We start from the raw sequence: 57,671 nt of genomic DNA, 5'->3' as shown, positions 1-57,671 counted from the left end.
TGTTCTTAATGAAGCCGTATTCTGTATTGGTAAAGACGACATTAATAACTGGCATGTCGTAACGAACGTTCGTGACCACATCAGGGTATGTCATAGAAAAGGCACCATCACCAACGATGTTCCAAACTTGACGGTCCGGGTATGTGTTCTTTGCCCCAATTCCACCAGGCAAAGCGATTCCCATCGTCGCGAACAATGGTGATGTTCGCCACATGTTCTTAGGGTTCATGTGCAAGTGACGCGTTGACAATTGTGTCACGTCACCGACATCAGTTGAGAAGATGGCATCTTCATCAGCCAACTTATTAATCGCATTGTAGACTTGGTAAGCCTGCAATGGACCTTCTGTCTTATGCTCCAACTTGTTCATGTAATCGCGCCAGTTTTGCACGTTCTTAACGTTTGCACGCCACCAAGCGTTTTCTTCAACAGGATCCACCTTTGCCAACAACGCTTCAAGTGTCTTACCTGCGTCCGCCAAAATGGCCACGTCCGTTTCATGACGCTTACCAAGCATTGCCGGGTTCGCATCGACTTGCACAAACTTCTTAACGTTACGGAACGTCCCTTCAACTTCTGAGAATGGGAAGTTTGTTCCCATAAACAATACTGTATCAGCCTCCAATACCGTTTCGTTAGCTGGCTTCCAACCAACACGGAAGGTTGAACCCGTCAACGCCTCAAAATCCCAATCGAAGTTATCAAAATTCTTACCTGTCGTAATGACTGGTGCCTTAATTTTGCGTGACAACTCTTGGACTAAATCACCGTGGCCTTGTGTACCAAATCCAGCATAAATCACTGGGCGCTCAGATTCAGCCAAAATGTCGACAACCGCATCGATATCAGCTGCTCGTGGCTCAACTGGTCGGTAGTTTTGGAACTTAGGACCTGACGAATATAATGGTGATGAGTAAATTGAAGCAGCGTCAAGCTCTGCAAACCCAAAGTCAGTAGGGACTTCAAGTACCGCAACACCATGTTGTGAGATAGCCGTACGAATGGCATCATCCACCAAGTGAGGCAATTGTTCAGCCGTTGCGACACGCCGATTATATACCGCAATATTTTCATACATTGGATTTTGGTTTAGTTCTTGGAATGAATCCATATTCAATTCGCGAACTGGCTTTGAACCTAGGATAGCCAGCACTGGGATGTGATCCATTGCGGCATCATACAACCCGTTAATCAAGTGGGTCGCACCTGGTCCCCCTGAACCAACTGTTACCGCAATCTTACCGCCGAACTTGTATTGCATAACAGCAGCCATGGCACCAATTTCTTCGTGCTTAACTTGAATAAACTTGATGTTGTTTTCTGGATTTCCCATGGCATTCATTAAGCCGCTAAGCGTACCTGATGGAATACCGTACATGGTGTCAATCCCCCAACCTTCCATGACTTTCAATGCTGCTAATCCTGCAGAAATCTTCGTATCTGACATTTCAATGCCCCCCATATATCTAAAGCAAACGCTGTAAGCGCTTTCTTGTTTACATTGTATTTTAAGTAAGCATCAATTGTCAAGTTTCCGGGACTATTCACAAACCGAAAATGAAACACCCCTCTGTTTCATGCGGACTAAATGCTTCGCGATTTTACTCGACGGTTAGCAGGCTATCGTAGAAGTGATTAACAAGAACTACATTCGTGTGTACCTTAGTTGTATCTTCGTTGCTTAACTAAATAACCATGTTTTTACCATCTTTAATCATTTTTACTGAAGACTCAAAGCCTAAAATAATCCCGTGCATCCGATAAGCATTGCCATCATCGTACATCCCATTCGCATGGGTTTCATTAGGCGCCAAGCGCATCATTGCGTTAAATTATCGTTTTGAAATAATCTTATTGCTTAACTCATCCCGCAGTAATTTATAGAGATTACCCGTCGTCATCTCAATACTACCGGTCCCAATTTCCCGGTTAAAGATATTCGGATTATCGAAATAAGCCGTCCCATCCGCCCCATAGTTTGCTGTTCTATATGAACTGTTAATGAAATCGTTGTAGTCCGTATAATCGATATGATGCTGACCCTTGAGCATTTCCTGCAATAAATCGGCATAAGAACGACCAGTAACCTGGCGTAAGATGCCGACTAACGCGACGTAATTACCAGCTGAATAGTACCAAGCCTCACGTTGTTCCATCACCAACTGTGATAACGCATACTTTTCATAGCCTGTTTCATCAAGCGTGGTTTCCGTTTTACCAATTTGATTATAACCAACAGTCATATTCAACAACTGCTGTACAGTAACTGTGTTGGCCGCCGGTAATTGTGGTAAATATTGGCTCATCCTATCAGTTCACTTAATCTTCCCTGCTACCACTTGTTGCATCACGAGTAATGCCGTTAGATTCTTCTGGAGTGACGCAATCCCATACAAAGATTGCGTTGTCGCTGGCCGGTTAGTCTGATTATTCGCCAAACCATATCCCTGATTTAGAATGTTTTCCCGGCTTTGACCACTAATAATGTGCCACTTCGACCAGTCGCTTTGACTTGCTGGTCAATCGCTTTGGCCAAAACCGACCGTGGTTGGACGGGCGCGTTTATGTAACCACCGGTTTATGAATTTTCCGAACCTTTGGTGTTGCTTCGTGACCAACTAACCCATGCGATAAATAGGTGAATGTGGCTTCTGTGACTAAAATTTATCAAAACTATCGCACCAATTATTTTACGAATCCCCGTAATTTCCCCCTCAACTCTCACTAGCTACTCCGGACTAAACATAAAGTAGCTAACGCTTTGATATGATGTTTTCAATTATACAACGGCGGACAGTTCCAAATTAGTCACAATTGCCCATATTTGTTAAAAATTGCAATAGGCGCAAAAAAAGCACTTATTACCGAAGTAATAAGTGCTTTTAATTTGTTTTGAATCGTTCCCAATCCAGAAAGTGAAAATCGAAAGATTAACGCTTTGAGACAATTTTGATAATTCTTCGTGACCCTAGAACGCCTTAAAATCAACGTTTCCCAGTCATGAAAGGTCACCAGAAATCATTGAAAACATATCACTCGCTCCACAAATCGCTCCATGCTTTGCTTGTATACATAAATTACGCCTTTGATGGAAATTTCAAATTCAGAGCACCTAAAATTGCCGAAGATTTGACCGCTATCCCCAATTGTAAATATGTGTCACCTTTAATGTTAGTATCAGTTATTACGCCAACAAAATATAACCTATTTCCAATAGTGATTCCATCACTAGTTCCATATGATCCTTGATTGAGAACAAAAACAGGGCTACCGCTGGACCCTGGATAAACTCCCCCATCTATAAAGAACTTTGGTTCATCTTCATAATCATTCCATATTGGAGTTGATGTGATTCCCTGACGAGTTATTGGCAAATTATGTTTAGTATCTTTCAAACCAGCGGGATACCCAATAAAGGTTAATGTTTCAATCGCTTGTAACTCATCTACAATTTTTTGTTCAGGAATCATACCGCTATCAATGGTGCGAAAAAATATTTTTTCTTGTCTATCGTTGAAACTATTTAAGAATGGTGCAATATTCACCGCAGCGATATCTAGATTTTCTAATTTTGAATTAGCAAAAAACGTTGCATCAAAAGTAGCCGTAAACGTTTTCTCTAAATCTGGCTGTCCATCCTGCTCCATGGTAAATATTATTTCCCCACTCTGGATTGGCTGCACAACGTGATACGCCGTCATTAAAAACGGCTCTACCACATCTTCGTCCGGAACACGCCGGGCGAAAATAAATCCCGTTCCCGAAGTAAATCCTTTATCCGTCTGACCCGTAATTTGGACAGTCGTGAACAGTAACTGATTACCTATACTATTTAAGTTCATTTTGCTGTCCCTCCTCAATTAACGTATCTAACACAAATTCTGCAAATGCTTTAGAATCGGCAATTTCATTATTGTTTGTAAAAAACCAACCAACCATTGTAGCCACCCAACCAACAAGCATGCCTACAGTCCCAATTTGACTCATTATAGTATCATCAGAAACTAATTTCCCAATTGAAAATGCGTACCCAGCATATGCACCAAAGAAAGCACCTGACAAAGTTCCCAAAATACCATGCCAATTAAGCCCTTTCTTATTTTTCACTGCTTCGGACCGTTCTCTAATTTTCTTGATCTCCGAATTTCGAATATACAAATAATAATCATTCTGATAAGACTGCGGCTTCAATACAGGTGTATTTTCTGTCAGTGTAGTTGATCCTTTGTCACTTTTGATTTGGCCGTTAAAAAAATCATTTTCATTCAACCTATCTACCTCACAACACTTTTGTCATTAGCTAAATTACCAAGTTGTCAATTTTTCTGTTTAATTCAATATTCTCAAGGCTGGAAGTGACTTCACCAACTCTTGAGTCTGCTTTGCTAGCTCTATTATTCGAAGCAACAAGTTAAATACGTATTTTTCATCGTCACTATATTGGTTCGGATCATCCACTATTCCTGTAGCAGAATCAGTACCAACCTGATATTGTTCAATTATCCATTGAATTGCCGGCTTACCATTCACAACATATTCCCATGCAACATCTGGGATGTTTCTAATGTCAATATCCGCGTTAAAGTGGATTGTATCCATTCCTGTCGTTTTTTGCGGCTTCATTGAAATTACAGAATAAGAAGGATTATCCTTTTTCAAAACTATTTCTACATCAGAATTTAACGGTACGTCCTCGTACTGCAAATGTAGCCCTAATAACTTTTTCCCAATTTCAATAAATTGAACTTGCTGTTCCACTTTCGGAATTCGTGGATAATCTTTCTTTAAGTCACTAGCGTACTTCTGCAAAAAATCCGGATGATGCAATAATGCATAGACGTACGCTATTGCATCCTCTTCTGAGGCCATACCAATTTGTTCCAACGTAACCTCATTCAAGTTAGACAACATGCCCATAGCATCCTTGCCAACATTTTGTGGAAAACCTTTACCATTTTGCACTAACTGGAGACTAGGTACAAGATTCGTTGCCAGAACAGAAAAATCTTTATTAGCTCCTGAACCTTGCATATAAAGAACCGTTCCCATAATGTCAGAAAGGCCTCTGTATGAACTTGGTCGCTCATTCAAGAAATCGTCCCAATACAACCACTTCTTAACAAACGGCCTGTACATCCATTGAATATACTTTCCAGTTTCAGGACTTAGTCTTTGTCCTTTTTTAAATTTTGAATTCAGTCCCGTCGACCAGCTCACAAAACTATCATTATTATTTTTTTGGGTCATTCGATCATTGGCATCTAACACATTAGTTAGTCGATCAATCTCAGAATTATAATTATCAATCAATGTGGTAACGTTCTTATTAACCTGCTTTTTACTAAAGTTTGACACCCAGTTATCACGAGCTGTATAAATTCCAGTGTATTGAGATTCATACAATGAAGTTTCAGTTTTGCTGAACAGGCTTGGGTAATTTTGATAATTTGCATCTCGCAAATTAATCCAATCATTATTCTCATCAGGAGTAATAGTCACCCAATCTATATCGTCAACGCCAGCAAAATTTTTAATAATGTCTAATTTTTCAAGACGACTGAGATAATCCCCAATGTCGTGGTACTTAATAACGTGATTATCCGACCCGTCTTTGACAAGAATACTTATGGCGATTGGTGCTCTACTTCCAGAGTCAAATACCTTTCCACCTTCTCTGCGAGACATTTCTCCTCCAGTTCGTTGGTTTCCACGTAGATTAAAGATATATAAGTAATTAAATTCATCATTAAGAACTTTACGGAATCCGGCCGTAGACTTGGTATCAATAAATGAACCGTTTGTAACAAATCCAATAACACCTTGACTTCCAATTCTGTCAGTAGCCCAACGGAAAGCTTTAATGTACGTATCATAGAGTCCCTTTTTCAAGTCAGAATCTGTATATTTCGCATACGTGTTTGCAATACTTTCCTCAAGTTTTGGGTACTCGATATTCGCGTTGTCCTCGTTAACATTTTCTTGTCCAATTGAGTATGGTGGATTACCAATAATCGCAAAAATTGGATTCTCCTGTTGAGATTTCAAGCGAGCATTATTTTCACCAAGCATATCTGTCAAGAAATCATCTTTGTGTTCGGTTGTATCAAATGTATCTGTCAAAACAATACCAGGAAATTGTTCATACCCTCTATCGTCTCCGCTGATATCATCAAATACGGCTTCAATATTGATCGCAGCAATATAGTAACTTAACAGCACTATTTCATTTGCGTGTAGTTCCTGAGTGTATTTTCTCAACACATCAGTAAAACTGATTTTTCCTTCATTCATCTGCTGCTCAAGATACTGCAGTGTTCTAGTGACAAATGTCCCTGTTCCTGTAAATGGATCCAGAATATGTACTCCTTCATCTGATAATCCTTTACCAAAATGTCTATCCAAAACTTGATCCACTGACTTCACAATAAAATCAACAATTTCGACAGGTGTAAATACAATTCCCAATCGATCTGTTGTATCTTTAAAGGCCGTTTGGAAAAATTTCTCATACAGTTCCTTAATTACAGTCTGCTTGCCTTCAGCGTTATCAATCCCCTTAGCGCGTTGAGCTACACTTGCATAAAACCCATCCAGTGATTCTTGTTCTTCTTCAAACTTATTTCGCTCCAGTACCTGGATGATATCTTCCATAACTTGAGAAACAGGGTTAGTTTTAATAAATGAATAAGACTCAAACAATGCATCGAAAACCGGTTTTGTAATCATATGCTGCGCCAACATTTCGATAGCTGAATCTTTGGTAATTCCTGAATTCAATTCATAGCGAATTTCTTTTAAGAATTTTTCGAAGGCAATAGCCGGTTCAGAATTTTCATCTTCAATCATCACTCTGATACGAGTCATGTGCTGTCGAGCAATTTTTGCGACATCACCGCTCCACTGTTCCCAGTAGCGACGGTCTCCTACCTTCTGGACAATTTTCCCGTAGATGGCATTTTCAACTTCTTCAAATGTCTCCAAATTCAAAGACAACTGTTCATCTGCTGGTTTAGGCACAACACCTTCACCACCAAATGGGCGTTCATCTTCTGGTGCACCTCCTACACCAATCAATTGTACATTCTTAGGCTTATTCTTATTTAGGTCAATCTTGTTTATCATCGCATCAAAACGACCATCCATCGAACGCAAAGCATTTAGAACTTGCCAAATTTGCTTATATGCTTTGTTATCATTCAGCACATTCTCAGGTGTTGTATCCGCTGGAATACCTACCGGTAACAAGATATAACCATATTCCTTGGTATCGAACTTACGCATAATTCGACCGACAGCTTGCACAATATCAACTTGTGACTTCTTTGGTGACATGAAGATTACGGCATCTAGGTTGGGCACGTCGATTCCTTCTGTCAAGAATCGAACATTAGACAGAATTCGAGCTTCGTTCTTATCGTCTGGAATGTCGCTCTTCAACCAGTCTAAGGCGTCATTCTTTTGAAGCGCGTTCATAGATCCATCGACGTGCTTAACCTTTACGCGGTACATAGAGTCGGCAACACCGTCACCACCCAAATACTGGTTAACAACGCGCTCAAACATTGGAGCAATAATATTTTTTGAGTGATCAATTGTATCGATAAATGAAATAGCTCGACGCATTGGCAATCCATCAACTGCGTCAGTGAAAGACTGGCGTTTCACCATACCGTTCCAAACACCGATAATCTTCGTAACGTCATCGAGCTTAAGTTCACCAGTCTCGGCATCTTTCATAACGCTCTGCATTGTACGTGACACTGCTGCTTCATCAACACCTAGCACTACTACCTTGTAGTCCGTTAGAACGCGATCAGTAATAGCATCCCCGAAGCTGTAGGTGTAGAACTTTTCACCGTAAAGAGTTACATCATCCATTGCTGCCAAGACAATACTGTTTTCATCCGCTTTTTGCTTAGCTGCTGGTCCATAAATCTTTGGTGTGGCAGTTTGATACAATCTCTTCTTTCCTCGGACGTTTTCATTACTGTGAACCTTTGTAAACACTGATTCATCGTCATTCATCAAATGGCTTCCAGTTGTTCGGTGAGCTTCATCAGCAATAATCAAATCAAATTCCGGCAAGTCAAAATCTTGAGCGCGCCCGATAACATCAATTGATTGGTACGTTGAAAAAACAACCATCAAATCACGTTGTGGTGATTGAGATAGTGCTTGTTTATAATTATCAACTAACTTCATCGGATCAGTCGTGGCCGGATATCCCAAATCGCGCGCAGAAATGTCAGCGTTAGACTCATCCTTCTTAACTTTCGTTGCCTTTCGGTCAGACGTAACCGCAAAGGAGTGCATTAGCATTTCTGTATCTGAATTCCATGCCTTCAACGTTTGTGAGAGAAGTTGAATCGAAGGGACCAAATAAAGTACGTTAAACGGCTTGTTTCCTGACTTCTTTGCCAACGCCTCCGTAATCTTCAATGAAGTAAATGTCTTACCAGTACCAGGCGCCATAATTAATTGACCACGATCAGCGTCTTCCAACCCCTTGAGCACTGCATCTAATGCTCCCTGTTGATGTGGGCGAAGAGTCTTTTTCTTTTTCAATTCGACTGTCTCAGGAGATTCGAACTTGTATTTTGTCCAATCAATTTCACTGTTTCGCAATTCTGACAATCCAATACGTGTAACTGGGTTGCGAAGACCGTCCAATGCTTCTTCGGCATTTTTACTCCAATTGTCAACGGTTGAAACAATTAGCCCTTTGGAAAATACAGCCAACTGTGACTGATTCAAAAATGAATCAATCGTACTCTTTTCAATCTTATCCTTTTTAAATTTAGCTTGGACCGCAGTTAACTCGCCGGTTACTGCATCTTTCGCTACAATATCAATTCCCTTGTCTTGCTTTGAAATACCATATTCATCAGGAATATCCGACAACATCCATACATCGCTATATGTCGCCTTCTGAAGTGGCTCGTTTTTTAGGTAAGCAACGACCATTCGTTCAAACCATGTACCCCGGTCACGTTGCTCATGAATATTTTCATTGGCATTTTGAACGAGATCATCAAATGCATTCACCATAGCTACTACTCCCTTTAAACATTTGTCATAATTCGATTATACAGCAAAAACAATCCGAGTTTGTGAACGGCTACATTACTTCATGCCTGCACAAAAATACCCAGTAGCAAGTCTTTTTTGCTACTGGGTATTTTTGTGTTCACCCGCGGTAGGCGAGTTACTGACCCCTACCTCGTTCTTGTTGCAATTTAAAAGCTTCATCTGCAAAGATTTCAATTAGATTTAGAATTTTTCGATTAAATTCGAAAGAAACAACTTCATTTTCGCCCTCAAACATTCTTACGGCACTATCGGTTAGAACCTCATCTATTTCAAGACGATTTTGCCGTTTCCGTACTGCCGCAATTTGTCGAAATACTACCATACCGACTGAATCATCTGCTGCTTTATGTTCGGTCAAAAATTTCTTGAACTCATTCAGTTTAAAGGTCTCTAACCGGTCGGCAATACGATTGTATCCCAACTCATTATTGGTAAACCGTTCCTCAAATAGCTCCTGAAAGTCGAACCTCAGGAATGAATAGTATACCCAATGAATTGCTGACTCGTACGTATTTGATTTTATTGACAAATCTCGGGTTTCAAAACGTAACGGATTCGTCTGATTTGCTAATTCCACAGCAAAAGGTACATATTCGACTAGCAATGCATTTGCATCTTTGCGCAAACGCGGGTCCCGAATCATGCTATCGAAAAAATTTGAAATTAGTAATTCTCGTTGCGTCCAGTTTTGCCCTGACAAAAATTTTTCATCATTAGCATTTCCCCAAAGAATCTCATCTGCATCTTCAAATTCCAAAACCTTAGCAAGGTCTTCTGCATTAGTATAAGACAGTAAATTCGGAGTTCGGTCAGAATCTGTTTTTGCGTTCTCAATATTACTTATTACTGGTTGCTGCATTCCACTCCCCATTAGTTGAAGCCGCTCTGCCAGTTCTTTCTGTGTTAATCCTAGTTCTTTGCGTCGCCTTTTTACTTTATCAGCGACATGCTGGTATAACTTATTTACATCCATCGCTTTATACTCCTTTTTATAATTATACGAGTTTAAAAGTTGGCAATCAAGTATTTTCACGTAACAAACTCATATAAAAAAATGTTACTATTAATTCATGGTTAATCATTAACCAATTAAAATTTTGGGCTAGCATCCTACTGCTCAAGGAGGACCGCTCATGGCAGTTCGAATGACTCAAGGCTATTCTAAGGAACGCTTGGAACAGTCACAATTAAGCACAGTTACACCTTTGCTACTTTTGGGCGATGGTAAGTTGCAAATTGTACCAGAATTCAAGGATAAGAAGCCAATCAAAGATACAGTTGCAAATACCAAGGTTGACTTATACTACCCTGGAATTGGCATCATGCCTCTTAAGCTTCCAGCCGACTACACACTTCCAAAGTTCACTGATATGGCAAAAGTAGAATTAATCGATGGAGAAGCATACGTTAATCAATTCGGAAATCTCTACATTCGTGCTTCTGGCATCAAGGAAAAGTAACATGGCAACAGACATCAGTTCATTTATTTCAACGGTGCTCAATGCAGCACTTGCAGCTGATGAAAGTACAATCAAGCAGTCGTTCACAATTGAAGTCGTCGATGACGGCTTCATTTTTGTATTGCGCTATCCAAATTCGTTGATCATGAACACTGATTTGTACTTTCGCATTTACGACATCGTAGCTGCTGCAGTATATCCAGCTTATACCTTGATTCGCCCAGCAAGTATGCAACTGGTGGCACGAGAAGGAAATTTGTCTGTCAGTCGTGGATTATTCTTTCCTTGGAAGGAAGGACGTTCAAAGCGCCTAATCGGTTCCGTTGATGATATTTTGGCAAACAGTCACGATAAAAATCGGATTCCAATCATGCAAGGCATCGACTTTGATTTCAATAAATCTCCAGGAATAGCGTTAACCGGGAATTCTGGTGCGGGCAAATCTACAGCCTTACATTACCTCTTGGAAGTTTATGCAGAGCGCTTTGGAACTACATCGATAACTTTGATCGACCCAAAGCTATCAAACGGGGCAAGATGGGCCAAGAATCACGATGGGGTAAATTTAGTCATTCCGCAACCTGAAGATCGGCCTGAAGATTTTCTTCCTCGTGTTAATGCCACGTTAGCAGATGCTGTTCGTGAAATCACTCGACGTCAATCTGAGTTGTACCAGCATGTAAACACAGTATCGGCCGATTATCGTTCTATAGGCCTTAAGCCGCGGTTTATTGTCATAGATGAAGTGGCAAGCTTAGCTATCGGTTTGAAAAAGTCATTGCTTGATGAGTTCCACGGCTTGCTGACTCAAATTAGTTTGCTGGGTCGTGAGAGCGGCGTTTTTTTGACCCTCAGCTTGCAAGAAGCGCGTCAATCGTTGTTACCGACTGAAGTTCGTTCACAGATGGGTGTTCGCATTTTGCTAGGACGCATTGACAAGCAATCAGCACAGTTTCTTTTTCCTGAAATGGATTCAAGTTTTCCTCTACCAATTGGCGGACGAGGAACTGGCATCATTTCGATTAATGATGGTGAACATTACGGAGTTGAACCTGTCGCAATGCCAACCATTACAACTAACCAATAGGAGGACACTATCATGTCACTTTCACCGGAATTTGTACGTGACCACTTAGATGTGATTTTCACATTTGCGTGGATTATCGTATTGTCAATTGTTTCTATCGGAATCATCGCTTCACTAATCTACTACGCTACTGGCTTCCGTGGCGGTAAAGTTGTTTTAGCTTTGAAGTTACGCGCTACATTGTCATCACTTGCACCAGCAAGTACTGATACGACAATGCTAACGCTAAACCAGTACGTGAACCACGTTGTTTCCCGCGCAAGCATCAAAATTAAGAATGGACATATCACAATTATCGTGCCAGTTTATCGCATCTTTCCATTCTTTATTAACGGTGCCGTCAAGACTATGGTGCGTGAACGTTTGGAATCACCCGTTTTCCGTGAATTTTTGGAGAACGAATTTCCCGGCGAATCGTTTACACAACCGATCAATAAGGGTTCATATTACTTAATTACAAATGACTAAACTTTGCCAGTTGCCTGCTTGCATCAGCAAGGGCAGGCATGGCTGGCAAAAAATAATATTCATAGTGTGTCAACCCACATTAAACCCTTACCATTACGCGATACTGGGCTTGTTATTGTATCGCTAAAAAATGTGTCAACTGTGTCACACCTGAACGAAAGGAGATATTTCAATGGCTGACAAATTAGAAAGCCGCAATCATATGCTAGTGCAGCATATTGCATGCTTGCCGTTTAAAATCGACGATATTCCAAGCATTATGGAACGACTCAATACGAAGAATTACGCGTACATCATCCATGACAAAGACACTAGGGATGGCGAACTAGTGGAGCCACACATTCATCTTGTAATGCAATTTGAAAATGCTCGTCATGTAACGGCCATTGCTAAAGAACTTGGTGTTGAACCAAATTATGTTGAAATTTGGGACAAACGAATTAACAACGCATGGAGCTATTTAATTCATGAGACAGCAGACGCAACCAAAAAGAAACTTTACTCACCAGATGATGTAACCGCCTCATTTGATTACGCAGCAAAAATTTCATCAATTCGTTCTGGCGTTGATAAGAACGCACTCAATGAAGACTTGGAACTATTAGCTGATGGAACAATTTCAAAATCAGAACTTCGTCGCAAGTTGGGGGTTATTCAATATTCCAAGCACCGTAAATTGATTGACGATGTTTTCCAAACGTTCCTGGAAGAAAAGCACTCACTTTGGTTAGAATCACACGATACCGATGTCCCGATGAAATTCATATGGTTATATGGAAGCGCAGGTTCAGGTAAATCGCTAACGGCTGATGCGATGATTGAAGGTTTGGACTCCGTGAAACTCGGTGCATCCAATGATTACTTTCAAGATTACCAAGGGCAATCGCATATCATCTTGAATGAACTGCGTCCTAATGACATATCATGGGCCGATTTACTTCGTCTAACTGACCCGTGGCAACTGGATAAGTCTGCTCCACGTCGATACCGAAACGTTCCGTTGAACATCGATACACTGATCATCACCACGCCATACAACCCGTATGACTTTTACAACTCTACTCGTGTTGCAAATCGTGACGTCGATGCAGTCGATCAATTGATTCGTCGAATTGATAAGCTAGGCTACTTTCAAAAAGGCCAAGCTCCTCAATTTTTCAACCCAAATGAAAACGACAAGCCAACAACCTTCCCAAGCGATGACTTGCCGTTCTGACATCTGATTTAAATGCCGTCTTGATTATAGCATGAGCTGAATTCAAGTTCCGACATTCCATAGGAGCTGAAACATGGAATCAAATAATAATCACATTCTATTGAATCGAAAAGAAGCTGCTGAGATTCTTGGAATTTCAGTCAACAGCTTCGACAAATATTTCCGATCAAATCCCGCGTTGAAGTCCTTAAAAATTGGTAGTGAGACGCGGTACCCTTACCCATTATTGATGGAGTTCATCTCTAATCAAGCAGATTATCACTATTAATAGTGATACCGGCCTTGTGCCGGATACATATTTTAAACACCCGCACTTAATGCTACAATGACAACGCAAGCAAAGTGTGGAGTCCTGAAAGGATTCCAATTATGGCATATTACGAAAAATTAAGAAACGGCAAAATTCGCGCTCGAGTATACATTGGCGAAGGCAAACTCAAAAGCAAGTCATTTTCAAATAAGACCGATGCAAAACATTGGGCACTTGAAAACGAACAAGCAAAAATGAACGGCGTAAAAATCACCGGTCGGGATGAACTATTTACTGATGTATATGATGAATGGTTCCATGATATTCAGGCCCCAGCCATTGCAGAAAGTTCATATAAGAATTACTACAATGCCGGTCGCATTAACCATCGACTATTTGAGGGTTACACCCTTGCCGACTTCGAAGACTTACGCAAAATCCAAACTATCTTAGATGAATATGGAAAAACCGTTGCCCAAAAGACAATCGAAGAATATCTTAAAAAAGTTCGTCGTGTCTTACGTTATGCGCTGCTACAACGCAAAATAACCCATGACATCACTCGAGCCTTAAAGGCTCACGGCAAAAAGTCAGCTAAAAAGTTGAATCGTGCATTAACAATGACCGAATTCAATAAGCTACGTTCTTACCTGTTCGATAACGTTGATGTTAAGTTTAATCTTCTTGTTTTACTAGCAACTGAGACGGGCGCTCGTCGCGGTGAACTACTTGCATTGACACCATCTGACTTATTAACTGATAGTTTTGAAATTTCATTTACAAAGTCACTCAGCCCCGATTCAGATGACCTTAGCATGAAAACCGCAAGTTCCCGTCGAACTGTTTCAATTAGTGAACGAGTTTTTAACCTAATCAAGGCAATTCCAGCTAATGAAAAGGGACGAATATTTGACGATGATGACTTCAAACAGGCCGGATTGCTCCATGAGTTGCTTGACCGTATTGGAATTGAGCAGACCACTTTTCATGGTTTACGAGACTCACATGCATCTTATATATTTGCCAAGTTTGGTGAATCGAACATGGATCAAGCCGTCATGTACATTTCCAAGCGTCTTGGCCATCAAGACATTGTAACGACGCAAAAATTTTATTTATCTTTGATGCCTGAGTCAAAAATGAAGCAAGATGCGCTCGCCATCGACTTTTTAAACGAAGCTCAATAGATAACAAAAAAGCACCTACTACCGAAGTAATAGATGCTTTTAATGTCGTTAAATCGCAAATTTGAATAGAACTCGCTCCATAGCTCGCTCCACACAATTCCGAAAACGTTGATACAGCGGGATTTGTAAGCCTTTTGATTAACGCTTTGAGAATTGTGAAGCCTTACGGGCCTTCTTCAAACCTGGCTTCTTACGCTCCTTCATACGAGCGTCACGAGTCAACAATCCAGCCTTCTTCAAAGCTGCACGGAAGTCAGGATCCACTTGCAACAAAGCACGTGAGATACCGTGACGGATGGCACCAGATTGACCTGAGAAACCACCACCGTTTACGTTAACCAAAACATCGTAGTTTCCTAGAGTTTCAGTAACATTGAATGGTTGTACCATAACCTCACGCAAGTTAGCGAAAGGAATGTATTGTTCAGCTGAACGACCGTTGATCGTGATGTTACCGTTACCAGGTACCAAACGTACGCGGGCAACAGAGTTCTTACGACGGCCAGTTCCGTAGTATTGTACTTGAGCCATAATTAACTATTCTCCTTTCGTTAAATTAAATAAGGTTAGTGATATCCAACACTTCAGGGTTTTGTGCTGCGTGTGTGTGCTCTGAACCAGCAAACACGTGCAACTTCAAACCTTGTTGGCGACCAAGAGTACCCTTTGGCAACATACCGTGAACTGAAAGCTCGATCAAACGTTGTGGGTTCTTCTCTCGCAAATCACCGGCCTTGCGCTCCTTCAATCCACCTGGGTGGTTTGAGTGGTGGTAGTAAATCTTGTCTGTTGCCTTCTTACCAGTCAAAGCGACCTTTTCGGCGTTGATGACGATAACGTTATCACCCGTGTCGACGTTTGGCGTGAAAGTAGGCTTGTTCTTACCACGCAAGATTGATGCTACGACAGTTGACAAACGTCCCAATGCAATATCAGTTGCATCGATGACGTACCACTTGCGATCGATCTCACCTGGCTTTGCCATATAAGTTGTACGCATGGAAATTTCCTCCAATATTCTGTTTGTTTACTTTACCAATAATTAAAAAAGTCGTACCAGGACATTCCCATTGCGGTGTGGTAAACAATACCGAGATTAATCTTACCTTTTTTCAACCAAAACGTCAACGGAAATACGCCCTAGATTTGAACTATTTAATTGTTTTCGTGTTTTTTAATAGTCAACTGACATTAAATAGAGACCCTGTGCTGGCGCTGTAAATCGTGCTTGTTGCCGATCTTTCACCGCAAATAATCGCTGAATGTCATCACCTGGCCGTGATCCGTTACCAATTTCCAGCAAAACGCCGACCATGATACGAATTTGATTATACAAAAAACCATTCCCGGTAAATTCAAACCAAATTTCGTCCTCTTCCGGTTTCTCCCACATCTTAGCAGAATAGACCGTACGCACCGTTGTTTTCTGCTGGAAACCAGAAGCAACAAAACTTAACCAATCGTGTTCGCCCACGTAATCCCCAATCGCTTGCTGCATCAATGACGTATCAATGCGCCGGTGCCAATGCCCCGTGTAATTGCGCTTAAAGGGATCGATGAACTCCGTCGTCGACAAGCGATAGCGATATGTCTTATTATGTGCACTAAATTGTGCGTGAAATGACTCATCAACCCTTTCAACTGACTTAATGCCAATGTCATAAGGCAACATGGTCGATAGCCCTTTTCGAACCGCTTCGTTTGGAATATCAAACGGTAAATCAAAATGGACAACTTGCCCTTGCGCGTGTACTCGCGCATCAGTTCGTCCCGAGCCTTGCACACGAATGTGGTCTGCTGGATTTTTAGCCATCTTATTGACGACTTTCTCCATTTCTAATTGCACTGTTCGTTTCCCAGGTTGCACCTGCCACCCGTAAAATTCAGTGCCATCGTATGAAATTGTCGCTTTATAGCGCGGCATATTCAACACCTCTTACTTTATTTTTATAGCCATTTAGTCGCGATAAGTAACACCGTAAACACAATGAACCCAATTACCGCAATTGTATCTTGCTTTTGCCAAGTTAAGACACGGTACTTCGTTCGATTATCACCACCACGATAACCCCGGGCTTCCATGGCATCCCCCAATTCAATTGCGCGCTTGATTGCGTTGATAAACAAAGGAATCAGGAGTGGCACAAACGCCTTAATGCGACTAATAATATTACCCTCATTAAATTCAACCCCACGGGCACGTTGTGCGTTCATAATCGACTCGGCTTCATCCATCAGTGTTGGTACGAAACGAAGCGCAATCGATAGCATTAACGCCAATTCAGCCACTGGGAAGCCAACCTTCTTCAAGGGTTGCAATAGACTCTCCATCGCATCAGCGACTGCCAACGGTTGCGTTGTTAACGTCAAGATGGTTGAAAACATAATAATCAACATAAAGCGGACAAAGACCGCGATACTATTCGTCACACCACCAGTGGTGACGGTTAAAAAAAACCAATGCCACAGGACATCACCAGTTTGAACAAAGAATAATTGCAATAGGGTTGTGATAAACATCAAAAACATCAGTGGTCGAACGCCGCGAATAAAGACGCCCACACCAAGTCCCGTCAACAAAATCGATAGTAACGTGAACGCAATCGCCACGACATACCCCGCCACATTATTCGCACAGAATACAACGAAAATGAAAGCAACACTCAAAATCAATTTTGTCCGAGCATCCAAACGATGAATCCAAGAATTCCCCGGCATATAACGGCCAATAATCATATTAGTGAACATGTGTTGACCCTCCTAACTGCTTGGCTAATTGATCAACCAGCGCATCGATATCCAACACAGCATCTAAGGTGACACCTTTTGTAGCCAATTTATCGGCAAATTGCTTGGCAATTGGTACATCAAGTTGTTTCTCTTGCAACCAAGCCACGTCATCAAAAATATTGGCTGGTGTGCCTTCTTTGACGACCGTCCCACCTTCAAAAACAACCACATGATCGGCATATTGTGCCACATACTCCATCTGGTGTGTAATTAATACAACCGTTAAGTGGCGCTCCTTTTGTAGACGTGCGAACAAAGTCATTAATTCTTCTTGCCCTGCCGGATCCAGTCCAGCCGTCGGCTCATCTAGAATCAACAAATCTGGTTCCATTGCAAGCACACCAGCAATGGCGACTCGGCGCATTTGACCACCTGATAATTCAAAAGGCGAGCGGTCATCGTACTTTTCAGCCATCCCAACCGTTCGAAGTGCGCGCTTTGCAGCTGCTTCAGCTTCAGCAGCCGTCTTGCCAAAATTCTTCGGTCCAAACATCACGTCTTTTAAAACTGTTTGTTCAAATAGTTGTGCTTCTGGAAATTGAAATACTAACCCGACGTGTGCACGCATCTTATTCAACTCTTTGGGTTTCGTCGTTGGCACAATCCGTTGCTCGGCGATTGTTATCTCTCCAACTGTCGGGATAACTAAGCCATCTAAATGTTGCACCATCGTAGATTTACCTGATCCGGTGTGACCAATCACAGCCGTAAACTTACCCTCTGGCATCGTAAAATTGACATCATGCAGACCTTGGGCCGCGAATGGTGTATCTAATTGATACGTAAATCCTACTTGGTTGAAATTGATTGCCATAACCAATCTACCATCCCTTCTGTCGTCAAATATGACGCAGGGACGTCAATGCCACGTTCCCGCAATTTTTCCTTAAGTTGCTCAGCAAATGGGACGGCTAAGCCATACTTGCGCAGCTTATCCGCATTTGCAAAAACCTGTGCTGGTGCGCCCGTCTCAATCAAATCACCATCATTAATGACCACGACATAATCAGCGCTCGCCGCTTCTTCAATATCATGGGTAATTGATAAGACGGTCAATTCATCCCCCATCCGGGTCTTCAGTTCGTGCACCAACGCAATCATTTCACGCCGTCCCTTAGGATCTAACATGGCTGTCGCTTCATCAAGAATCAAAATTTTCGGTTGAATCGCAAGAACCGATGCAATCGCAACACGTTGCTTCTGTCCACCTGATAAACGGGCCGGTTCGCGGTCAGCAAACGCCGCCATTTGGACCTCAGTCAACGCTGCTTGCACTCGTGTAATCATTTCATCGCGGGCAATACCTCGATTTTCAAGCCCGAACGCCACATCATCAGCAACCGTTGCGCCAACAAATTGGTTATCAGGGTTTTGGAACACCATGCCAACCATGTCGCGAATGTCCCACATATTCTCTTCTGTCACCGGCGTCCCGGCAATCGTGATATCTCCTGCAGTGGGCGCCAATAGGTAATTCAATAATTTTGCTAAGGTCGACTTACCTGACCCATTATGTCCAATAATTGCCACCCACTCACCTTGATTAATCGTCAACGATAAATCGTTCAACGCTGGGGTGTCACTATTAGGATATGAGTAAGTCACGTGTGACAACTCAATAATTGGCGTCATGTTTGCGCCCCCTTTTTATTTTCTAATACTTACAATAATAACAAACAACCGCTTGCTTTTGTTTAGTTTGAGGATGTTTGTTTGTCGGTTACAATAGAAGACAGAGGATTACCATTATGTCTGATATTGATTTAACCCGGTCAGCCGATTATCGTAATGTGACGGACTTTTACAAAGGCAGGTCCGACGATGAAATCCGCTCTGACCTTGACCAACGCCGAGGCGAAATGATTTCAATCATGCAAAACCTCAGCCACGACTTCAACAAAGCTTCTGCCGTACGTAACAGCAACGCCTTTGGTATGCGCAAGCTCATTTTTTTAAACCCTGAAAACCCGGCTATTCCTGACGCTCCTGAAGGCATCAAAAAATGGGACCGACGCGGGTCTTTAGGCACACAAAATTATGAGCACATTGAACATCGGCGGGTAACTGATTACCAAGCTGTTTTTGACCAATTACATACTGATGGCTATACCATTTATGCCGTCGACAACACACTAGGTTACCAACCGCAGTCGTTATATAACGTGATCTTCCCGGCAAAATCGGCCTTTCTTTTCGGTGAAGAACGGCTCGGCTTAGCTGACGATCTCATTGTGGCAGCTGATGCCATGATTTATATCCCACAATACGGTAGTGTTCGTTCGATCAATGTGAGTGTCGCTCACGGAATCATTGCCGCCTTCTATGCCTCTCAGCATATGTAAAAAGCTCGTCGACCTAAAAATCGACGAGCTTTTTTAGCTACAATTTACTTTTTCAAATCGTTGTAACGTGACTCGTGCTTACCGTACAAGCTACGTCCCAATGACTTTTCAAGGAATGGCACGACCCAGTAGTCCAAACCAACCGTGCGTCCCGCACCGTTCATTAAGGCCAATGAAGCAAACGTCATCAAGATAGCAGATCCAGCAACACTTTGACCAGCAATCAACATAACCAATCCCGTCACAAAGGCAACGAATGAAGCCAATGACGTGAACAAGCCAAATGTAATCAACCAACCAACAAGTGAAGCCAATACACCGACACCACCATTCAAAGCAGCACCCGCTTGAATCCACAAGATTCCAACAACAATCCGAAGTGGCAATGACCACAAAACGTTACCCATACGCGACGTCCAGCCAAAGAATGGCGTACGACCGTTTGGCGTACGGAAGAATTCGTCCATCATGTAGTGGAAAATGTGGTAACCACTCGTGATTTGCGTAAAGAAGTACAAGTTAATCACGTGCTTAAACATGTTGGCAAAGAATCCCGTGAGTGGAATACCATTCTTACCAAACTTCATGCTACCAAATTGTTCCGCGATACCTACTGTGTAGTGAGCACCTATTGAAACGGCATATCCTTGGTAGTGGCCCCTAAATGCCTTACGTGAACCCTTACCAGTCAAGTCATACACAATGTTAGGGACAGCCGTGTTTGCAGCTGATTCACCACCCTCAACCGTTTGTGGCGTCCAACCTGAACGTGGGTTGTCCGCAACTGTACGGGCAGGTTCTTGATAAGCAGCTACGTCACCAACGACATAGATATCTTCTTCGCCCTTGGCGCGTGAGTATTCATCAGCCATAAAGCGACCAGCAGGCCCTTGTTCCAAGCCCCAAAGTGAGCCTTGTTCCTTTGCCTTAACACCAGCCGTCCAAACCAATGTCTCAGTTGGAACTTCTGTGCCGTCCTTCAAGACAGCAGCACTTTCCTTAACTTCAACAACACCAGCAGACTTACGCAAGTTAATCCCATGATTAATCATGTATTGCTCACCCTTGTCAGCCAACTTACGATTTGCAAGCATATTCAAAATTGTTGGTGCGGCTTCGATAACATCAATCTTAATTTCTGATTCATCCAAGTTGTTAGCTTCGGCTAATTCGCGACGTTGTTCAATCAACTCACCTGCCAATTCAACACCCGTGAATCCGGAACCAACCACTGCGATACGCAACTTTGCTTCACGCTTAGCGGGATCCAATTCCATGGCGCCTTCACGAATAACCTTTTCAATGTGGGCACGAAGCTTAACTGCTTCTTCAAATGACCACAATGTGAAGCCGTATTCTTCAACACCTGGTGTACCGAACGTGTTCGTTGTACCACCAGTTGCCAAAACCAATTTTTCGTAGGCAATGTCGCCTTCTGACGTCTTTACAATCTTGGCGTCCTTGTCAACGCCTTCAAGATTAGCCGTCACAATTTTAACGTTTGGTTGACGCACGAACAACGTACGCAAATCAAGTTGAATGTGTTTAGGCTCAACACGCTTCGTTGCAACTTCGTGCAACTCAGTCATATACGTAAAGAATGAGTGACGATCAACCAAAACGATTTGGTAATCAGTACCCTTCAATTGCTTAGCCAATTTACGTGCCGTGAAGACACCAGAATAACCCGCGCCGACGACAACAATGTTTTTAGTAGCCATACAAAAATCTCCTCAATAATAATCCCACTAATAAAAAATAAATCCATTAGCCATTTTAGACCTGAAAATTGAATTTGTAAACGTATTCACTTGTTTTTTGAGCATGTTTTGACCTATAGACAAAAGGTTTTTCGTTTCATTATAGCAATTTAGGTCCGTCTGTTCGTGCATAAATGCTCAACCAAAAGTGCAATATATCGGACTTTTATGTGACCCGAAAGCGCAACAAAAAAGCCACGCCATGGCTGAACGTGACTTTCTAAATTAATTGTGTGTTGTTTAGGTCATGTAATCATTCTCCATGATTAATCGACTAACACTCCCGCGTGAATCTTATCAATATTCCACTTAACCATATCGTAATAGGTATCTCCTGTTGTCCCCTTCTTCGCCAATGAATCGGTATAAATCTTTTCGTAAATTGGCAACCCTGTCTCCTTCGACACCTTTTCCATTGATTTTGGTGATACTGAACTTTCAACAAACAACGACTTTACATCCGATGCCGCAATCTTGGCTAATACCTGCTTCATTTGCTCAGGCGTTCCCTGTGACTCAGTATTAATTTCCCAGATAAAGGCTGGTTGAATGCCATACGCCTTTGAGAAGTACTTAAAGGCACCTTCCGATGTCACCAACAAGCGCTTTTCAATTGGCACATCAGCAAATTTTTCTTTGGCTTCGTTATGCAACGCACGTAACTTCGCAATATACGCATCCGAACGCTTTTGGAAAGCTTGCTCATGTTCTGGGTCCTTATCCTTCAAGACGTTTGTAATTGTCTCAACATACTTAATACCATTATTTAAGTCCAACCAGGCATGTGGATCCATTTCATCTTCCTTGCCTTTTGACGTCAAGAACAGTGGCTCGACTAAACGTGATGCTGAAAACACTTCATGGTTATCCCGCTTATTAGCTGTTTTCGTAAGCTTTGAGAACCATCCGTTACCACCCGTTTCCAAGCTAAGTCCATTGTGGAAAATCACATTTGCTTCCGTTGTTGCAGTAATATCTGCTGTTTTAGGTTCATATTCGTGCGGATCTGTTCCACGCTTAACGATACTGTAAACCGATACATCATCACCACCAACTTGTTCAACCATGTCTTCAAGGATTGAATTTGTTGTGACAACACGTAGTCCGCCACTTTTCGTAGCCGTTTGTGCATCACGATTTTGAACAAACCAAACCGTTCCCCCAATTGCAATTGCCAGCGCACCCGCTGTTAACCCAAGTTTCTTAAGCATTTTTAACCCCCATTAGTTTTGTCACAAAACCTTGCTTTGGTGACACGATAAACGACCCCAAAAAGATTAACGCTGCCACCAACACGATAGCGGGCCCAGACGCCCAATTTAACGTGTACGACAGATATAGCCCAAGTGTTGAAGCCAGCGCCCCAAGGCCAGAGGCCAGGACAACCATCGTGGTCAACCGATTCGTCCAAAGAAATGCGGTAGCAGCTGGCGTAATTAACATCGCTACAATCAAGATGATACCTACCGTCTGTAGTGCCGATACCGTGACTAAAGTTAGTACAATCATCAAGCCATAATGGACATACCCTGTCTTCAAACCATATGTCTTAGCAAATGTTTCATCAAACGATGTAATCAATAATTCCTTGAAGAACACCACGACAAACAAAATCACAATTGCTAACACAATAATCGTTGTAATCAAATCACGGTCTGAGACTGCTAACACATTACCAAATAAGATATGATGCAAATTCGTTGATGACTCAGCCATCGAAATCAGGATAAATCCTAAGGCAAAGAAAGCCGAAAATACAATACCAATCGCTGTATCATTCTTTAACTTACTATTTGTCGCAACAAAGCCGATCAATAGCGCCGCAATTACCCCAAATGCCGAGGCACCAATCAAAAGATTAATCCCCAGCATATAAGCAACCGCAACTCCCGGTAGCACGGAGTGAGAAATCGCATCACCCATCAACGACATGCCACGTAAAATAATATAACTGCCAATAATACCTGACATAATCCCAACCATCACAGATGCTAACAACGCACTCTGCAAGAAGTTATAGTGTCCTAAGGCCGCGATAAATTCACCGATACTCGTCATGATACATTCTCCGTTTCAGTGAACAGAACTGCACTCAAATCCGCTGAGAAGGCTTGTTGGATATTGTCCTTATTGTAAACATCCGACACAGGTCCATGTGCGACAATGCCATGGTTCATAATTAGTAAGTCATCAAAGTAATTCGCGACTTTATTCAAGTCGTGGTGAACAACAATGATGGTCTTCCCGGCTGCACGCCAGTCTCGCAGCACATGCATAATTTCTTCTTCCGACTTCATATCAATTCCGACGAAAGGTTCATCTAAAATCACAACCTCTGCTTGCTGAACAATAGCGCGTGCTACAAAGACACGCTGCAATTGTCCGCCGGATAATTCACCAATTTGGCGATTTCGAAACTCCGTTAGATTTACTTGTTCGAGCGCTTTCATGACATCATCACGCTCTGTTTGCCCAGGGCTTTTGAATAATCCTAGCTTGCCATAAGTGCCAGTTAGAACCACCTCAAAAACACTGATCGGAAATGTTAAATCTAGTGCTGCTCGCTGTTCGACATATGCAATTTTTCGTCGAACACGCCGGACCGGCTGATTGTCCACAAACGATTCACCCGTTCGCCGAATCAGACCTAAGGCCCCTTTGATTAGAGTCGACTTCCCCGCACCATTCGGGCCAATAATTCCCGTAATCCTGCCCGGACTAAATGCGACTGACAAATCGCTAAACACCGGCGTCGATGTGTAGGCGACTGTCAGTTCCTTAATTTTTAGCATGACTGCCTCCTATTATTGTTTTCGGTTATGCAAAATATTGTTTGCCAAAACCAACTCACTAAGAGTAACTTATCCATGCCCGCTAAACAATAGTTTTTCTTAGATTGAAAAATAAATGTAATTAGATAACATCTAACTGACATGAACGCTTATTAATAGTTAACAGGTGAAAATAAATAAGCACCTAGCTAATCCAATTGTTTAGCCAAGTGCTTCATCTGTATTTTATTGCGCATTTAATGTCTTATATGTTGCTTTAGCCAGTTGTTGTACCAAATCAATACCAGCGTCTTCGGAGATATTTTGATTGCTCAAAATAGCAATTACATAGTCTGAATGTTTACTCGAAACATGGCCAGTTGTGTTAATAATCCAACCGTTTGAGTCTGCCAAACACCCATTTTTTAATGCAACGGTTGCATCCGGTGTTAAGCCAGCTGTAATCCCCCAACTCTGGTCTACCGCAATATTATTCATTAAACCTTGCATATACGTTCGTGAACTACCTGTTAACACCCGACTCTGATAAAAAATATTCTTCAGCAACGTCAACTGATCAGTTGCTATTGTTGTCGAGTACCCCCATGATTCACTATCCATCTGACTACGCGTCATACCCAGGTGTTTAAACAACACATCTGGTTGCGTATTTCCTCCTTCGGTTTCTAGTAGGGCTGTCGCTGCATCATTATCACTGTCTTGAATCATTGCGCTTGCCAATTCATCTTCATAATTCGATAAACCAGTACCATTAGTCACATGCTGTCGTAACAAGTTAGCAAGAATTGCGACTTTTACAATACTCGCTGTTTTAAATTGTGCATTTGCATCGTTAGATAATTGCGTTGTAACGCCCGTTTTATGGTCATAGACTGCAATGTCAACTGGGGCAATCTGCTTATCTAAAATCCCACGCCAGGCCGTTTTTAGATTATTTGATTCATCACTGACTGTAGCAGCCTTGGTGGCTTCGAAATCGGCTATTAATTGACGCCCAGCATATTTGTAGATCAAGGCTACGCCGAGCACCAACACAACGCTAACAAACAATACCTGCTTGTAGGGTCGCTTCAAATTTGTTCGCGATGTCATGGCACACAGCACTTCCCTTCGTCATGATCGTTGCTAAATACTTTTAACTAATTATTAGTATACTCAAGAAACTTAATCGAATCTTTTATCACAGCAGCCATTAGTCAAAGACATCCGACATTTCCAGCTTACGGTATCATCAGAAAACTGCATAAAAAAAGACGAGATACCGGAGTATCTCGTCTTTTTGAGAAGGTACGTTAATTACTTAACAGTAACAACGGCACCAACTTCTTCCAACTTAGCCTTCAATTCGTTAGCTTCGTCTTCTGAAACGCCTTCCTTAATAGCTGAAGGAGCGTTGTCTACCAAGTCCTTAGCTTCCTTCAAGCCCAAACCAGTTGCTTCGCGAACTGCCTTGATAACTTGAACCTTAGCTGAACCAGCTGAAGTCAACTCAACGTCAAATTCAGTCTTGGCTGCTTCGGCACCACCGGCTGCACCAGCAACTGCAACAGGGGCAGCAGCTGAAACACCAAACTCTTCTTCAATAGCTGAAACCAAGTCAGCCAAGTCCAAAATCGTAGCTTCCTTCAATGAAGCGATGATTGAATCCTTATCAAATGCCATGATAATTAATCTCCTCGTTTATTTGCCTATACGGCGATTTTAATTTGTGGGCCAAGCCCGATATAAAAGTGCGTCGCACTAAGCAAAAGCTTAGGCTTCAGCAACTTCTTCCTTTGCGTCTGACACAGCCTTAACTGCGTAAGCAAAGTTGCGAACAGGTGCTTGCAACGTTGACAACAACATTGACAACAAACCGTCGCGGTCTGGCAAAGCTGCGTACTTGTTGATATCTTCAACAGATGCAACTTGACCGTCAACAACACCACCCTTGATTTCCAAGGCTTCGATGTTATCAGCAAACTTTTTCAAAATGCGTGAAGGAGCGATTGCGTCCTCGTTAGAGAATGCAACGGCTGAAGGTCCGACAAACAAGTCGTTCAAGTCAGTCAAATCTGCGGCTTCAACAGCACGCGTCAAGATCTTGTTCTTGATAACCTTCAACTCAACGCCTTCTGAACGCAATTCTGAACGCAAGTTGTTGGCTTGTTCAACCGTCAACCCACGCACGTCAACAACAACTGCAGATGCAGCTGACTTAAACTTGTCAGCAACTTCTGAAACTTGTTGTGCCTTCAAAGCAATAGTTGCTTCACTCATGGTAATGTTCCTCCTGTTAAGATTTTGATTCGTACCAAAACCCCCAGCACATACTGCACCGGGGGTCAAAAGTCGCTTACGCGTTTTTCACTTCCTCGGCGGGTTATTAAGTCTTATGACACCTGCGTCTTAGGTAGAATCGATTTATTACTCAAACTACTCTAACAGGTAGTCGAGAAAGTGTCAACATGAAAAGCTAAATTATAATCTAGAAAAATTCTAAAATTACAATGAAGCGATATCGATGTTAACAGCAGGTCCGAACGTTGAAGCGATTGATACGTGCTTTACGTATGCACCCTTAACAGCGGCAGGACGAGCCTTCAAGATAACGTCTGACAATGACTTGATGTTCCCAGCAAGCTTGTCGGCGTCAAATGATACCTTACCAACTGGTACCGCAACGTTTCCGTCACGATCAGTACGGTAAGTAACCTTACCTGACTTAGCGTCAGAAACGGCCTTTGCTACGTCAAACGTAACAGTCCCCGTCTTAGGGTTAGGCATCAATCCCTTAGGACCCAATGCACGTCCAACACGACCAACTTGGGCCATCATGTCAGGTGTAGCAATGGCAACGTCAAAGTCCAACCAACCGTCAGAAATGCGTTGAACCAAGTCAGCAGCACCAACAACGTCAGCACCAGCTTCTTCAGCTTCCTTAGCCTTATCACCTTGAGCAAAGACCACAACAGTTTGGTCCTTACCAGTACCGTTAGGCAAAACAACGGCACCACGCAATTGTTGGTCAGCTTGACGAGTATCAACGTTCAAGTTGAACGCGATTTCAACAGTTGCATCAAACTTGGCAAAGTCGATGTCCTTTACCAATGCGGCAGCTTCTTCAACAGTGTACAACTTCTCACTGTCAACCTTTTCAGCGGCTGCCAAATACTTCTTACCATACTTCTTAGCCATGGTAGCTATTCCTCCTTGCAAATGCGGTCAAACGGTCATTGACCTCCCGCTTGATCATGCTTAGTTTCCTACGCGATCCGTACGGAACTCGTTAAATTAGCCTTCAACGTTGAAGCCCATTGAGCGAGCAGTACCTTCGATCATGCGAACAGCTGCATCAACGTCAGCTGCGTTTAGATCTTGCATCTTAGTTTCTGCAATTTCACGTACTTGTGCTGCAGTAACCGTAGCGACCTTCTTCGTGTTAGGCTCACCAGAACCCTTTTCAACACCGGCTGCCTTCTTCAACAAAACTGCTGCTGGAGGCGTCTTAGTGATAAATTCGAATGAACGATCTTCATATACAGTAATAACTACTGGGATCAACAAACCACCTTGGTCGGCAGTACGAGCGTTAAACTCCTTTGCGAATCCCATGATGTTAACACCAGCTTGACCCAAAGCAGGTCCAACTGGAGGTGCAGGGGTAGCCTTACCGGCTGGAATCTGCAACTTAACAATGCTTGAAACTTTCTTAGCCACGATTGTTTCCTCCTTCGTGTTTGTGGTGTAATGGCGCGTTTCGATTTACGCCTCCCACATATGCGTGTTACCACACATACCAGATTATAATAACAAAACACCTGACTTTTGACAAGCCAGGTGTTCAATAAAAATTCACTTTTTTATGGAAATGACTTTATAGTACTGACTCAACGTCGTTAAATGAGATTTCCGTTGGCGTTTCACGACCCAAGAAATCAACCAAAACAGTTACTTCTTGCTTGTCGTTATCGATAGCCGTTACTTCACCTTGCATACCAGAGAATGAACCAGCCACAATCTTCACTGATTCACCAACTTCAACATTCAAGTCGGCAACCTTACGTTCAACAATGTTCATGCGGGCCAACATATCATCAACTTCATCAGGCAACAATGACACAGGCTTTGATCCACCACCGTGTGAACCCAAGAAACCAGTTACGCCTGGTGTGTTTCGAACAACATACCAAGCTTCGTCGGTCATAATCATCTCAACCAAGGCATAACCAGGGAAGTCGTTTTCCTTAACAATCTTCGTCTCGCCATCCTTTTCAACTTCAACTTCTTGCTCTGGCACGATAACGCGGAAGATGTAGTCCGTCATCCCCATCGTCTCAATACGTGACTCAAGGTTCGCCTTAACCTTGTTTTCGTATCCTGCATAAGTGTGCAAGACGTACCATTGCTTATCGTATGACTCAACTGCCATGATTGCCTCCTTAGGTCGTACCTGTAATTTTTGTAAATTAAAAACCCTCAAGGTTGAGGGTTTTTAGTCGCTTTTTAATGTTCTTATTATATCGCAATAAGCTTACTTAGACAACCAAGTAACCCCTTGTTCAAAGACCCAGTCAGCGCCACCAAACAAAATGGCGAAGAACAAACTGGTCATCAAAACGATTGATGTGTCTCGAACATTTTCACTAAACGTAGGCCAAGTGACCTTGCGCATTTCAGCGACAACACTTGCTAAAAACTTCATCAGTATGTACTCCTGTTTCCAGAGTTGGTAGACCCAGCCCCGTTCTTACATTGTCTCACGGTGCATCGTATGTTGCCCGCAGAACTTGCAAAACTTCATAACTTCAAGACGCTCAAGACGGTTGGGCTTCTTTGTTACCATGTAGTTTCGTGATCCGCAGACACTGCACGCCAATGCGACTTTCCTCGCTGCCATAATCGTGTCTCCGCTCTTTTAAAATTCTCTAGTATAATATCCTCAGTTTACCACGAATGCCCTTATTCAGCTACCTTTCGCCTCAGCTTGGTAGATTTTCTTCAAATTTTGTCGCGTTGCATAACACCAAGAACGTGAACGCTCGAGTTGTACTGCACACTCATTAATGTCGTATCCCGCTGCGAGTAACAAGACGAATTCTCGTTCCTTTACCTCTAAATTTGGCATCAGGTCAACCAGGGTCGCCACAACTGCGCTAGGTGGTGCAATTTGTGCACTCTGCACATACGTCGACACCCATGCTTCATTCAACGAAACGCCTTCCACCGACTCGTACCGATAGGACTCCCGCCATAACTGTACAATCCTGTGCCGTAACGCTTGATTGTAATAACGCGTGAGTGCCCCCCAATGCGTTGCTTTTAGCTTACGCAAAGTTTGATACAACACTAATCGACTCTCGTGCTCCCAATCGTACTGTTGCGTCTGGAGCCGATGATCACGGTATAGCGTCCACACTAATCCCCGAAACGCCTCAAAAATATCTTGAAAAGCGGCTTCGTCCCCCGCTTGGGCCGCTTGAATCAACTGCATTGCCTTTTGGTTTGTCATCTTGTTTTCCCCTCCTCCGGCTTGCTACCAGTGTGCCGAGAATCCGAGTTCAAGACGAAAAAATGCACAATAACCGGCATCAAGTTACCGGTTATTGTGCATTTTTTCATGTGGTTAAAGCGGGTTACGACTACTAAACGCTTGATAAATTAACAAGCTGGCCGCAACCGACGCATTCAAACTTTGGACGTGACCAACCATTGGAATTGTCAACGTTTCATCCACTGTTTTCTTCAATAACGGTGAAATCCCCCTACCCTCATTACCAATGATTAAAGCAGTTGGACCAGCAGCATCCCAACGACGGTAATCCTTACCATCCATGTCTGTACCAAAGACCCACAACCCACGTTCCTTAAGTTGTTCAACTGTTTGCACTAAGTTCGTCACACGCGCAACCGGCACGTGTTCAATTGCCCCCGTTGACGTTTTCGCAACAACCGATGTCAATTGGACTGCCCGGCGCTTAGGAATAATAATGCCATGTACCCCTGCTGCATCAGCTGTACGCAAAATCGAGCCTAGGTTGTGTGGGTCTTCAATTGAATCCAGCACTAAGAAAAATGGTGCTTCTGATTTTTCAGCTGCCTTCGCAAACAAATCGTCAATCGTTGCATATGCATAGGCCGCAATTGATAACACCACACCTTGGTGATTTTGACCATTTGTCAATTCATCTAGCTTAGCTTTCGGCGCATCTTGAATAATCAAGCCTCGCTTTTTTGCTAACGCCACCACTTCATTGCGAATCTTGTCAGCCAAACCGCTTTGTAGCCAAACCTTGTTGATTTCCGTTTCACCCTTCAACGCCTCAACCGACGCGTGGTGACCAAAAACGAACTCAGTTTGCGTCGTATCATCGGCAACTTCGGCTTCTGATCGCTTATGGCGCGGTTGGCGATCGCGATCGTTGAAACGACGGTCGGCACCGCGACGATTGTTTGGTCGTTCTTGACGCCCGCCGCGATCACGACCGTTCCGATTATTTGTTTGTTGTGTCATTTGCTCTTGTTCGCCCACTTTCTACTTGTTCATATACCCAAGCCAAAATTTCATCTAAACGTGCTGTTTGATTGCTAGCTGCCAAAAAGCCAATCAATGCTTCAAACCCAGTCGAAATACGGTATGTCACAACATCTGTATTCTTCGCCTTTGTATGTGAATTGGCATTACGTCCACGCTTAAAGTACACCATCTCTTCTTCAGTCAACAAACCTTCCGCTTCCATCAAGGCATACAAAGCAGCGTGCGCTTTAGCAGACACAAAGTTCCTTGATTCACGTTGCAGGCGGGCCGGCTTTGTAATACCTTCAGCCAACAAATGTTGACGGATGTACACTTCGTACACCGCATCCCCATAATAGGCCAAATCCAAGCCGTTTAATTGCTCATAATTAATCTTCTCATTCATGCTTACTATAATAACAGAAAAACCGGGCCAATGACCCCGTTTAACAAATTATACTTATGCTTCAACGACATGACGGACAAACGGATCATCTGACAAACCAGCTTGCAAGATAATATCTGCCCATGCCTTGGCCGAATGTAAACTATGATCTTTAAAGTTCCCGCACTCTCGAATAGTTGTGGCTGGAACATCATCCCACGTAATGTCATCACGAATCTTGCGCAACACTCGAGTAAACGTTTCAGCTAGCTGTGTTGGCGTATACGACTGCCAACTGATGACGTGGAAACCTGTACGACATCCAAATGGTGAAATATCAATAATGCCATCCAATTCATCGCGAACCAAGCTTGCAAACAAGTGTTCCAATGTATGAATGCCCGCCGTCTCAATTGACGTCTCGTTAGGTTGGACCAAGCGCAAATCATAATTAGCAATCGTCCCTCCTTGAGGTCCGTGCTCTTCTGCAATCAAACGCACGTATGGTGCCTTAACTTGTGTGTGATCTAACGTAAAACTTTCAACTTCTGCCATAATTAATTGTCCTCCACATAACTAAGTGGCTTCTGTACCTCAACCTTGGTGCCGTGGTACTTTGCCTTAATCCGTTTTTGTTCTGATGCATCGTGATATAGCTTGACTAACTTTTGATACGTCTTGTTTTTAGCTGCTGACTGGCGTGTTGCTAAGATATTGATGTTTGCCTTTGTACTAGTGTTAATTGACTCGCGATAAATCGAATCATGCAACACATTCAATCCACCGGCTTGTGAAACTGAATTAGAAATCAGCACTGCTGCAACCGCTTTGTCTTTCAATACCGCCACTCCGGTTGTATCATCAATCTCTTTAAAGTGAAAATGGTGGGGGTTATCTGCGATATCTGACACCCCTGATAACGCTGAAAAATCTGATTTCAACGTAATCAATCCTGCCCTGGCCAATAATTTCAAGCCACGAGCCGCGTCCGCATTGTCACGTGCAATAGCAATCGTTGCGCCATTTGGAATCTCCGCCACCTTCTTGTAACGATGTGAATACACGCCCATCGGCTCAATATACGTCGTACCTAGCGCAGCCAACTTCGCAGTATTCGTTTCCTTATTAAACGCTTGAAAATAGCTATATGATTGGAACGCATTGACATCAACCTCACCTGAAGCAGTAGTTCGATTCAAGGTTGCACCATCCGTAAATTCCTTAACTTTAATTTGCAAATCCGCCTTTTTTGCCGCTGATGATTTCGCAATATGCCGCCAAATATTTGCATCAGAAGTGACAGATCCAACTGTTAACTTTTCAGCCGCATGCGCTACGGTTGTGCCTGTTAAAACGCCTAAACTAATAGCTGCCAAACCAGCCACAATCGTTAACCTAACTTTAGTCGTCATCGGCCTATCCCCACACTTCTTCGGCAATTTGCTTAACAAAGCCTAACTTCGCCCATTGTTCATCTGGCGTCAGTGCATTGCCTTCTTCTGTTGAGGCAAAACCACATTGCGTAGAAAGCGCCAAATTCTCAAGTGGCACGAATTGCGTGGCCTCCTGAATTCTCGCCTTAACATCCGCTGCTGCTTCTAGCTTCGGCGACTTACTCGTTACCAAACCCAATACCAATGTCACATCTGGGCGATTCCCCAAAATCGTCGTCAATGGCGTAAAATCACCAGAACGCGCGTCATCGTACTCTAAGAAGTACGTATCGTAATGCAATTGTCCCAAGTATTCCGCCACTGGCGCATACCCGCCTTCAAACAAATACGTTGACTTAAAATTACCGCGACAAATGTGCGTCGAAATTTTGAAATCATCAGGCAGACCATCTAACGCCTTATTAATGACATACACGCTATCAGCTGCAATCTTTTCATACTTTGCCCGTTCAGTTGGATTGGTGGCGAATTCGTTCAATTTGCTAATCAAAAACGCCCAGGTGGTATCATCTAATTGCACATAACGTGAACCTAAATCGTAGTAATTTTGCAACGTTTCACGATAGGCCAATGCCAAATCATCCAAGTAGTCATCCCAAGTATCATAAAATGACAAGGCGTTATCTGAACGTCCATCACGGAATAGCAAAGTTGGTGCCGGAATGGTTGACTTCAGATCAGTTCCTTCCGGTGCGACTGATTGTAAATACGCAAAATCAGCAAAAAATGGGTGATCCGGATTAAAGGCAATCTTGCCAGTCAAACGAACATTATCCGTACGGGTCTTCTCGCCGTGGAACTTATAGGAATCTTCTTGTACATATCGTTCAACACCAGTCAAACCCCACAAAAAGTCCAAGTGCCACCATGACCGTGCAAACTCACCATCCGTCACATCTTTCAGACCAGCTTCATGCTGGTGAATAACCAAATCGTGAATTTCATCATGCTGTATCTTTACCAAGGCATCCTGCGTGATTTCACCAGCTGCAAAGGCTGCCCGGGCTTGTTTTAGCTTTTTTGGCCGCAAATATGAACCAACTTGATCAAAATGGTAACGTTGCTTAGTTGCTGTTGTCATAATCATTATTCTCCTAAATATGAAAAGGCATTTGCCAAATCGGCAATGATATCTGTAATACTTTCAAGTCCCACTGAATAGCGCAATAAACCTGGCGTAATACCACTGGCTAATTGTTCAGCCGTCGACAATTCAGCATGTGACATTTTTGGCGGATAGCTGATAATACTTTCGACACCACCTAAACTGACTGAGTAAATTGGAATAGTGAGATGTTTAACCAATTGTCGGGCATTTTCAATCGACCCAACATCAAATGACAAGACTGCCCCACCATTCTCAGCTTGCGTTAATTGCACCTGATAGTCCGGATATGTCGGTAAGACCGGGTAATGCACAGCATTCACTTGCGGTTGCTCAGCTAACCATGTAGCCAGTTGCGTCATCCGCACGCCCAGTGTTTTCATCCCCCGCAAAAGCAACCAACTATCTAGAACACCTAGGGTGGCACCAACTGCATTTTGAATGAAATAAATTTGGCCAGCTAAATCATCCTGTTTCGTCACCGCCGCGCCAGCTAAAATATCCGAATGTCCTGCCAAAAATTTGGTCGCTGAATGCACGACAATATCAACGCCAAGATCTAGCGGTTTCTGCAAAGCAGGTGACATAAAGGTATTGTTCGCAATCGTTAAAAGGTCATGTGCTTTTGCAATTGCGACAATTCCCGCAATATCAGTCACTGACAATGTTGGATTGGAAGGTGTTTCGATATTAATCGCCTTTGTATTGGGCAAAATCGCATTCGCAACATCCGCTAACTCTCCACAATCAACAAACGTATGTGTGATACCAAATCGTGATAACACATCCGTTAATACGCGAAACGTCCCACCGTAAACGTGCATCGTCACCACGATATGGTCGCCAGCCGAGAAGGTCATTAACACACTACTAATGGCTACCATCCCCGAACTAAAAAGATAACCGTGTGTTGCATGCTCCAAAACCGCTACTGCATTCTCCGCTGCCAATCGAGTTGGATTACCACTTCTGGCGTAATCAAATTCACCCAGGTTATCAAAATCAGTTTGAGCGAACGTCGATGATAATTGAATCGGTGTATTAACCGCCCCAGTCAATTGATCATGCGTTGTTGTCACTTGTAAAATTTTCGTCAAATCATCCATGCCAATTTCTCCGTCTATTTGCGCTACGAGTGTCAATTTCGTCGTATCACATTCGACTTTGTCCTAATCCCTCACCGACAACAAGACATCGGTGAACCGTCACGCATAAAGCTTGAATTGTCTGTCCTCCGCATTTAAGTTTTGACGTAAAAAAACGTCCCGTAGCTACAATTAGCTACGGGACGTTGACACGTGTTACCACCCGGGTTTAGTTATTCCCATTCGAAATAACCCTCTTTTCAATACGATCCTATTTCGGACGATATCTAAGCGCAATAACGGGCGCACCCGAATGACGCTAACACGTTTTGCTCACGTCATTCCAACTCCAAGACCATTTTCCAATTCTTCAGTTGATTAGCTCGCACCACACGCTAACTCTCTGGGCAACTGTTAAAAAGTACTTATCTCTTCTTAGTCGATACCATTATCATAACACCGCATTAGAAAACGTCAATACTTTAATTAAAATTAGATTAGATTTATTTTTATCAAGAAATTAATTAACACCAATAGTTAAGTTATAAACTTCAATTATACCTTGGCAACATTATTCAAACATCATCAATAAACGTCCGTTTAGAGGCATAAAACCTTAATTTAGGCGCATTAAATTCCCGAATTCGGTACATCCAAACAGATAGATTGTTCACTTTTTAACTTCTAATAAAGTATAATAAAAGATGTAGAATTGAGCTGATTCCTAAATAAATCTCACAATCAATAACTAATAATGTTCTCAACAAGCATTGTTTAAACCTTTCAAATCATTTCTACATCCAAAGCTTTGGCACCCCGTTCTCCACGGGATGCCTTTTTTGTCAGTATCGGAACTTTACCGACCAGTCATGCCTGTTGCTTGCCACACCGCGACGCCCCCCCTTCCTCAAATACAAAAAGAAGAAATCCCCGGAAACAAGAACATTTGTCTCTGGGGATTTCTATTACATATTAATCAATCATGTAAAACTGTTTGATTAGGCACGACGCCAACGAGTTCCTTGTGGCGTATCTTCTAGGATAATGCCACGTGAAGCCAATTCATCACGGATTTCGTCTGAATGAGCAAAGTTTGACGTCTCACGGGCAGCATCACGTTCCTTGATCAATGCATCAACATCTGCATCCAACAACGGCGCTTGCTCCAACGCATCAACACCAAACACGTTCATCAAGTCCTTGATTTGCTTCAAAACAAAGTTGACCGTGTCCATCTTAACTTCTTCAGCTTGTGAGTACAAGTTGGCCAATTCAATCAACTCATAAACCGCAGTCATTGCGTTTTGTGCGTTGAAGTCATCGTCCATAGCTTCAACAAAGGCATCAACCTTTTCTTGCGCCTTTGCTTCGATATCAGCATCTGCACCGGCAAATGCTGATCCCAAACGGAATTGCAAGTTACGGTAACCAGTGCGGATACGCTCCAAGTTACGGGCAGCCAAGTCCATGTTCTTTTGTGAGTAGGCAATTGGACGACGGTATTGTGTCGTAGCCATGAAGAAACGCAAAACCATTGGATCATCGATTTGTTGCAACAATTCGTGCACAGTCGTGAAGTTTCCCAATGACTTTGACATCTTTTCGTTTTCATCGCCAACCGTAACGAAACCGTTGTGCAACCACTTCTCAACGAACTTTTCACCCGTGCGAGCTTCAGTTTGTGCGATTTCGTTTGTGTGGTGAGGGAAAGCCAAATCGATTCCACCACCGTGAATGTCCAAGTGGTTTCCCAAGTACTTCGTTGACATCACTGAGCACTCGATATGCCAACCAGGACGTCCCTTACCCCAAGGTGAATTCCAGGCAATTGCACCATCGCCATTCTCACCCTTCCAGACTGCGAAGTCCATTGGGTCTTCCTTACGGGCCAATTCACCATCATCCAAACGACCAGCAGCGTTTGATTCCATTTCAGCCAAGTCTTGGTGGGCCAAAATACCGTAACCCTTAAACTTCTTGGCACGGAAGTAAACGTCCCCTTCTGATTCGTAAGCGTAACCCTTCTTAATCAAATCCTCAACGAATTCGATAATCTCTGGGATGTGCTCTGTTGCACGTGGACGAACAGTGGCAGGCTTAATGTTCAATGGTGCCGTATCTTCGTTAAAGGCATCAATGTACTTATCAGCCAATTCTGGTACGGTGATACCTTGCTCGCTAGCTGCAGTAATCATCTTGTCGTCAACGTCCGTGAAGTTTGACACATAGTTCACTTCGTATCCACGGTACTCGAAGTAACGGCGGATCGTGTCGAATGCAATCGCTGAACGTGCATTACCGATGTGAATGTAGTTATAAACAGTTGGTCCGCAGACATACATATTGATCGTCTTTTCATTGATGGGCGTAAAAGTTTCCTTTTCCAAGCTCATCGTGTTGAAGGTCTTCATCATTTTTGCATGCTCCTTTGATTTAATAAGTTAATTTTAGCATATACCTTCAAATACTCTAAGCATTTACGCTTGCATCCGTTATTCAGGATTCATTTCAATCAATAAGTCACCACCGGCCACAACTTCACCATCGGCCACATGCACAAATTTAACCGTGCCATCAAACGGCGCTTGTAACGTCGTTTCCATCTTCATAGCTTCTGTGACAATTAGCACATCCCCTTGCTTAACAGCTTGGCCATTCTCAACGTGAACAGACAAAACATTTCCAGCCATGGTTGCGCCAATTTCACTTGGGTTCGTTGGCTCAGCCTTACGTCGTTGCGCTGCTGTCACTTGGGCTGATTCATCTTGCACTGAAATCTCAACCGGTGTGCCATTCACAGCAAAGTACATCGTCCGTTGGCCATCCGGGTTGATATCACCAATTTGTTGCAATTGGAAAATCACTGTTTGACCCGGTGCCAACGCAACGTCGACCCGTTCACCCACTCGCATACCTTGGAAGAACGTTGGTGTATCTAATACGGTCATCGGACCAAACTTACCTTGGTTTGTCACATAATCCTTAAAGACTTGCGGATAAATGATGTATGAAATCACTTCTTCCGGTGTTGCGACGCGCCCTAAAATACCATCTACCGTGACCTGCATCGCATCAAAATCATCTGCTGGCGTTAATGACCCGGGCCGAACTGTCAAAGCTGGACGTCCCTTCAAAATCACCCGTTGCAAATCTGCCGGGAAGCCACCAACTGGTTGACCCAAGTTTCCAGCAAAAAAATCAACGACCGATTGTGGGAAGTCCATCGTCATCCCATCTGACAAAACCTTCTCCGGTGTCAAATCATTTTGAACCATGAATAGTGCCATGTCACCAACAACCTTTGATGATGGGGTTACCTTGATGATATCTCCAAACATTTGATTAACCGTTGCATACATTTGCTTCACATCATCCCAACGGTCACCTAATCGCAACGCTTGCGCTTGTTGCTGCAAGTTAGAATATTGACCACCTGGCATTTCAACTTCAAAGATATCCGTTTGTGCCCCAACCATCTTACTCATAAATTGACTATACTGTGGTCGGATTTCCGCCCAGTAATTATTAACGTGCTCAACTGCTGTCATATTCAACTCAGGTTGACGCTGATTACCGCTTAATGCGTAATACGTCGCACCCATCGAGGGCTGTGACATCGTCCCTGACAAGGCTGATTGCGCCACATCAATCACGTCGACGCCCGCATCAACAGCCCGGGCATACGTATAAACACCGTTACCCGTTGTATCGTGGGTGTGCAAATGAATTGGCATATCAACCGCATCCTTCAACGCACTCACTAATTCATAAGCAGCTTCCGGCTTCAACAAACCAGCCATGTCCTTAATCGCCAACATGTGCGCCCCAGTTGCCTGAATTTCCTTGGCAAATTGCACATAGTAATCCCGGGTATACTTTTTCCGGTTTGGGTCTAAGATGTCACCCGTGTACGCCATAGCGACTTCGGCAATCTTGTTATTGTCGCGCACATATTGAATGCTCTTCTCCATTTGTGGCAACCAATTCAAACTATCAAAAATACGGAACACATCCATCCCGTTTTGGGCGGCCAACTTAATGAATTCTTCTAAGACATTATCAGGGTAATTTTGATAACCAACTGCGTTTGACCCACGGAATAGCATTTGTGTTAACGTCCGCGGCATCTTTTCACGCAAAGCACGGAGACGTTCCCATGGGTCCTCACCCAAGAATCGGAACGCCGTATCAAACGTGGCACCTCCCCACATCTCGTTAGAGAACAAGTTTGGCATGGCTACCTGAGTCTCATCCGCAATTGCCAACATATCTTTTGTTCGCATCCGGGTAGCAAACAACGACTGGTGCGCATCACGCATTGTCGTATCCGTTAGCAATACCTTGTCTTGCCTCTTTACCCATTCAGCAACGGCATCAGGACCTTGTGCATCAAGAATATCCTTCGCCGTCACCAAATCAGTTGGTAAGACCAAATCAGTATTTGCTTTGAATTGTAGTGGCTCATGCAACTTGGGGTAGTCATAATCAACTCCTGGGAAGCCGTTGACCGTAATTTCACTGACATACTGAATCAATTTGCGGTCGTCTTGCTTTTCAATTGAAATATTGAAAAGTTCTGGGTGTTGATCGACGAACGTTGTTGGCGCATTGGCTGCTCGGAACAATGGGTGTGCATAGACCTTCTTCAAAAACGGAATATTTGTTTTAACCCCGCGAATCTCAAATTCATCCAACGCCCGACGCATCTTATCAACCGCTTCCGAGAACGTTGCCGCGTGTGAAATGACCTTAGTTAACAGAGAATCAAAGTACGGCGTAACCACTGATCCAACTTCCACACTACCCGAATCCAAACGAATCCCAGTTCCACCGGGTGAGCGATACCATTCAATGCGTCCTGAATCAGGCATAAATTGATTCATCGGATCTTCCGTCGTAATTCGTGATTGAATTGCCACACCCATTGCCTGCAAATCTGCCTGATGTGGGATTTGCAACGGATCATCGTGTAACCCAATGCCTTGGGCAATCAACAATTGCGACTTCACGATATCAACACCGGTAACCTCTTCCGTAACCGTGTGCTCAACTTGGACACGAGGATTCACTTCAATAAAGTAGAAATCATCCCCATCCACCAGGAATTCCACAGTTCCGGCACTTTGATAATCGACACTTTGCATTAAAGCAACCGCAGCAGCTTGAATTCGCGCACGCATGTCCTTTGAAACAGAAACTGCTGGGGCATATTCAATAATCTTTTGGTGACGTCGTTGAATTGATGAGTCACGCTCAAACAAGTGCATGACTTCCCCTTGTTCGTCGGCCAAGATTTGAATTTCGACGTGCTTAGGATCTTGCAAGTACTTCTCTAGGTAGACCTCTGACTTACCAAAGCTGACCTTAGCTTCCGATGCAGCACGTTCAAATGCTTCACGCAATTCTGCTTCATGATTAACCACACGCATCCCACGACCACCGCCACCGGCTGCTGATTTCACAAAGACGGGGAAGCCGTTTTCATGACCGAACGCAATTGCTTCCTCAAGTGTTTCAACCGGGTGGTCAGTCCCCGGCACTGTTGGAACACCCGCAGCAATCGCCGCTTGTTTCGCAAGAATCTTGTTACCAAAAATCTCCAAGTGCTTAACCTTTGGCCCAACGAACTTGACGCCAGCTGCTTCAACTTTAGCAGCAAACTCAGCATTTTCAGATAGGAACCCATAACCTGGGTGGATGGCATCTGCTCCCGTTTCCTTCGCAATTCGCAAAATATCATCAATATCTAAGTACGCTGCGATGGGGGCCTTGCCCTCCCCCACTTGATAGGCTTCATCAGCCCGGAAACGGTGCTTGGCAAATTCATCTTCCTTTGCAAAGATACCAACCGTTTGCATGCCCAATTCACTAGCTGCACGCATCAAACGGATAGCAATTTCACCACGATTTGCGACTAATAATTTTTTCATTCAATATCCCTCAACATCTTCACTTCATGAAGTTTGCCAGTGCATCAGCCGTCACGGCTTTCAACACCTCAGCTGAACGTTGCATTTGTGCTTGTTCAGCTGGTGATAAAGCTGCCGCAATGACGGTTTTTGCACCATCCCCGTTAATAACTGCCGGGCTACCAATGTACATATCTGACAAACCATACTGGCCACTCATCCATGCACTAACCGGTAACACCATGCTTTCATCTCGCAATATCGCACGGACAATGCGTGCCAAGGCTGTCACAACGCCATAAAACGTTGCTCCTTTGCGGCCAATAATGGCCACGCCTTTCTTTGTTGTTGCTTCCATTAATTCTACCAAGTCTTGGGCAGAATTTCCGTACTTTTTATTAAAGTCGTTTAATGATTGTCCGCCAATTCGCGCCTCATCAAAATTTGCAAACGCCGAATCACCGTGTTCGCCTAAGACTAAGACGTCAATTGCTGCTGGCGCCACACCATACTGTTCAGCCAACGCAACTTGTAACCGTGCGGTATCCAAAGCTGTCCCCGTCCCAATCACCCGATGTTCAGGAATACCCGAAAATTGTTTGACCGCTAACGTGATGATATCAACTGGGTTCGTCGCGACCACAAAGATACCTGCAAACCCTTCGGCCATGAAGTTATCGACAACCTGTTTCACAATCGTCAAGTTATTGTCAATCAACTCGAGACGTGTCTGTCCCGATTTACGGCCAACACCTTCTGTAATCACAACAATATCTGTATCAGCAACCACTTGATAAGTATGACCACCCGTCACTTTCTTTGGATACGTCCAAGGCGCCGCATCTTCTAAATCTAAGGCATCCCCGTGGCATAATCCTTCGCCACATCCACAATGGCTAACTCTTAAGCAATCCCTTGTTGCATCAACGCATAACTAAAGGCAGATCCAACCATACCGTCGCCAACTAGCACGACCCTTTGATGATGTTTTTGCGTCATCTTAAAATTCCTCTTTACCGAAAAGAGATGACCCAATTCTTGCGAACCGAGTCATCTCTTCTATTTTTTTCTGTTTAACTCAAACGAAGTGTCTTACCACATACCAAGCAACTTCATCCACAAACTACCAACACCAATCCAAATGACGATGTAAACCAAGCCCAAGATGAAGTTCATCCGCCACCATTCACCTTGCTTGACGTAACCAGCGCCGAACAAGATAGGTGCAGGACCTGAAGAATAGTGAGTCGTTGAGGCCATCAAGTTTCCGAAGAATCCAAGCATCAACGCTGCCAACAACGCTGGCACGTGAGCAGCAATTGCTACGGCCAGGAAGGCGGCGTACATAGCTGAAACGTGGGCCGTTGATGAGGCGAAGAAGTAGTGGCTATAGAAGTATGCGACAAGCAAAACAATCAACACTACGAACCAGTTCAAGCCACCCAAGCTAGCCCCGATGGTCTTTGACAACCAAGGGATGAAGCCTAGGGCATTCAATTGACTCGCCATCATGACCAAAACTGAGAACCAGAACAATGTGTTCCAAGCGCCAGTTTCCTGTAGAATGTCATTCCATGACAAGACACCAGCAATCAACAAGAAACCAATAACCAAGAACCCGGTTGTCGTTGAGTCAATCCCAATGAATGATCCCAAAATCCACAATGCCAAGGCAATGACGAAACCAACAATCATCATGATTTCTGGCTTCGAAATCTTACCCATTTCGTGCAACTCGCCGGCTGCCCAGTCCTTGGCATCTGGCGTTTCCTTAACTTCAGGGGCATACAACTTGTAGATTAAAAATGGCACGATAATCAATGACAAAATACCAGGCACCAAAGCTGCCAAGAACCAGTTCATCCAAGTAATATCAACACCTTGCTTTGCCGCAAAGGCTTGCGCAATTGGGTTACCCGCCATGGCCGTCAAGAACATTGCGGCCGTAATAGCGTTAGCGTGGAATTCCGTAAAAATCAAGAATGAACCAATCTTACGTTCCGTACCCTTTTCAGGATCAGAACCAAACGTTTGGGCCAATGACTTAATGATTGGGAACATCACCCCACCAGCACGGGCCGTATTTGAAGGCGTTCCAGGGGCAACCACCAAGTCAACTGCAGACAAAGCATATGCCAAACCTAGCGTCTTTTTACCAAAAGCTCGTACGAAGATTAACGCAATGCGACGTCCCAAACCAGTCTTGATAAACCCACGTGAAATGAAGAAGGCCATAACAATCAACCAAATTGAGCCATTTCCGAATCCCACGATAGCTGTGTCCATTGGGACCGTACCCGTCAACACAACCGCAACGAACCCTACCAGGGCGACACCACCAAGTGGCAATGGCTTAGTTACCAGCCCAACAATCGTGGCCACGAAAATCGCAAACATGTGCCACGCACTAATTGACATCCCGTCTGGGCGTACACCGGCCAAGAACCATAGTACTAACCCGACTACCAAAGGAGCAATGAATTTCTTATAATCCACTTTTTCCAAAGAATTCATGAGAAATTTCCTATCTATATTTTCTATGCTATTTTACAAACCAAGGACGTACTTAGCCGCTTGCTTACCAGCTTGACGGCCAAACACCACCGTTTCAGCAATTGAATTACCACCAATACGGTTATTACCGTGCAAACCACCCGTTACTTCACCGGCGGCATACAAGCCAGCCACTGGCTCGCCAGCTTCCGTCACAACCTCAGTTAACGTGTTGATTTTGATGCCACCCATCGTATAGTGGATAGCTGGCTTAATGTGAATGGCGTAGAATGGCGCCGTGGCAATACCACGATCCATTGCCGTGTTACGACCAAACTCTGCATCTTTACCAGCAGCTTGGGACTCATTCCACTTGGCAACGGTTGCAGCCAAGTTGTCAGCATCCAAGTTAGCCGTTTCTGCCAACTCAGTCAATGTTGCACCTTCCATCACCAAGCCCATGGCGTGATAGAAGTTAATGGCTGGGAACGCATCGCGAATACCTTGATCCAAAATCAACGTTGCCCCGTCTTCATGCAAATCGTTAATCGCAGCTGTCGCCTTATCACGCGTCGTCATTTCGTTCACGAAACGTTGACCAGCCCGGTTAACCAAGATGGCACCTTCACCACGTACACCTTCACCAATCAAGTACACGTGATCTGTATCTTGTTGCGCAGTTGGGTGAATTTGAATCTTGCTCATATCAACCAACGTACCACCAACGGCCGTCGCCAACTTCATCCCATCACCCGTTGCACCGGGGTGATTAGTTGTCTTCAAGTCCAACACTTCAGGTGCGTATTCAGCCAACATCTCCTTGTTTTGTGCGAAACCACCAGCCGCAATCAAAACTGCCTTGGCGTCAACCGTGCGCTCACCGATTTGGTCATGCTTAATCTTCAAACCAGTAATCTTGTCATCCGTCTTAACCAATTCCAAGACTTCAGTACCGGCAAATAACGGAATTTGCTTAAAGGCTAAGTGCTTTTGCAACCCCTTCACCAAGTATCCACCAACCGCTGACTTATCGCCAGGACGGTGCGCACGCTTTTGCGTCATACCACCAGTCGACGTTAAATCGGTTAAGTTGATGTTGTGGTTGTACAACCAATCAACGGCTGACTCAGAGTGCGTCACAAAGTACTGCAACAATTCCTTGTCATTGGCACCGCCACCACCTTTAAGCGTATCTTCATAGAATGATTCTTGTGAATCAATCACCCCATGATCAAGTTGGACAAACGTTTCAACCGCGTTCATTCCTGATGATGCACGATTTGAGTTACCACCAAGCGCTTCTAGCTTTTCAAAGATAGCAACCTTCAAGCCTAATTCTTGCGCTTGAATCGCAGCTGTCATACCAGCGGCACCTGAACCAATAACGACGAAATCGTAGCTATCTTGCAAGTCAGCAATATTTGCCTTGGGGAAAATAAACTTAGCCATGTTTTTACTCCTTATTTGAACGCTCAAGGTTCGTCATTGCCATGAAGTCCATCCACTCGTCATATTGTTCTTCAGTCAAATCACCTGACTCAAGCGCAGCGACCTTCAACGTCGTACCATTCTTGTCAGCAGCTTGTGCAATTTCAGCAGCGGCGTGGTAACCGATGTGTGGTGACAATGCCGTCACCGTCATCAATGAGTTATCCAACAATTCACGCATGCGAGCTGGCTTCACGTCCAAACCGTGAATCATACGATTGGCAAATCCCGTCATCGTACCAGCCATCAATTCAGCTGACTCCAAGAAGGCATCAATCATAACAGGCTTAAAGACATTCAACTCGAAGTTACCTTGGCTTGAGGCCATCGTAATCGTCGTATCGTTTCCGAAGACGCGCACAGCAGCCATCGTCAACGCTTCAACTTGGGTTGGGTTAACCTTACCTGGCATAATTGATGAACCCGGTTCGTTAGCTGGAATTGACAACTCACCATAACCACCACGAGGACCTGAAGCCAAGAAGCGGATGTCGTTTCCGATCTTCATCAAGTCGGCGGCCAATGACTTGAAGGCACCATGGACCGTGTTAATGGCCGTATGGTTAGCCAACCCGTAGAACTTGTTGCTCTCGGCCGTGAATGGGAAGCCGTAAACTTCTGAAACTGTCGCAGCGATTGCCTTACCCAATTCCGTGTTCGCGTTCAATCCAGTTCCAACCGCCGTACCACCCATTGCCAATTCGTACAATTGTGGGCGCAAAGCATCAATGTTTGCTTGGTTGTGCTTCAAAGCTGAAATGTAACCTGACAATTCTTGACCAAATGTCAATGGCGTTGCATCTTGTAAGTGAGTACGACCAACCTTGATTGTCTCCCAGAAGGCGTTTTGCTTAACACGCAATTCATCAATCAAGTGTGCCAATGACTTTTCAACGTTATCGACTGCTTCAACCGCCACAATGTGCATCGCCGTTGGGAAGATATCGTTTGATGATTGACCCATGTTCACGTGGTCGTTAGGCAAGATTTGCAACCCACTTTGTTCACTTGCCAAGTGGGCAACCACTTCGTTCGTGTTCATGTTTGTTTGCGTACCCGAACCCGTTTGGTAAACAGATAGTGGGAAGTCCTTACGCAATTCAACATTATCCAATTGCAACAAGCCATCGATCGTTGCCACGATAGCGTCGGCCATATCGGCGGCCAATGAACCGTTAGCCTTGTTAGCCATTGCAGCCGCGCGCTTGATGTTCAACAAAGCGCGGATGATTCCCAAAGGCATCCGTGCACCAGTTGGGAAGTTTTGCAATGAACGTTGTGTTTGGGCCATCCAAGCAGCCTCAACAGGCACTTGTACTTCACCAATTGCATCTGATTCAATACGAAATTCTTGTGACATAATATTTCTCCTCATTAATTAGAAGTTAAGGTCATTAATTGCCTCAACCATTTTCTGTTTTGTGATATTTTCAAAATCTGATAATTGATGATTACGCTTCTGAATCAAATAGATATAAAAATTAATCGGATCTCGGAGCGGTACCATCGCAATATCGCGACGACCGGCAACAGCCAACTTAATCATGATGCCAACACCATTACCTGCTGCAATCAATCCTTGCTCAGTCATCAGCTCATTCGTGATATACATATTGTCAATTTCATCATGCATATCATAACGACGGAGCTGATCAACGAGAACTTGGTGTTGCGTGAAGGCATCCCCCACGGAGATGAACCGTTCACCACGTAAGTCCTCAAACGATAAATAATCGCGAGTTGCTAGCGGATGATTAACTGGTAAGGCCACTACGTAGGAACTCTTCGTAATATAGGTACTGTCGTATTGCTTGCTGCGCTCTGGCGTTAAGCTACCAACAAATCCCATATCAACGCGTTCCTTATCCAGTAATTCGTACATGTCGCTGGAACCACTTTCTACCATGTGAATGGCATCAATCTCGTCAGTCCCCAAGCGCCTCATAATCGCTGGAAAAATAGTTGCACCAATAATTGGCGGTACACCCAGCCAAATCTTTTGTTGATTACTGATATCACTTTTAATGATTTCAGTCTCACGTAAAATTTGTTTACTGTGTTTATATAAGATTTGGCCCGCTTCAGTTAACACAACTGAACGTGTCCCGCGTTGGCGAATAATCAATGTCTCGCCCAACTCTTTTTCCAAACGCTGTAAGGCATTGGTAATCGAGGGTTGTGAGACGTATTTTTTCTGAGACGCTTTTGTAAACGTCTTTTCTTCAGCTAGCGTGACAAAATAATCTAAGTCATTTAATAACACGTGTGCTACCTCCGCAAATTATAACCTTCACAAATAATAGCATAGCCCCGAGTGCGGCAGAACCCATGCAGCGCATGGTTAAACGTTTTGCCAATTAAATTTGCTTATTTGTCTGACTTTCCGGCGTTAAATGCAGTCCGAATACCGCGGAATCCTTGAATGCGCGTAATGTCACCCGTGAATTGTAGCGTCCCGAGGAACGTGCCATCGATGTCGCGAATTGCGTAAAAATTAACATAGATTGTTTGCTCATTTTTAGGGAACCACTGTTCGAAATGATCAGCTGCTCCCTTGTGCAAATCGACCAGCATCATCGCAACGGCTTCTTGTTCTTCCTTCGCAAAAGTCGTCACGAATGGTTGTCCAAGTTGCTTTGTTGCGCGTGTATTCACACGTTGGTCATTATCTGAAAAATAAATCAAATTGTCGTCAGCATCTGCCAAATCTATCTCGAATGGCAGCACGCGCAACACTTGGCGCAACATGTGCAATGACAATTTTCCAGTTGGCAAGTTAATCAGACCTTGCTCATCAATCAGTGTCTTGTTATTTTCTAATTCAATTTGATCTGCCATTTGTTATGACTCCTTAAGATAAAAATCAGGGTTCGTTATTTTAAAATTATCCGGTCGAATGTTAACCAACTGAATGGATTTATCGCGATAAATAAAAATTGCACCAAACGAGTACTGGCCATCGATTGGACCATCATTGAAGAACAACCGGGTCGTCTCGATTTCACCATCAATTGATTCAGGTGAAATAACCGTGACACTAGCCAACTCATTATCATGTGGATAACCTGTTTCTGGATCAATGATGTGGTGATAAGTCTGCCCGTCCGCGACTAGGTGCCGTTCTGCCACCCCACTTGTCACGACCGAGGTTGCCTGTGTGGTAAGTAAACCTATCGTTTCACCATGTCGGACCAAGGGATCCCGGACACCAATGCGCCAGCGACCATCAGCTTTATGCGGGGCCGAATTCATTAAGACAATGTTGCCGCCAAAATTAATAATCGCAGCCAGGTGGCCCTGTGACCTTAAATAATCCTGCAATCGGTCCGCAATATATCCTTTCGCAATGGCACCTAAATCTAATTCCATCCCCGCCTGCGGTAGATAGACCGACATGCGCTCATCATCCAAGACAATCTCATCACTGCCAATTAATTCACGGCGCTGGGCAATTTCGACATCGCTAGGAACCCGCGCATCAGCAAAGCCAATGTGCCAAAGTTTTACTAACGGTCCAATTGCGGCATTAAACCCAAAATGCTGATTACTAACTGTCACCGCTCGTTTTACCAACTGATAAACTGCTGGTGACACCACTACCGGCGACTGACCAGCAGCATGATTGATAGCCATCACCGCCGACACTGAGCGATTTACCGTCAACAAATCCTCGTAATGGTTCACAAAGCGAATAGCATCATCGAGATATCGTTCATTATCCGTACCAAACAAAGTAATTTGATTGGTCGTGCCCATCGCCCGCCATGCTTTCGATATTTTAATCAAAACATAGAAGCTCCCGTAGTTGCATCTTCTTCATCGTCATCAACGGCCGCCCCTACTGTAACTGGCTGACTAGCAACAACATCATCCGTCAATGTCGTTTTTTCAATCCACCAACCATCACCTTGCTCGACCACTGGTGTATCCGCATCAGGTGAGATAACCATTGGCACGGCATCCACATCTAGTCCCGAACCTGGCATCACCTTTTCGAGATTGGCATAACCCAACTTAACAGATTCCACAACACCTTCACCCGCAACTGTTGGCGCAGCGCCACTCGTACGGTCGAACGCCATGGCGCGCATTGGTTGCAATGACTTAGCAAAGACCATAAAGTTTTGGAAAATCGTTTCCAAAAATGAAATCGTCCGGGCATCCGTCATGTCATCAGTCTTAATATCAATATTTGTGGCCGCTGGTCCAACCAAAAATTGATTACCTGGTAACACAAACGCATCAATTCCTGGTGCATCCATAATTTGTCGTAAATGCTCTTGCGCATTATTCGTTCCCTGGCGGCCAAGTGATGCCCCGACAATCATGACGGGCAAATTCGTGAATGGGTGTAAGTCACCATAACTCATCCACTCAACGAATGATTTCAATGCTGCCGTAATCGAGTGATCATACTCAGGCGTTGAGATGATAGCCCCATCTGACGCGGCGATTTGCCGTGCAATTTCAGCAATTCGCACTGGCGTTTCAGCATCTTCGCTAAATAGCGGTAAATCTGCAATCTCCACAATCTCAATATTTGCTTGGGCATTGAAATGCTTCTTCATAAACCAAAGTAAACTTCGGTTATATGACTTACGAGCATTCGTACCAACAATAGCTACATAATTCATTGCTCTTCCTCAAAAACTCTCAACTAGTTCTTTGTTTCACATAATTTATCTATGAGTTAATTAAACGACACAACTAACAGTTTGGTCAAAACTTCACAAATTTGATTTTAGTTAACAAACGCCTTTAAATAAACTTTTCAGCTTGTATATATCGCAAATGAAAATAATTATAACTTTCGCTTATAATTGTATTTTCATGCTCATTTGTGAACTTTATCCGTTTTTAAGGTGAAGAATTTAGTAGTCGTCCAGATTACTTCGCCGTAGCAAAAAAGCGCAAATCCGTTGACTGTGTCAGCAACAGATTTGCGCTTTAAGAAATTAGTAGTGCTTATTAAATTAACGCCACCACTCGTCAAATACCGTGACCGATGATTGACGCTTGTGTTCCGTCGTGGTGAAAAGCTTTTCAATTTGGATGGCATCCTTTTCAGCAACATCCTTACCCTCAAGGTAATCATCGATAGCATCGTAGGTAACACCCAAGGCGATTTCATCAGGCAAAGCTGGGCGATCTTCTTCAAGATCAGCCGTTGGCGTCTTTTGGTACAAATGTTCTGGGGCACCCAAGTAGGCCAAAATTTGACGACCTTGGCGCTTATTCAAACGGTACAACGGTGTAATATCCGCTGCGCCATCCCCAAACTTTGTGTAGAACCCAGCCAACGCTTCAGCCGCGTGGTCCGTACCGACAACGACACCATGCATTGCGCCGGACACACCATATTGGGCAATCATGCGTTCACGAGCCTTGATATTCCCTTTATTGAAGTCGCTGATTGCAATACCTGCTTCAACCAATTGGTTCGTCATCCCCACAACGGCGTCTTCAATGTTGACCCGTACCGTTTGGTCAGCTTGTTGCCAGGCGATTGAATCCAAGGCATCTTGTTCGTCAGCTTGGGCATTGTATGGCAAACGCATCGCCACAAACTTGTAGCTGTCATCCCCGGTTTCAGCCCGTAGCTCTTCAGCAGCAGTTTGTGACATCTTACCGGCCAACGTTGAATCTTGCCCACCTGAAATCCCCAAAACCAGTGTCTTCATACCCGTCTTCTTAAGGTAGTCCTTCAACAATTCAACTGAACGACGGAATTCCGTTTCTGGATCAATCGTGGCTTGAACGCCTAATGTATCAATAATATGCTTTTGTAACTCACGCATGCGATTTATTGCTCCTTAATCTTTATCGTACTCTTTTGCAACTTCAGAGACGTACTCACGCATCTCCTTAATCAAGTTCATCTTGTGGTGCCAAGCCGCTTGTGATAAGTCAACAGGATACTCTTGTGGGTTCAAATCACGACGGTACTCTGACCACAATGACTCAATGTGCTCAGCCGTATAGTTGCGAATGTCATCTAAGGCTGGTAAGTCATACGCTAATTTGCCATCAACAATGATGTCATGTAAAATTGGTCGCGCCGTATAATCCACAACCGTTTTATTCAAATAAGGATAACTTGGGTGGAACATGTATAGGCCTTCTGGCAAATCACGTGGATTCTCATCCCACAACGCGATGTAATCACCTTGTGACTTACCATCTGAATTCCGTGTAATGCGCCAAACTTGCTTCTTACCTGGGTTTGAAATTTTCTCAGCAGTACCCGAAATCTTGATTGTATCGACCATCTCACCGGCTTCGTTTTCAATCGACACAACCTTATAAACGCCACCCAATGCTGGCTGATCATAGGCCGTAATCAGTTTGGTTCCGATGCCCCAAGTATCAATCTTGGCGCCTTGCAGTTTCAAGCTCGTAATCGTCTCTTCATCCAAATCATTTGATGCAACAATCTTAGCATCTGGGAAACCTGCTTCATCCAGCATTTTGCGGACGCCCTTAGAGACATAAGCCAAGTCTCCTGAATCGATACGCACGCCGATGAAGTTTATCTTATCGCCCATTTCCTTAGCCACACGAATAGCTGAAGGCACCCCTGAACGTAACGTATCATAAGTATCAACCAAAAAGACCACGTCCTTGTGGGTTTCAGCGTAGGCCTTAAACGCTTCGTAGTCATTTCGGTAAACCTGTACCAAACTGTGCGCGTGCGTTCCTGAAATTGGAATACCAAACAGCTTACCAGCCCGCACATTTGATGTAGCGTTAAAGCCACCAATGTAAGCTGCGCGTGTCCCCCACAAAGCAGCGTCCATTTCCTGTGCACGGCGCGTACCAAACTCCAATAGTGGTTGATCACCGACTACTGACCGAATGCGTGACGCCTTGGTTGCAATTAACGTTTGGTAATTAACAATGTTAAGTAGGGGTGTCTCAACGAGTTGCGCATCAAACACGCTACCTTCAACTTGAATAATTGGTTCATTATTGAAAACGACTTCACCTTCATGAGGCGCGCGCACTGTGGCCTTAAATTGCCAAGTTGCTAGGTAATCCATGAAGTCTTCATCAAACTCACCCGTTGAGCGCAGATAAGCAATATCACTTTCTGAAAAATGCAAGCCTCGCAAATAGTCAACGATTCGCTCCAAACCGGCAAAAACCGCGTAGCCATTTTTAAATGGCATGTTGCGGAAAAACATCTCATAAACAGCCTTACGCTCGTGAATGCCCTTCTTGAAGTAAGTTTGCATCATTGATAATTGGTATGCATCAGTATGGAGGGCCATACTATCATCTGGAAATTCCAGTGTCATGACGTTCTGTCTCCTAATTTTCATTCATTAACTGTTATTCTACCACAACCAGTTGTTAACATTGGACGCCTAAAAAACACCTTTCTTTGCGTAAGTGTTAAACTATCGGTTGGAATTATTTTATCATCTAAATAAGTAGAAAGCAGGTAAAAATACTAATGGCAGAACAAAAATTCGCATATAAGGAGTCATTACGTGTGGGGATGTTACTGGCCGGAACCGCTGGGTACATCGACTCCTACACCTTTGCCTTTCACGACAATCGATTCGCTAGCTTCCAAAGTGGTAACTTGTTGCAATTTGGGATTAACACTGCTTCAGGTCACTGGCACCAAGCGAGCCTCTTTTTCTGGCCTGTCATCGCCTTCCTATTTGGGGCGATGCTAAACCAATTAATCAAGAAGTATTCCTTCCGCACACAGATACAATGGGAAGCCCGCTCCGTCCTTATTGAAATGTTTGGTGTGCTCTTGGTAACCATCTTGGAGATGACCCACGTACCGACAGAACTCGTCCTCAGTATCTTGGCCATCTTTATGGCAATGCAGGCCGATACTTTTGGTAAATTGCGGGGGATGCCCTACGCCACCGTCTTGAGTACTGGTAATTTGAAGACCTTTGGCGCTACGTTAGGTAGTGGTCTTCTCAACCACGATAAGGCCCAATTTGTGAAGACGCGGAATGTTGGCTTAGTCATCACCGCCTTTCTAATCGCCGCCATTGTTGCACATTACGTGGGCTTGATCATTGGGCCTTGGACCATGTTTGGTGCCCCGATCATGCTGCTGTTCGTTTGGTTATTCGTGCGCCAGGATGACTCAGGCAAAAAGTAACCCTAAAAGTATTGACATGATTATGAGAATCGTTTAACATACAAATCAAGCATTTCAAGTTAACAAACAAGTTGAGCAGGAAAGTAAATTACTTAAAGCATCTAAGAGAGACAACGTTCGGTGGAAGTTGTTATGTGGCGAGTAATTGAAAATGGCCTGTGATTGGCGTTGGTGAGCAGCAAGTCTGTAAGCGGACGACGGGTTGGTCTACGTTACAAGACACACGAATCGGCAAAGCATCATATCGCTCACTGCCCGCTCGTTGTTAAGTTTCAGAAGAGTAATTTTCTGGATAAATGTAGAATGGTAACACGAAGACTCGTTTCTATCTGGCTGTCAATTGGACGGCCTGACGGAAACGGGTCTTTTTTGTTTCCTAGCCACCGAACGCTATGCTATAACTTAATGCAATGAACAAGTAATACTAAAAAGTTTTTATCGGGAGACATGACTTATGAAGAAGTTATTTACTTATGGGGTAGCCGTTGCTGCTACCGCTTTGACGGCCTCAGTTATTTTGCCAGTCGCAGCCGCTAGTGCTGATTCAAAGACCGTAACGGTTGGTATCGTTGGTACTTCAGATGCTGACCTCTGGAAGGAAGTCGCAAAGACTGCCAAGAAGAAGTATGGCATCACATTGAAGACCAAGGTCTTTACGGACTACAATCAGCCTAACAAGGCCGTTGCCGATGGCACATTGGACTTGAATGCCTTCCAACACTACTACTTCCTGGAAAACTGGAACAAGTCAAACAAGAACGGCGTTAAGGCGATTGGTAAGACGTTTATCACTCCTATTCGTTTGTACTCTGAGAAGTACAAGTCTGTGAAGAAGTTTAAGAAGGGGGATGCTATTGCCGTTCCGAACGATGCGACAAATGAAGCCCGTGCCTTGGTTTTGCTACAATCAGCTGGTTTGATTACCTTGAAGAAGGGTGTTGATATGCCAACGGTTAAGGACATTAAGTCAAACAAGTTGAAGTTGGCTATCAAGGAAGTCGCAGCCGATCAAGCACCTTCGTCATTGAAGTCTGTTGAAGGCGCTGTTATTAACACGAATTACGCCCAACAAGCTAAGCTGAAGTTAAGCTCAGCAATCTACGTCGAGCCGGTTAACAAGGATTCAAAGAAGTGGATCAACATCATTGCTGCTTCTAAGAAGCATGCCAACAAGAAGATTTACAAGGAAGTTGTAAAGGCTTATCAAACAAAGACTACGAAGCAATACTTGAAGAAGACTTGGGGTCAAGCTGAATTGCCAGCTTGGGACATTACGTTGAAGTAATCATCACCCACATAGACAATCCAACTGCCAGGCTATTTTAGTCTGGCAGTTATACATAACGGAGATATAAGGAGAAGATTCATGGCAGTTATTTCATTAACAGACATTAACGTCACTTTTAAGCAAAAAAATCGCGAAATCGTGGCCGTACAAAACGAATCAATCACAATTGAAAAAGGCGATATTTACGGTATTGTTGGTTACTCTGGAGCTGGTAAGTCAACACTTGTCCGCACCATCAACCTCTTGCAACGACCAACATCTGGTAGCGTCCTTGTTAACGGCACTGAAATGACCACACTTAAGCCAGCGCAACTACGTGAGGAGCGTAAGAAGATTGGAATGATCTTCCAACACTTTAACTTGATGAGTGAATTGACCGTCTTTGGGAACGTTGCGCAACCATTAAAGCACGCCAAAATGAGCAAGGCTGACATGGCAAAGAAGGTTAATGACCTTCTTGAATTGGTTGGCCTGTCAGATCGCGCTGGTAACTACCCTGCCCAATTGTCTGGTGGACAAAAGCAACGTGTTGCCATCGCCCGCGCCTTGGCAAATGACCCTGAAATTCTAATTTCTGACGAAGCGACATCTGCTTTGGATCCTAAGACAACAAACCAAATCCTAGCGCTATTGAAGAAACTAAACCAAGAACTTGGTTTAACAATCGTTTTGATTACACACGAGATGCAAGCCGTTAAGGAAGCGGCCAACAAGGTGGCGGTCATGGAAAACGGGGTCATCATCGAACGTGGCTCATTATTGGAAATCTTTACGAACCCACAGAAGCAATTGACCAAGGATTTTATCAACACGGCAACAAACCGTGATGAAGCCCTTGAAAAGGTGACTGAGCTGCTCGAAGAACAAACTTTGGCTGATGATGAAGAATTGTTGCAATTTAACTATGTTGGTGCCGATACAGCCCAACCACTGTTATCAACGATTTACGCTGATTACGGTGTCACAACCAACCTGTTGTACTCAAACATGGAAATTCTAACCAAGACACCGGTTGGTTTGGCAATTGCTATCTTCAAGGGAACTGAGTCACAACGTGCAACGGCAAAGGCAAGCTTTGCTGATCACGGTGTTCAAATTCAAGAATTACACGTGGGAGGACCATACTAATGGCTGATTGGATACAACAAAACTTACCTAACGTTTACTCACTTGGCTGGGGTGGTGATTTTGGCTGGGGAATCGCTATATGGCAAACCATTTTCATGACAGTCGGATCTGCCATCATTGGTGGTTTGATTGGTCTACTCTTCGGCACTGGTTTGGTGCTAACGGCGGATGATGGTATTACACCAAACCGACCACTCTTCCAAAGTTTGGATAAGGTTGTCTCAGTTGGACGTGCCATTCCATTTATCATCATGGTGGTCGCCTTCTCACCTTTGACCCAGTTGATTGTCGGCACAACAATCGGAACAACAGCGGCCTTGGTGCCATTGTCATTGGGTGTTTTCCCCTTCTACGCACGTCAAGTCCAAGTCGCCTTGCTTGGTGTTGATGCTGGTAAAGTTGAAGCTGCGCGCTCATTTGGTGCGACAAATTGGGACATCATTACTGACGTCTACCTACGTGAAGGCCGTTCTGAATTAATCCGTGTGTCTACAGTCACATTGATTAGTCTGGTCGGTTTAACAGCCATGGCCGGTGCCATCGGTGCTGGTGGTTTGGGAACAACCGCAATCGTGACTGGATACCAACGTTTCCAAAACGACGTGATGTGGCTAGCAACGATTTTGATTCTACTTTTGATCGTCTTGATTCAATTCATTGGTGATTTCTTCGCCAAGCGTGCACACCACGGTTAATTAACTAAAAACACAAAAGACCTTCGCAGCTAATAATTGCAGCGAAGGTCTTTTTTCTGTTATTCAGTTAGCGTGATCGCAACTTAACCGGCTAGTCTACTTTATTAACGCCTAACAGTGTTCCAGCGATCTTTAAATCACCAAGTGCGTCAATAGCTGTATTAGGTACGATAACCGTGTTAGCAGGGCTCTTAGCCACATCACGGAAAGCATCAATATTTTGGGCAGTTAAATAATTGGCATCAACCTGACTCAAAATCTCATTGGCCTTCTGAATACGATAAGCCTCCGCATCCGCAGCCAAGCGAACCGCCTTCGCGTCGGCTTCAGCAGTTGCAACTAGCGCATCATTCTTAGCTTTCGTTGTGAGTTCAATTGAACGTGCTTCACCTTGTGCTCGTGCGATGGCAGCCTCACGTTCACGGGTTGCATTAATTTGCTTATTCATCGACTCTTGGATTTCTGGTGTTGGTTGAATTGTATCAATGTTAATACGATCCACATTTACGCCATAGGCATCCGTAATCGACCCCAATTCGCGACTCAACGCAGCGTTAATCCGTTCTGTCCCGTTCAACACATCATTCAAATCCATCGTACCAATAATCCCACGTAGATGTGCACGTGATTGCTGAATCATTGACTTCACAGAGTCCGCATTCTCAAATGTAAACTTGTATGGATTTGTGACGTGGTAATTCAACGATAGTGAAATAATGACTTCAGCATTATCCTGCGAAATAACACTTTGTTCACTTAGTCGAATTGGTACCTGAGCAAGATCAACACGATCAACATGCGTGATAACGGGCACAACGAGATGCAACCCTGGTTCAATTTGTTTTTGATATTTACCAAGCACAGAAACCATACCAACCATATTTTGGGGAATAATCCGAACCCCGGTAAATAAAATCACCCCAATAATTAATACAACGATAATTGCTAAAATACTAAATGCTATCATCACCCATGTCTCCTTTTTGTACGATTAATTGGTTACCAACAATGCTTGCCACATAGACCACATCGCCAATAGATAATGGTCCATCACTCTGAAGTTGATAATAAATACCATTCACTCGTAACATACCGACATCATAATTATCATGGTCTAACACAAATGTTTGATGAAGCAACCGCTGATCGAAATTATAACTCACTATCAGTCCCCCGCGATGATACTTTTTCTAGAATCAATGTCTCACCAACAACTCGAACGACGCGAACTGTATCCCCCATCTGAACCCCATCCAAGCAACGGTATTGATAACTTTGCCCATTGACTGTAATTTTGTTATTTGTAAAATTACCTGGCGTTAAATGGATCGTCATTCGAAAAATAATATCATCTAATTGTAATGCCATAATATGGTACCCCCATCTCATTTATTACACTCAGTATAGACTTTTCATAACGAAAAATAAATAAAGATGCCTTAGTCCTGAATAGTGCCTCATTATCATCTACAGAGATCACAAGAAGCCCTGTTCAGTTTAAGAACAGGGTTTCTGATTCTACAATTTTTGGTACTGATGACCACTCGCTAGCGCGATTGGTTGTTGGTACCT

The 57,671-nt window shown here is 43.7% G+C and carries 56 protein-coding genes, 2 pseudogenes and 3 other annotated features (1 of these 61 running past the window's edge); of the genes and pseudogenes, 11 read left to right on the top strand and 47 right to left on the bottom strand.

Annotation, left to right across the window (positions count from 1 at the left end):
* The 7 genes and pseudogenes from spxB to EST42_RS04725 all read right to left on the bottom strand — a co-directional run.
* On the bottom strand, window positions 1–1,447 hold the 5' portion of the coding sequence (gene spxB, locus EST42_RS04750; protein WP_134644445.1) for a pyruvate oxidase. It extends 374 nt beyond the left edge of the window; only the first 1,447 of its 1,821 coding nucleotides appear in the window; its start codon is at window positions 1,445–1,447; the stop codon falls past the left edge of the window.
* 238 nt (window positions 1,448–1,685) lie between these two features.
* Window positions 1,686–1,823 (bottom strand): hypothetical protein, encoded by a 138-nt coding sequence (locus tag EST42_RS11005; protein WP_245150378.1) that lies wholly within the window; start codon window positions 1,821–1,823, stop codon window positions 1,686–1,688.
* A 9-nt stretch (window positions 1,824–1,832) separates the two neighbouring features.
* Window positions 1,833–2,438: pseudogene (locus tag EST42_RS04745) on the bottom strand (serine hydrolase domain-containing protein).
* Between the two features lie 639 nt (window positions 2,439–3,077).
* On the bottom strand, window positions 3,078–3,842 hold the full coding sequence (locus EST42_RS04740; protein WP_070229531.1) for a trypsin-like serine peptidase: 765 nt from the start codon (window positions 3,840–3,842) through the stop codon (window positions 3,078–3,080).
* Window positions 3,829–4,269 (bottom strand): hypothetical protein, encoded by a 441-nt coding sequence (locus tag EST42_RS04735; RefSeq protein ID WP_134644444.1) that lies wholly within the window; start codon window positions 4,267–4,269, stop codon window positions 3,829–3,831. The genes EST42_RS04740 and EST42_RS04735 overlap by 14 nt, the downstream gene beginning before the upstream one ends.
* A gap of 60 nt (window positions 4,270–4,329) precedes the next feature.
* Complete coding sequence (locus tag EST42_RS04730) at window positions 4,330–9,048, bottom strand: type ISP restriction/modification enzyme (protein ID WP_134644443.1); 4,719 nt, start codon at window positions 9,046–9,048, stop codon at window positions 4,330–4,332.
* A 157-nt stretch (window positions 9,049–9,205) separates the two neighbouring features.
* Window positions 9,206–10,063: a helix-turn-helix domain-containing protein gene (locus EST42_RS04725; RefSeq protein WP_134644442.1), complete on the bottom strand. Its 858-nt coding sequence runs from the start codon at window positions 10,061–10,063 to the stop codon at window positions 9,206–9,208.
* 160 nt (window positions 10,064–10,223) lie between these two features.
* Here EST42_RS04725 and EST42_RS04720 point away from each other — a divergent pair, with 160 nt between their 5' ends.
* From EST42_RS04720 to EST42_RS04695, 6 genes are all read left to right on the top strand, one after another.
* On the top strand, window positions 10,224–10,550 hold the full coding sequence (locus EST42_RS04720) for a hypothetical protein (protein WP_134644441.1): 327 nt from the start codon (window positions 10,224–10,226) through the stop codon (window positions 10,548–10,550).
* A 1-nt stretch (window position 10,551) separates the two neighbouring features.
* Window positions 10,552–11,637, top strand: a complete 1,086-nt coding sequence (locus EST42_RS04715; protein WP_167711103.1) for an AAA family ATPase — start codon at window positions 10,552–10,554, stop codon at window positions 11,635–11,637.
* A 12-nt stretch (window positions 11,638–11,649) separates the two neighbouring features.
* Entirely contained in the window at window positions 11,650–12,105 is a 456-nt protein-coding gene (locus EST42_RS04710; protein ID WP_134644439.1) for a hypothetical protein, read from the top strand.
* A 172-nt stretch (window positions 12,106–12,277) separates the two neighbouring features.
* Entirely contained in the window at window positions 12,278–13,321 is a 1,044-nt protein-coding gene (locus EST42_RS04705) for a Rep family protein (RefSeq protein ID WP_134644438.1), read from the top strand.
* Window positions 13,322–13,394: 73 nt separating this feature from the next.
* Window positions 13,395–13,589, top strand: a complete 195-nt coding sequence (locus EST42_RS04700) for a helix-turn-helix domain-containing protein (protein WP_134644437.1) — start codon at window positions 13,395–13,397, stop codon at window positions 13,587–13,589.
* 101 nt (window positions 13,590–13,690) lie between these two features.
* Complete coding sequence (locus EST42_RS04695; RefSeq protein ID WP_134644436.1) at window positions 13,691–14,758, top strand: tyrosine-type recombinase/integrase; 1,068 nt, start codon at window positions 13,691–13,693, stop codon at window positions 14,756–14,758.
* Between the two features lie 138 nt (window positions 14,759–14,896).
* Here the strand turns inward: EST42_RS04695 and rpsI are convergent, their stop codons facing one another.
* The 6 genes from rpsI to EST42_RS04665 all read right to left on the bottom strand — a co-directional run bounded on the left by rpsI (window position 14,897) and on the right by EST42_RS04665 (window position 19,180).
* On the bottom strand, window positions 14,897–15,289 hold the full coding sequence (gene rpsI, locus EST42_RS04690; RefSeq protein WP_010372194.1) for a 30S ribosomal protein S9: 393 nt from the start codon (window positions 15,287–15,289) through the stop codon (window positions 14,897–14,899).
* 25 nt (window positions 15,290–15,314) lie between these two features.
* Window positions 15,315–15,758 (bottom strand): 50S ribosomal protein L13, encoded by a 444-nt coding sequence (gene rplM / locus EST42_RS04685; protein WP_010372192.1) that lies wholly within the window; start codon window positions 15,756–15,758, stop codon window positions 15,315–15,317.
* Between the two features lie 174 nt (window positions 15,759–15,932).
* Complete coding sequence (truA, locus tag EST42_RS04680; RefSeq protein WP_134644435.1) at window positions 15,933–16,682, bottom strand: tRNA pseudouridine(38-40) synthase TruA; 750 nt, start codon at window positions 16,680–16,682, stop codon at window positions 15,933–15,935.
* A gap of 23 nt (window positions 16,683–16,705) precedes the next feature.
* Complete coding sequence (locus EST42_RS04675) at window positions 16,706–17,506, bottom strand: energy-coupling factor transporter transmembrane component T family protein (RefSeq protein ID WP_134644434.1); 801 nt, start codon at window positions 17,504–17,506, stop codon at window positions 16,706–16,708.
* On the bottom strand, window positions 17,496–18,362 hold the full coding sequence (locus EST42_RS04670) for an energy-coupling factor transporter ATPase (RefSeq protein ID WP_134644433.1): 867 nt from the start codon (window positions 18,360–18,362) through the stop codon (window positions 17,496–17,498). The genes EST42_RS04675 and EST42_RS04670 overlap by 11 nt, the downstream gene beginning before the upstream one ends.
* On the bottom strand, window positions 18,338–19,180 hold the full coding sequence (locus tag EST42_RS04665; RefSeq protein ID WP_134644432.1) for an energy-coupling factor ABC transporter ATP-binding protein: 843 nt from the start codon (window positions 19,178–19,180) through the stop codon (window positions 18,338–18,340). The genes EST42_RS04670 and EST42_RS04665 overlap by 25 nt, the downstream gene beginning before the upstream one ends.
* A 116-nt stretch (window positions 19,181–19,296) precedes the next feature.
* Between EST42_RS04665 and EST42_RS04660 the strand changes: the two genes are divergently transcribed.
* Window positions 19,297–19,890, top strand: coding sequence for a TrmH family RNA methyltransferase (locus tag EST42_RS04660; RefSeq protein ID WP_134644431.1), 594 nt, complete (start codon window positions 19,297–19,299; stop codon window positions 19,888–19,890).
* Window positions 19,891–19,934: 44 nt separating this feature from the next.
* On the opposite strand, the gene EST42_RS04655 is transcribed toward EST42_RS04660, so the two are convergent.
* From EST42_RS04655 to EST42_RS04505, 31 genes and pseudogenes are all read right to left on the bottom strand, one after another.
* A complete protein-coding gene (locus tag EST42_RS04655; RefSeq protein ID WP_134644430.1) occupies window positions 19,935–21,611 on the bottom strand; it encodes an FAD-dependent oxidoreductase in 1,677 nt (558 codons plus the stop codon).
* A gap of 305 nt (window positions 21,612–21,916) precedes the next feature.
* Window positions 21,917–22,861, bottom strand: coding sequence for a metal ABC transporter solute-binding protein, Zn/Mn family (locus EST42_RS04650; RefSeq protein WP_134644429.1), 945 nt, complete (start codon window positions 22,859–22,861; stop codon window positions 21,917–21,919).
* The gene (locus EST42_RS04645; protein ID WP_134644428.1) at window positions 22,854–23,708 is read right to left on the bottom strand and encodes a metal ABC transporter permease; all 855 of its coding nucleotides are present in this window, start codon (window positions 23,706–23,708) and stop codon (window positions 22,854–22,856) included. Before EST42_RS04645 ends, EST42_RS04650 begins: the two co-directional genes overlap by 8 nt.
* Window positions 23,705–24,442 (bottom strand): metal ABC transporter ATP-binding protein, encoded by a 738-nt coding sequence (locus EST42_RS04640; protein WP_134644427.1) that lies wholly within the window; start codon window positions 24,440–24,442, stop codon window positions 23,705–23,707. The genes EST42_RS04645 and EST42_RS04640 overlap by 4 nt, the downstream gene beginning before the upstream one ends.
* Window positions 24,443–24,667: 225 nt before the next feature.
* The gene (locus EST42_RS04635; RefSeq protein ID WP_134644426.1) at window positions 24,668–25,534 is read right to left on the bottom strand and encodes a serine hydrolase; all 867 of its coding nucleotides are present in this window, start codon (window positions 25,532–25,534) and stop codon (window positions 24,668–24,670) included.
* Between the two features lie 204 nt (window positions 25,535–25,738).
* The gene (rplL, locus tag EST42_RS04630; protein ID WP_134644425.1) at window positions 25,739–26,104 is read right to left on the bottom strand and encodes a 50S ribosomal protein L7/L12; all 366 of its coding nucleotides are present in this window, start codon (window positions 26,102–26,104) and stop codon (window positions 25,739–25,741) included.
* Between the two features lie 90 nt (window positions 26,105–26,194).
* Entirely contained in the window at window positions 26,195–26,701 is a 507-nt protein-coding gene (gene rplJ / locus EST42_RS04625) for a 50S ribosomal protein L10 (protein ID WP_134644424.1), read from the bottom strand.
* A gap of 25 nt (window positions 26,702–26,726) precedes the next feature.
* Window positions 26,727–26,853: a sequence feature (ribosomal protein L10 leader region), on the bottom strand.
* Between the two features lie 73 nt (window positions 26,854–26,926).
* Entirely contained in the window at window positions 26,927–27,619 is a 693-nt protein-coding gene (gene rplA / locus EST42_RS04620) for a 50S ribosomal protein L1 (protein WP_099088498.1), read from the bottom strand.
* 96 nt (window positions 27,620–27,715) lie between these two features.
* Entirely contained in the window at window positions 27,716–28,141 is a 426-nt protein-coding gene (gene rplK, locus EST42_RS04615) for a 50S ribosomal protein L11 (RefSeq protein ID WP_010372167.1), read from the bottom strand.
* Between the two features lie 157 nt (window positions 28,142–28,298).
* Window positions 28,299–28,853: a transcription termination/antitermination protein NusG gene (gene nusG, locus EST42_RS04610; protein ID WP_010372166.1), complete on the bottom strand. Its 555-nt coding sequence runs from the start codon at window positions 28,851–28,853 to the stop codon at window positions 28,299–28,301.
* Window positions 28,854–28,955: 102 nt separating this feature from the next.
* The gene (gene secE / locus EST42_RS04605) at window positions 28,956–29,126 is read right to left on the bottom strand and encodes a preprotein translocase subunit SecE (protein ID WP_134644423.1); all 171 of its coding nucleotides are present in this window, start codon (window positions 29,124–29,126) and stop codon (window positions 28,956–28,958) included.
* Between the two features lie 45 nt (window positions 29,127–29,171).
* Window positions 29,172–29,321 carry a 50S ribosomal protein L33 gene (gene rpmG / locus EST42_RS04600; protein WP_134644422.1) on the bottom strand — a complete coding sequence of 50 codons (150 nt, stop codon included), beginning with the start codon at window positions 29,319–29,321 and terminating at the stop codon, window positions 29,172–29,174.
* 66 nt (window positions 29,322–29,387) lie between these two features.
* Complete coding sequence (locus tag EST42_RS04595; protein ID WP_134644421.1) at window positions 29,388–29,933, bottom strand: RNA polymerase sigma factor; 546 nt, start codon at window positions 29,931–29,933, stop codon at window positions 29,388–29,390.
* 114 nt (window positions 29,934–30,047) lie between these two features.
* Window positions 30,048–30,935, bottom strand: a complete 888-nt coding sequence (rlmB, locus tag EST42_RS04590; protein WP_134644420.1) for a 23S rRNA (guanosine(2251)-2'-O)-methyltransferase RlmB — start codon at window positions 30,933–30,935, stop codon at window positions 30,048–30,050.
* Window positions 30,916–31,344, bottom strand: coding sequence for a Mini-ribonuclease 3 (locus EST42_RS04585; protein WP_134644419.1), 429 nt, complete (start codon window positions 31,342–31,344; stop codon window positions 30,916–30,918). The genes rlmB and EST42_RS04585 overlap by 20 nt, the downstream gene beginning before the upstream one ends.
* Window positions 31,345–31,398: 54 nt before the next feature.
* Window positions 31,399–31,878, bottom strand: coding sequence for an S-ribosylhomocysteine lyase (locus tag EST42_RS04580; RefSeq protein ID WP_134644418.1), 480 nt, complete (start codon window positions 31,876–31,878; stop codon window positions 31,399–31,401).
* 2 nt (window positions 31,879–31,880) lie between these two features.
* Complete coding sequence (locus EST42_RS04575) at window positions 31,881–32,735, bottom strand: MetQ/NlpA family ABC transporter substrate-binding protein (RefSeq protein WP_134644417.1); 855 nt, start codon at window positions 32,733–32,735, stop codon at window positions 31,881–31,883.
* 4 nt (window positions 32,736–32,739) lie between these two features.
* Window positions 32,740–33,858, bottom strand: coding sequence for a vitamin B12 independent methionine synthase (locus tag EST42_RS04570; RefSeq protein ID WP_134644416.1), 1,119 nt, complete (start codon window positions 33,856–33,858; stop codon window positions 32,740–32,742).
* A 5-nt stretch (window positions 33,859–33,863) separates the two neighbouring features.
* Entirely contained in the window at window positions 33,864–34,988 is a 1,125-nt protein-coding gene (locus EST42_RS04565; protein ID WP_134644415.1) for a PLP-dependent transferase, read from the bottom strand.
* Between the two features lie 175 nt (window positions 34,989–35,163).
* Window positions 35,164–35,413, bottom strand: a binding site (T-box leader).
* 552 nt (window positions 35,414–35,965) lie between these two features.
* The gene (gene cysS / locus EST42_RS04560) at window positions 35,966–37,381 is read right to left on the bottom strand and encodes a cysteine--tRNA ligase (RefSeq protein ID WP_134644414.1); all 1,416 of its coding nucleotides are present in this window, start codon (window positions 37,379–37,381) and stop codon (window positions 35,966–35,968) included.
* 78 nt (window positions 37,382–37,459) lie between these two features.
* Window positions 37,460–40,897: a pyruvate carboxylase gene (locus EST42_RS04555; RefSeq protein ID WP_134644413.1), complete on the bottom strand. Its 3,438-nt coding sequence runs from the start codon at window positions 40,895–40,897 to the stop codon at window positions 37,460–37,462.
* 19 nt (window positions 40,898–40,916) lie between these two features.
* A pseudogene (locus EST42_RS04550) lies at window positions 40,917–41,875 on the bottom strand (L-lactate dehydrogenase).
* A 93-nt stretch (window positions 41,876–41,968) separates the two neighbouring features.
* Window positions 41,969–43,390 (bottom strand): anion permease, encoded by a 1,422-nt coding sequence (locus tag EST42_RS04545; protein WP_134644412.1) that lies wholly within the window; start codon window positions 43,388–43,390, stop codon window positions 41,969–41,971.
* A gap of 33 nt (window positions 43,391–43,423) precedes the next feature.
* On the bottom strand, window positions 43,424–44,818 hold the full coding sequence (locus tag EST42_RS04540) for a flavocytochrome c (protein ID WP_134644411.1): 1,395 nt from the start codon (window positions 44,816–44,818) through the stop codon (window positions 43,424–43,426).
* 4 nt (window positions 44,819–44,822) lie between these two features.
* Window positions 44,823–46,217 carry a class II fumarate hydratase gene (locus tag EST42_RS04535; protein ID WP_134644410.1) on the bottom strand — a complete coding sequence of 465 codons (1,395 nt, stop codon included), beginning with the start codon at window positions 46,215–46,217 and terminating at the stop codon, window positions 44,823–44,825.
* 18 nt (window positions 46,218–46,235) lie between these two features.
* Complete coding sequence (locus EST42_RS04530) at window positions 46,236–47,120, bottom strand: LysR family transcriptional regulator (RefSeq protein ID WP_134644409.1); 885 nt, start codon at window positions 47,118–47,120, stop codon at window positions 46,236–46,238.
* A 104-nt stretch (window positions 47,121–47,224) separates the two neighbouring features.
* Window positions 47,225–47,695: a PAS domain-containing protein gene (locus EST42_RS04525; RefSeq protein ID WP_134644408.1), complete on the bottom strand. Its 471-nt coding sequence runs from the start codon at window positions 47,693–47,695 to the stop codon at window positions 47,225–47,227.
* A 3-nt stretch (window positions 47,696–47,698) separates the two neighbouring features.
* A complete protein-coding gene (locus EST42_RS04520; RefSeq protein ID WP_245150377.1) occupies window positions 47,699–48,643 on the bottom strand; it encodes an FAD:protein FMN transferase in 945 nt (314 codons plus the stop codon).
* A complete protein-coding gene (locus tag EST42_RS04515) occupies window positions 48,640–49,491 on the bottom strand; it encodes an NADPH-dependent FMN reductase (protein ID WP_134644407.1) in 852 nt (283 codons plus the stop codon). The genes EST42_RS04520 and EST42_RS04515 overlap by 4 nt, the downstream gene beginning before the upstream one ends.
* A gap of 339 nt (window positions 49,492–49,830) precedes the next feature.
* Window positions 49,831–50,655 carry an ammonia-dependent NAD(+) synthetase gene (gene nadE / locus EST42_RS04510; RefSeq protein WP_134644406.1) on the bottom strand — a complete coding sequence of 275 codons (825 nt, stop codon included), beginning with the start codon at window positions 50,653–50,655 and terminating at the stop codon, window positions 49,831–49,833.
* Between the two features lie 15 nt (window positions 50,656–50,670).
* Window positions 50,671–52,155 carry a nicotinate phosphoribosyltransferase gene (locus EST42_RS04505; protein ID WP_134644405.1) on the bottom strand — a complete coding sequence of 495 codons (1,485 nt, stop codon included), beginning with the start codon at window positions 52,153–52,155 and terminating at the stop codon, window positions 50,671–50,673.
* Between the two features lie 158 nt (window positions 52,156–52,313).
* Between EST42_RS04505 and EST42_RS04500 the strand changes: the two genes are divergently transcribed.
* The 4 genes from EST42_RS04500 (at window position 52,314) to EST42_RS04485 (ending at window position 56,099) form a co-directional block, all read left to right on the top strand.
* Complete coding sequence (locus EST42_RS04500; RefSeq protein WP_134644404.1) at window positions 52,314–52,988, top strand: YoaK family protein; 675 nt, start codon at window positions 52,314–52,316, stop codon at window positions 52,986–52,988.
* A 62-nt stretch (window positions 52,989–53,050) separates the two neighbouring features.
* Window positions 53,051–53,318, top strand: a binding site (T-box leader).
* Between the two features lie 124 nt (window positions 53,319–53,442).
* Window positions 53,443–54,273, top strand: coding sequence for a MetQ/NlpA family ABC transporter substrate-binding protein (locus tag EST42_RS04495; protein ID WP_134644403.1), 831 nt, complete (start codon window positions 53,443–53,445; stop codon window positions 54,271–54,273).
* 81 nt (window positions 54,274–54,354) lie between these two features.
* Window positions 54,355–55,404 carry a methionine ABC transporter ATP-binding protein gene (locus EST42_RS04490; RefSeq protein ID WP_134644402.1) on the top strand — a complete coding sequence of 350 codons (1,050 nt, stop codon included), beginning with the start codon at window positions 54,355–54,357 and terminating at the stop codon, window positions 55,402–55,404.
* Entirely contained in the window at window positions 55,404–56,099 is a 696-nt protein-coding gene (locus tag EST42_RS04485; RefSeq protein WP_134644401.1) for a methionine ABC transporter permease, read from the top strand. The genes EST42_RS04490 and EST42_RS04485 overlap by 1 nt, the downstream gene beginning before the upstream one ends.
* A gap of 91 nt (window positions 56,100–56,190) precedes the next feature.
* Here EST42_RS04485 and EST42_RS04480 read toward each other — a convergent pair whose 3' ends face one another.
* The 3 genes from EST42_RS04480 to EST42_RS04470 are packed head-to-tail and all read right to left on the bottom strand — an operon-like array spanning window position 56,191 to window position 57,467.
* A complete protein-coding gene (locus EST42_RS04480; protein WP_134644400.1) occupies window positions 56,191–57,066 on the bottom strand; it encodes an SPFH domain-containing protein in 876 nt (291 codons plus the stop codon).
* Window positions 57,053–57,262 carry an NfeD family protein gene (locus tag EST42_RS04475; RefSeq protein ID WP_134644399.1) on the bottom strand — a complete coding sequence of 70 codons (210 nt, stop codon included), beginning with the start codon at window positions 57,260–57,262 and terminating at the stop codon, window positions 57,053–57,055. Before EST42_RS04475 ends, EST42_RS04480 begins: the two co-directional genes overlap by 14 nt.
* Window positions 57,252–57,467: an NfeD family protein gene (locus EST42_RS04470; protein WP_134644398.1), complete on the bottom strand. Its 216-nt coding sequence runs from the start codon at window positions 57,465–57,467 to the stop codon at window positions 57,252–57,254. The genes EST42_RS04475 and EST42_RS04470 overlap by 11 nt, the downstream gene beginning before the upstream one ends.
* Between the last annotated feature and the right edge of the window lie 204 nt (window positions 57,468–57,671).

The sequence above is a fragment of the Weissella cibaria genome (assembly GCF_004521965.1).
Lineage (GTDB): Bacteria > Bacillota > Bacilli > Lactobacillales > Lactobacillaceae > Weissella > Weissella cibaria_A.
This window is presented reverse-complemented; position numbering and strand designations above follow the sequence as displayed.

Bases quoted from the DNA above. Each gene is read 5' to 3' on its own strand.
- rpmG (WP_134644422.1), bottom strand. From the start codon at position 29,321: ATGGCAGCGAGGAAAGTCGCATTGGCGTGCAGTGTCTGCGGATCACGA.
- EST42_RS04540 (WP_134644411.1), bottom strand. From the start codon at position 44,818: ATGGCTAAGTTTATTTTCCCCAAGGCAAATATTGCTGACTTGCAAGAT.
- EST42_RS04640 (WP_134644427.1), bottom strand. From the start codon at position 24,442: ATGCTAAAAATTAAGGAACTGACAGTCGCCTACACATCGACGCCGGTG.
- EST42_RS04720 (WP_134644441.1), top strand. From the start codon at position 10,224: ATGGCAGTTCGAATGACTCAAGGCTATTCTAAGGAACGCTTGGAACAG.
- EST42_RS04705 (WP_134644438.1), top strand. From the start codon at position 12,278: ATGGCTGACAAATTAGAAAGCCGCAATCATATGCTAGTGCAGCATATT.
- EST42_RS04525 (WP_134644408.1), bottom strand. From the start codon at position 47,695: ATGGCAGATCAAATTGAATTAGAAAATAACAAGACACTGATTGATGAG.
- EST42_RS04635 (WP_134644426.1), bottom strand. From the start codon at position 25,534: ATGACATCGCGAACAAATTTGAAGCGACCCTACAAGCAGGTATTGTTT.
- truA (WP_134644435.1), bottom strand. From the start codon at position 16,682: ATGCCGCGCTATAAAGCGACAATTTCATACGATGGCACTGAATTTTAC.
- EST42_RS04480 (WP_134644400.1), bottom strand. From the start codon at position 57,066: ATGATAGCATTTAGTATTTTAGCAATTATCGTTGTATTAATTATTGGG.
- nusG (WP_010372166.1), bottom strand. From the start codon at position 28,853: ATGGCAGTTGAGTCATACGATAAGCAATGGTACGTCTTGCACACTTAT.
- EST42_RS04555 (WP_134644413.1), bottom strand. From the start codon at position 40,897: ATGAAAAAATTATTAGTCGCAAATCGTGGTGAAATTGCTATCCGTTTG.
- EST42_RS04660 (WP_134644431.1), top strand. From the start codon at position 19,297: ATGTCTGATATTGATTTAACCCGGTCAGCCGATTATCGTAATGTGACG.
- secE (WP_134644423.1), bottom strand. From the start codon at position 29,126: ATGAAGTTTTTAGCAAGTGTTGTCGCTGAAATGCGCAAGGTCACTTGG.
- EST42_RS04655 (WP_134644430.1), bottom strand. From the start codon at position 21,611: ATGGCTACTAAAAACATTGTTGTCGTCGGCGCGGGTTATTCTGGTGTC.
- EST42_RS04645 (WP_134644428.1), bottom strand. From the start codon at position 23,708: ATGACGAGTATCGGTGAATTTATCGCGGCCTTAGGACACTATAACTTC.
- EST42_RS04515 (WP_134644407.1), bottom strand. From the start codon at position 49,491: ATGAATTATGTAGCTATTGTTGGTACGAATGCTCGTAAGTCATATAAC.
- EST42_RS04470 (WP_134644398.1), bottom strand. From the start codon at position 57,467: ATGGCATTACAATTAGATGATATTATTTTTCGAATGACGATCCATTTA.
- EST42_RS04580 (WP_134644418.1), bottom strand. From the start codon at position 31,878: ATGGCAGAAGTTGAAAGTTTTACGTTAGATCACACACAAGTTAAGGCA.
- EST42_RS04570 (WP_134644416.1), bottom strand. From the start codon at position 33,858: ATGACAACAGCAACTAAGCAACGTTACCATTTTGATCAAGTTGGTTCA.
- EST42_RS04715 (WP_167711103.1), top strand. From the start codon at position 10,552: ATGGCAACAGACATCAGTTCATTTATTTCAACGGTGCTCAATGCAGCA.
- EST42_RS04505 (WP_134644405.1), bottom strand. From the start codon at position 52,155: ATGACACTGGAATTTCCAGATGATAGTATGGCCCTCCATACTGATGCA.
- EST42_RS04710 (WP_134644439.1), top strand. From the start codon at position 11,650: ATGTCACTTTCACCGGAATTTGTACGTGACCACTTAGATGTGATTTTC.
- EST42_RS04740 (WP_070229531.1), bottom strand. From the start codon at position 3,842: ATGAACTTAAATAGTATAGGTAATCAGTTACTGTTCACGACTGTCCAA.
- EST42_RS04565 (WP_134644415.1), bottom strand. From the start codon at position 34,988: ATGGATGATTTGACGAAAATTTTACAAGTGACAACAACGCATGATCAA.
- rplL (WP_134644425.1), bottom strand. From the start codon at position 26,104: ATGGCATTTGATAAGGATTCAATCATCGCTTCATTGAAGGAAGCTACG.
- rplM (WP_010372192.1), bottom strand. From the start codon at position 15,758: ATGCGTACAACTTATATGGCAAAGCCAGGTGAGATCGATCGCAAGTGG.
- EST42_RS04650 (WP_134644429.1), bottom strand. From the start codon at position 22,861: ATGCTTAAGAAACTTGGGTTAACAGCGGGTGCGCTGGCAATTGCAATT.
- rplJ (WP_134644424.1), bottom strand. From the start codon at position 26,701: ATGAGTGAAGCAACTATTGCTTTGAAGGCACAACAAGTTTCAGAAGTT.
- EST42_RS04485 (WP_134644401.1), top strand. From the start codon at position 55,404: ATGGCTGATTGGATACAACAAAACTTACCTAACGTTTACTCACTTGGC.
- cysS (WP_134644414.1), bottom strand. From the start codon at position 37,381: ATGATGAAGACCTTCAACACGATGAGCTTGGAAAAGGAAACTTTTACG.
- EST42_RS04665 (WP_134644432.1), bottom strand. From the start codon at position 19,180: ATGACGCCAATTATTGAGTTGTCACACGTGACTTACTCATATCCTAAT.
- EST42_RS04545 (WP_134644412.1), bottom strand. From the start codon at position 43,390: ATGAATTCTTTGGAAAAAGTGGATTATAAGAAATTCATTGCTCCTTTG.
- nadE (WP_134644406.1), bottom strand. From the start codon at position 50,655: ATGCGTGAGTTACAAAAGCATATTATTGATACATTAGGCGTTCAAGCC.
- EST42_RS04670 (WP_134644433.1), bottom strand. From the start codon at position 18,362: ATGGCAATCAATTTCAACCAAGTAGGATTTACGTATCAATTAGATACA.
- EST42_RS04490 (WP_134644402.1), top strand. From the start codon at position 54,355: ATGGCAGTTATTTCATTAACAGACATTAACGTCACTTTTAAGCAAAAA.
- rlmB (WP_134644420.1), bottom strand. From the start codon at position 30,935: ATGACACAACAAACAAATAATCGGAACGGTCGTGATCGCGGCGGGCGT.
- EST42_RS04535 (WP_134644410.1), bottom strand. From the start codon at position 46,217: ATGTCACAAGAATTTCGTATTGAATCAGATGCAATTGGTGAAGTACAA.
- EST42_RS04725 (WP_134644442.1), bottom strand. From the start codon at position 10,063: ATGGATGTAAATAAGTTATACCAGCATGTCGCTGATAAAGTAAAAAGG.
- EST42_RS04495 (WP_134644403.1), top strand. From the start codon at position 53,443: ATGAAGAAGTTATTTACTTATGGGGTAGCCGTTGCTGCTACCGCTTTG.
- EST42_RS04575 (WP_134644417.1), bottom strand. From the start codon at position 32,735: ATGACGACTAAAGTTAGGTTAACGATTGTGGCTGGTTTGGCAGCTATT.
- EST42_RS04585 (WP_134644419.1), bottom strand. From the start codon at position 31,344: ATGAATGAGAAGATTAATTATGAGCAATTAAACGGCTTGGATTTGGCC.
- EST42_RS04695 (WP_134644436.1), top strand. From the start codon at position 13,691: ATGGCATATTACGAAAAATTAAGAAACGGCAAAATTCGCGCTCGAGTA.
- EST42_RS04595 (WP_134644421.1), bottom strand. From the start codon at position 29,933: ATGACAAACCAAAAGGCAATGCAGTTGATTCAAGCGGCCCAAGCGGGG.
- rpsI (WP_010372194.1), bottom strand. From the start codon at position 15,289: ATGGCTCAAGTACAATACTACGGAACTGGCCGTCGTAAGAACTCTGTT.
- EST42_RS04500 (WP_134644404.1), top strand. From the start codon at position 52,314: ATGGCAGAACAAAAATTCGCATATAAGGAGTCATTACGTGTGGGGATG.
- EST42_RS04730 (WP_134644443.1), bottom strand. From the start codon at position 9,048: ATGGTGAATGCATTTGATGATCTCGTTCAAAATGCCAATGAAAATATT.
- rplA (WP_099088498.1), bottom strand. From the start codon at position 27,619: ATGGCTAAGAAGTATGGTAAGAAGTATTTGGCAGCCGCTGAAAAGGTT.
- EST42_RS04700 (WP_134644437.1), top strand. From the start codon at position 13,395: ATGGAATCAAATAATAATCACATTCTATTGAATCGAAAAGAAGCTGCT.
- EST42_RS11005 (WP_245150378.1), bottom strand. From the start codon at position 1,823: ATGATGCGCTTGGCGCCTAATGAAACCCATGCGAATGGGATGTACGAT.
- EST42_RS04675 (WP_134644434.1), bottom strand. From the start codon at position 17,506: ATGTTCACTAATATGATTATTGGCCGTTATATGCCGGGGAATTCTTGG.